Raw genomic sequence first — 56,895 nt, 5'->3', positions numbered from 1 at the left:
GCCTGAGGCGTCGAACGAGTCCTGAATGTCGAGCCAGTTGAGGATAATTGGCCCCTGCTGCCAGCTTTGTCCGGACTGCACCACCCGCTGATTGTGTACCAGCCCGATATCATCCTCCCACTCGTCATCGACGACGAACGGTGCAGGATAAATCAGCACTTCATTAAAACCGTCCAGCCACTCAATGCCGAGCTCCAGCACCGGCAGGCAGAAAAGCAGGGCGATGCGGGCGTTTTTCAGCGGATCAAGCTCGAACCCCTGCAGCGGCACCAGACGTTTTTGCTGCAAAAAACGATCCGCCATCTGAACCAGCTTCGATTGTTCATCCGGCTTAAGATTCGCCAGAACAGGGATCGCCAGCGCGTCATCCCACGGCAGCGCCATATCCCGGCCAGCCTCATTCGTTTTCCAGGGCCACTTAATCATCGCTTTGCTCGCAAACTCGTCACTTGAACACAAAGGGGAACGTTATCATTGCAACACTTACAGCCCGAATAAACTATCATTTCGTACGTAGCGGTGGGTAGCGCTTTGCAGGCATCACCTTCATTTTGTGACGTCTGTCGTAGCCTTTATCCGCAGGTGGGGTGAATAAATCAGTATGGTATTGAAAAGATGAGCGATTTCAAAGGCAACAAGCAGGACCTGCCCAGTCGGCTGTGTGTGCACTGCCAGCGGCCCATGACGTGGCGCAAAAAATGGGCGAAATGCTGGGATGAGGTTAAATACTGTTCCGAGCGTTGCCGCAGGAGCCACCGTTGACCGAGCTGCGCCTGATCCTGGGCGATCAGCTTAATCCGCATCACAGCTGGTTTGATACCTGCAGTCCGAACGTCATTTACGTGATGCTGGAGCTGCGGGCGGAAACCGCATACGTTCTGCATCATGCCCAGAAAGTTATCGCTATCTTCGCCGCCATGCGCGCGTTTGCCTCAGCGTTGAAAGAGAAGGGGCATCGGGTGAGGTATGTCCGGCTCTCTGACGGTTCAAACCGCGGCACGCTGGAAGACAATCTCAATGCGCTTGTTACGCATTACAGCGCCGGCAGGGTGTTGTGGCAGGAGCCCGACGAATGGCGTCTTGATGCGCAGCTGCAGGCGTGGGCGAAAACAGCGTCCGTCGAAACAGCCTGCGTCAGCAGCGAGCATTTTTTCACCCCCCGGGACGCGGTAAGCGCGTTTTTTGCGTCGCGTAAAAGCTGGCGAATGGAATACTTTTATCGGGAAATGCGCCGTCGGCACGGGATTCTCTTGACCTCTGAAGGCGAGCCGGAAGGGGGGAAATGGAATTATGATGCTGAAAACCGCAGGCGCTGGTCGGGCGAGCCGCCCGCACCGGGTGACTCGCGCCCCCGCCACGATCGTTCAGCCTTGTGGGCAGAGATCCAACGCTGCGGCGTAAAGACCTTCGGCGAACCGCAGGCCGACAATTTTCGCTGGCCGCTCAACCGTTCGGAAGCCAAAGCCAGTCTGGATGCGTTTATTTCTCACGTGCTCCCGCAGTTTGGAAACTGGCAGGATGCGATGCACGCGGAAGAACCTTTTCTTTTTCATTCGTTAATTTCTTTTGCGCTGAATACCAAAATGCTTAATCCCCGGGAAGTGGTGGCCGCCGCCCAGCAGGCATGGCGTTCTGGCCACGCGCCGCTGCCTGCCGTTGAAGGGTTTATCCGACAAATTCTCGGCTGGCGGGAGTACGTGCGCGGGATCTACTGGTCGCAAATGCCGGGCTATCGCGAGCTGAATGCCCTGGAGCAGCACGCCCCGCTGCCGGACTGGTTCTGGACGGGCAAAACGCAGATGCGCTGCCTGGCGCATGCCGTTGGGCAGTCGCTCACCGAGGCTTACGCCCACCATATCCAGCGCCTGATGGTGATCGGGAACTTTAGTCTGCTCAGCGGCCTGTCGCCGCAGGCGGTCCATGAGTGGTATCTGGGGGTCTATATTGATGCGTTTGAATGGGTGGAGCTGCCCAATACTCTCGGCATGAGCCAGTTTGGCGATGGCGGGTTACTGGCCAGTAAGCCCTATGTCTCAAGCGCATCCTACATTCATAAGATGAGTAATTACTGTCAGGGGTGTCGGTATCAGCACAACCAGCGCACCGGAGAGCTGGCGTGCCCGTTCAATGCCCTCTACTGGGATTTCTTTGCGCGCAACCGGGCGCGCCTCGGTAACAATCCCCGCCTGGGCATTGTCTATAAACAGCTTGCGGATATGAAGGAAGAGGAACGGCAGGCGATTGCTGACCAGGCCGGGCGCATTCGCCTCAATCTCAACGACCTCTGACCTATTTCAATACCGCGCCGGTTGCGGAAGGTCAATAAGACGCTATTATTTTTGACTTTGTTGCTTTCCCTGACAGGACATCCAGACGCTATGCCCGTGAATTTCGACCTTAACGATCTCTATGCCTTCAGGGCGTTAGTGGAATACGGTAACTTCCGTGTCGCCGCTGAATCAATCTGCATATCCCAGTCGGCGCTGAGCCGCAGGATCGAAAAGCTGGAAGCCGCGCTGGGAACCAGGCTGTTTGACCGAACCACCCGCCGCGTCGCCCTGACGTTATACGGGCAAAACTTTGCTGAACGCTCAGCACAGCTGCTCGACAACGTAGAATCAATGCTGGCGGATGTCGATAAGGCCAGTGAAGAGCGGACGGGGCTGATTACGGTCGCCGCGGTACCTTCCGCCGCCTGTTATTTTATGCCTGATGTGATCCGTCGCTTTCAGTCCCGCTTTCCGCGCGTTCGCATTAAGCTCATCGACAGCAGCGCGGGGAATGTGATTGACGCCGTGGCCCGAAGCCAGGCGGATTTTGGCATCTGCTTTGCGGGAAACTTGCCGTCTGAAATTGAATTTTTCCCGCTGGTGGAGGATGTCTACGTTGTGGCGTGCAGAAAGGACCACCCGCTGGCGCAGAAGAGCCACCTGACCTGGCAGGCGTTTTACCAGCAGGACTATATCTCCCTCGATAAAACGTCGGGGAACCGCAACCTGCTGGATCGGATGCTGGGGGATATCATTCCCGAGCGCCCCAGCGTCTGCGAAACGCGCCACGTCACCACGATGCTTGGTATGGTAGAGGCGGGGATCGGCATTGCCGCCGTTCCCGCCATGTCGATGCCGACGTCAGAGTACACGCCGCTGACGCATCTGCCGCTGGTGGCGCCGGAAGTGAAACGCACCGTGGGGCTTATCCGGCGCCGGGGGCGCATCCAGTCTTATATCGCGGCTGAACTGGAAAAAGAGATCACCGAGCGGTATCGCCGGACGTAACGGGGATCATCCCCGTCTTCTCGATGACGGCGCGTGAGGGCGGTGAGGCGAGATAGGTCAGCAGCGCTTTCCCCTCGTCAGGATGTTCAGCGTGACGGGTGACCGCACCCGCGAAGCGCGTGATGTACTGCAGATTATCCGGGATTTTACCGATAAAGGTGACGCCCTGAACCGGCAGCAGCTCGCTCACCTGCTGGAAGCCCACGGCGTATTTCCCTTTTGCCACTTCCGAAGCAACCGGAATGCGTTCGACCATCGTTGCTTTAGCCGCCGCCTCCTTTTCAATCCCTAGTTTCTTGAACAACGTCTGGCTGACATACCTGCCGCTGGCGCTGTCTGAATAGGCGATGGAGCTGGTCTGAAGCAGCGCGTTACGTAGCGTCGCCTCGCTGCTGATATCAGGGACATCCGCCCCTTTTTTCACCACCATTCCGACGGGGGAGTCCGCAAGTTCGGTTCGCGAACCCGGCTGGGTCTGGCTGATTTTTTCGAGCTTCGCCAGCGCATCGCCCACCATAATCACCACGTCGGCTTTCTCGCCGCGCGCGAGCCGGTTTGGGATCGCCTGCGGCGTAGCGCCCATTGACGGACCGGGAATAATCACGATGGTATCGCCGGTCTGGCGTTCATATTCCGGTGCCAGCTTTTCAAGGGCGGCTTTGAAACCGCCTGAAATCATCACTTTCACCTCCTGAGCGCAGGCATTGGCGCTCAGGAACGTCAGCATCAGCGCGGTGGCGGCATAACGAGAAGTGCGAGTCATGCGGCCTCCTGCGACTTAACGGTGTTTTGCACCGATACCGCGCGACGACGGTAGAGGTAGAGGGTTGCCAGCAGGGCACACACCGCGGCGAAGCTCATCCAGTAGCCCGGCGAGGCTTTGTCACCGGTGTATTCAATCAGCGCGGTGGACATCACCGGGGTAAAGCCGCCGAAGACCGCCGTTGCGAGGCTGTAAGCCAGAGAGAACCCTGCCACGCGGACTTCAGCGGGCATAATTTCCGTCAGCGCCGGGATCATCGCCCCGTTATACAGCCCGTACAGGAAGGAGAGCCACAGCAGGACGCTCAGCATCATGGAGAAGCTTGGCGCGTCAGCCAGCAGCGTCAGGGCCGGATAGCTGCTGGCCAGCGCCAGCAGGGTCATGGCAATCAGCACCGGTTTACGCCCAAAGCGGTCCGACAGCGCGCCGCCCACCGGCAGCCAGATGAAGTTAGAGATCGCCACCAGCAGCGTGACCAGCAGGCTGTCCGAGGCGCTCAGCATCAGCACTTTTTTGCCGAAGGTTGGCGCGTAGACGGTGATCAGGTAGAACGCGGTGGTGGTCATCGCCACCATCAGCATGCCCGCGACCACCACCTGCCAGTTGCCAAGCAGCGTTTTAAAGACCTGACGCATCTCCAGATGATGGCGGCGCGCGCTGAACTCTTCCGTCTCCTCCAGCTTGCGGCGCAGGAAAAAGATAAACGGCACGATTAAACAGCCGAACAGGAACGGGATGCGCCAGCCCCATTCACGAATGGCGCTCTCTTCCATCAGCGCGTTCAGGGCAAAGCCCATCGCCGCGGCGACCATAATGGCAACCTGCTGACTGCCGGACTGCCAGCTGGTATAGAACCCTTTGCGGCCCGGCGTGGCGATTTCAGCGAGATAGACCGAGACGCCTCCAAGCTCCGCACCGGCGGAAAAGCCCTGCAGCAGACGGCCCGTCAGTACCAGCAACGGTGCCCAAAGCCCGATGCTTTGATAGGACGGGATCAGCACGATCAGGAAGGTGCCTGCCGCCATGATGGAAAGCGTCACGATCAGCCCTTTGCGGCGACCGACCTTGTCAATATAAGCCCCCAGCACAATGGCCCCGACTGGACGCATCAAAAAGCCCGCGCCGAAGACCGCGAAGGTCATCATCAGCGACGCAAATTCACTGCTCGCCGGGAAGAACGTGTGGGCGATGTAGGTGGCGTAGAAGCCGAAAAGAAAGAAATCGAATTGCTCAAGAAAGTTGCCGGACGTCACGCGAAGTATCGCGCCCGCCTTAGAGCGTACGGTTGCAGGTGAGGTTGAGGAAAACATGGTTATCTCCAGTTTATTGTTGACGTTTTACGCGTCTGTTTCTGAAAACTGGATCAGGATGAGGAATTAGATAAGCGCAAATGCCGCATCGACTGATGCATTTCTTGCATGAATATAATCCGGCGAATAAATACAATTAATGGCAACAATAACTTAACAAAATATTGGCTTTTTATTCACCAACATTCTGTAAGTCTCTGATATTGCGGTTTTGTGATGTAGCGCAGAGGCGCGTTTTAGAATGAGCCGGGTAACCGCGTCGTTACCCGGCGGAGGCCATTTAGCGCAGCGCCCTGGCAATCGCGCTAAACATCAGAGAGGCTTCCAGCGGCTGGGCGCTGAAGGACGGTTCCGCCTGCGGCCAGGTAGACCACTGGACGATGACCAGATTTTCCTTCGGGTTCACCATAATCATCTGCCCGAAAATGCCCAGCGCCCAGAGTGAACCTTTCAGCGAATCCTGGGCCGTCGGCTCTACGCCCGTGGCGTTGGCGGGCACTTCGTTGTTCCACCACTGATAGCCGTACAGCCCCTCGGGATGGGCGTCTGAGACCGAGCCTTTGGCCTTCGTCCAGTCTGACGACTGCCGGATCCAGTTTTCCGGCAGGATGGTCTTACCGTTCGGCAGCGTACCGTTGCTCAGGATAAATTGCCCGAAGCGCCCCCAGTCCTCCAGTGTGGCGTTAAAGCCGTGCGCGCCAACGTCATGCTGGCCTTTGCTGTAGGCATGCCACACGCCGTCGCTCGCCATGCCGTAAGGCTGCCAGATGCTTTTCTCCAGATAGGCCGCCAGCGTCATGCCGGTGGCCCGCTCCAGCACGTCACCCAGCAGCCAGGCGCCGGCCGAAGAGTAAGACCAGCTCTCTCCGGCCGGGTGCGCCCTGCGTAACCCCTTCACCAGCTTGCGCACGCAGTCATAGGTACCCGGCTTCGCCTCGCACTCGGTGAGCTGCGCGAAGTCGGATTTAGGGTTGGTGTAATCCTCGTTCCACGCCACGCCGGAGGTATGGGTGATAAGCTGCTTAAGCGTCACGCCGTCCCACGCGGTGCCTTTCAGGTCGGGTTCATACCGCGTGACCAGGTCGTCGAGCGAGTGAATTTTTCCCTCTTTGAGGGCCACGCCCACCAGCGCCGATACCACCGATTTCCCAACCGAGCGCGAGGTCCAGAGCGTGGAGTCGGTATTGCCCTCTCCAAGGTACTTCCAGGCGATTTTGCCGTCCTTCAGCACCAGCATGCCGCTTACGTTCTGGCGTTTAAGGTACTCCTGAAGGCCGTAGCGCCTGCCGTTGACCTGATACCATGCGTCAGTGAGCGGCTTATCCGACATTTCCAGCGCCACGGCGCTACCGTGGCGGAAAACATCCCCGGCGTAGTTGCGGTAGTCATTGCGAAAGCCCACCACGCGGTCGGCCTGACTCCAGGTGAGCATCTTATGGGTGTCCGGCAGCGCGGCGTCAAAGGGGGCAGGGCAGGCGCTAAGGTCGGTGCCTTTGCAGGCGGCCACTGCCGCAGGGGAGAGCAGGGCGCTGAAGATAAGGCCCGCCAGCAGGGCATGGTTTACTTTTCTGTTTTTCATATCCGTCTCTTTCAGGTTAAGAACGGCTTCAGTTTAAAAACTCCGGGGCTATAATAAAAAACGCGTAGTGGGGGAAAATCCCCCTATAAAACAGAGAGAGCGTAGCGTGGCGGGACTGATTTACTCTTTTGCACAGCTCGAGGCATTTACTGCCGTGGCCGAGAACGGGGGCCTGAGTAAAGCCGCGGTGGCGCTGAAGAAGGACCGCACGACGCTTCGCGATCTGGTTGATTTTCTTGAGGATGGCTTGGGCTACGCACTGTTTATTCGCGACGGCCGCACCCTGCGGCTCACGCCCGAAGGGGAACAGCTTCAGCGCCAGGCGCACCTGCTGATGCGGCAGGTAAAAGCCTTTGAGGCGTTTGCCAGAGAGGTGCCGCACGGTGCCACGCAGGACCTGACGCTGGCCTACGATCCTTTTACGCCCAGAGCCTTTCTGCACGGGATGATTGCTGAAATGGCCGCGCGAAACATCCGGCTGAGCCTTATCTGCACCTCTCGGGATGAATCGGAACGGCTGCTGGCGAACAACGACGCGGATCTGGCCATCTGCCAGGCGCGCAACCGCAGCGTGGGCAATGATATGGAGTGGCGCGCCCTCGGCGCCATTGATATGGATTTTTATGCCGCCCGCGGGCTGTTTGCGGACAGTGCTTCCCCACTGTCGCTGCTCGATCTCTCCCTGGTGCCCCAGGTCGTCATGCACCCCGCCTCGGACGAGCCGGTGGCGCGCCGCCTGCAGATCTCCGGGCATACTCTCTTTACCAACGAACCGGAGATGCTGCGCGGTCTGCTGGAGCGCGGCTGCGGCTGGGGATTCTTACCGACGCATTTTCATGCCGGTCAGTGGCAAAACGTAAAAAGGCTGCACACCGAAGTGGGCAGCCAGGGGATTGGTCAGACGATGGTCACCATCTGGAAGCCGGGGAGCGACAAGCGCAGCACGATCGCTGAAACGCTGTCGCTCCTGCCGGACGTATGGAAGCACTCAGCGCTGTGAACAGCCTTTGCACTGCTTGTTCTGAATCTGCTGGAAGAAGTCGTTGCCTTTATCATCCACCAGAATAAACGCCGGGAAGTTCTCCACCTCAATTTTCCAGATCGCTTCCATACCCAACTCAGGATAGGCCACACACTCCAGGCTCTTGATGCTGTTTTGCGCCAGCACCGCCGCCGGGCCGCCAATGCTGCCCAGGTAGAAGCCGCCGTGCTTATGACAGGCGTCGGTTACCTGCTGGCTGCGGTTGCCTTTTGCCAGCATGATCATGCTCGCGCCGTGGGATTGCAGCAGGTCGACATACGAATCCATGCGCCCCGCCGTGGTCGGGCCGAGTGAGCCAGACGCGTAGCCTTCCGGGGTTTTTGCCGGACCCGCATAGTAAATCGGATGATCTTTGACGTACTGCGGCAGCGCTTCGCCGTTATCCAGCAGCTCTTTAAGCTTCGCGTGGGCAATGTCGCGCGCCACGATAATGGTGCCGTTCAGCGACAGGCGGGTAGAGACCGGGTGCGCGGAAAGCTGCGCCAGGATCTCGTTCATCGGCTTGTTCAGGTTGATGCTCACCACGTTGCCTTCGCCCTGCTGGCGCAGGGATTCAGGAATATACTGACCTGGGTTGTGCTCAAGCTTCTCAATCCAGATCCCGTCGCGGTTGATTTTCGCCTTGATGTTACGGTCGGCGGAGCAGGAGACCCCCATGCCGATTGGGCAGGAGGCACCGTGGCGTGGCAGGCGGATCACGCGGATATCGTGGGCGAAGTATTTCCCGCCGAACTGCGCGCCGAGGCCGAGGTTCTGTGCTTCCTGGAGCAGTTCCTGTTCGAGCTGAACGTCGCGGAACGCCTGGCCGTGCTCGTTGCCTTCGGTTGGCAGCGCGTCGTAGTAGCGGGTGGAGGCGAGCTTCACGGTTTTCAGCGTGGCTTCCGCTGAGGTGCCGCCGATAACAAACGCGATATGGTACGGCGGGCAGGCTGCGGTCCCCAGGGTACGCATCTTCTCAACCAGGTAGTTTTTCAGCTTCGCCGGGGTAATCAGCGCTTTGGTTTCCTGGTAGAGATAGGTTTTGTTGGCAGAGCCGCCGCCCTTCGCCATGCACAGGAATTTATACTCGTCACCGTCGACGCTGTAGAGGTCAATCTGTGCGGGCAGGTTAGTGCCGGTATTCACCTCTTTAAACATATCCAGCGCCGCATTCTGCGAGTAGCGCAGGTTGTCTTCAATATAGGTGTTATACACGCCCTGGCTCAGGGCCGCTTCGTCACCGCCGCCGGTCCAGACGCGCTGGCCTTTCTTACCCATAATGATTGCCGTGCCGGTATCCTGGCAGGTTGGCAGCACGCCTTTCGCCGCAATTTCCGAGTTGCGCAGGAACTGCAGGGCCACGTACTTATCGTTCTCGCTGGCTTCCGGGTCGTTAAGAATGGCGGCAACCTGCTTCTGATGGGAAGGACGCAGCATAAATGCGGCGTCGTGGAAGGCCTGCTGCGCCAGCAGGGTCAGGGCTTCGGGCTCCACCTTCAGCACTTCCTGGCAGTCGAATTCGGCAACGGAGACGTGCTCGTTGGTCAGCAGGTAGTATTCGGTGTCGTCATGCGAAAGAGGGAAGGGGTTCTGATAAAAAAACGGTTTATTCGACATAGTATTGCTCCACAAAAATAAAACCGCCGGAGGAGAAGTCCGGCGGTCAGGAATCAGAACATCATGGACATCCACGGGTAGCCAATCAGCAGCAGGGCCGCCAGGAAGATGGCACCAAAGATGGTGCCGAGGCGCCAGTAGTCTTTGGTTGGCAGGTAGCCGCTACCGTAGTAAATCGGGCTTGGGCCAGTACCGTACGGGGTGATAATCCCCATCACGCCCAGCGAGGTCACCATCAGCAGAACGAACACTTCCATATTCATGCCCGGAATGGTGGAGGCGATGGTCAGCATCGCTGGCAGCAGCGCCGTGGTGTGCGCGGTGGTGCTGGCAAACAGGTAGTGCAGCAGGTAGAACGCCAGCAGCAGGACGATGGTCGCCACGCCCGGAGAGATACCGCTCATCAGCAGGCCGCCTTCTTTACCTAACCAGCTGATAAAGCCGGTAGAGGAGAGGCCATCCGCCAGCGCCACCAGGGTGGCGAACCAGACGAAGGTGTTCCACGCCGCTTTGTTGCCGGTGATATCGTTCCACTCCAGCACGCCGGTCCACAGCATCAGGCCGACGATGAGCAGGGCCGCCATCGCGGGTTCAATCCACGCGGCGGCGAAGATCCACATCAGCAGCGCGCAGCATACGAACACCAGCAGAAGGATCTCATTGCGGGACAGTTTGCCCAGTTTTTCCAGCTCTCGGGTCGCCCACAGCGGCACTTCGTTGTTCACCTTCACTTCTGGCGGGTAGAACCAGTAGGCCAGCAGCGGCATGGTCAGGATCAGCAGGATGCCCAGCGGCAGGAAGGCGAGGAACCAGGTCCCCCAGGAGATGTCGATCCCAACCGTACTTTTCACCAGCGCCAGGGCCAGCAGGTTCGGCGCAAGGGCAGAGAGGAACATTGAGCTGGTGATACAGGCCGCGGTGATCGCCACCCACATCAGGTACGAACCAATCTTACGCGCGCTTGGGTCGTTGGGTTTTGAACCGTACAGCGGCGGCAGGTTAGCGATGATCGGGTAGATGGTCCCACCGCTGCGCGCGGTGTTGGACGGAGTGAACGGTGCCAGCAGCAGGTCCGCAAACGTAATCGCGTAACCGAGCGTCAGGCTACGACGGCCAAGATACTTCACCAGAATCAGCGCCAGACGGCGGCCGAAGCGGGTTTTGTCGTAGCCCGCGGCAAACATAAAGGCACCGAAAATCAGCCAGACGGTGGAGTTACCAAACCCGCTCACTGCCCACTTAAAGGAGGCGCCCGCCAGCTTGAATTTCGGGTCAGCCAGCTGTTCAGGGCTGAACAGCACCCACTGGCTGCACAGGGCAATGGCGACCACGCCGGTCAGGCCGATCACCGCGCCCGGCAGGGGTTCGAAGATAAGACCGACGATCACGCCGACGAAGATGGCGAAGTAGTGCCACGCGTAAGGAGGCAGTCCTTCCGGTACCGGAACAAACAGCAGCAGTACGGCGACGATGACGGGCAGTGCCATCATCAGCAGACGTTTTGCGTTTCCATTTGATGCCTGGTTCGCCACAGGGGGCGTTACAGCAGTTTTTGTATTCATAGTTTCACGTCTTAAGTTGTCAAAAATTCGGTCGCACTGAAAAGTCAAAATTGCTTTCTTAAGTTTCTTTGCTTTTTTTAGTTATTAAAGGTGCGTTTTTGTATTTTCAGTAATAGCGATTTAACGCTTTTTTGTGTGCGTTAAATTAAAAAATGATGATGTTTTTATATTGCGCTTTTAAATGCCATGACTATTGATTGAGATCAAAAAAACAGAATTGCAGCGTTATTTTTATGCTTTTATTAATAACCACTCTGGCGTATGTGGTTATTATCTTTTTTGCGGGTTTATTTTATCATTTCTGTAACAATTTGAATTTTTAATAATTGCTATTTAGTTGATTTTAAAAGGTGTTTTTGGTTTTTGGTGTAATGGTTTTACCATTTTTTATTTAACGTATTTTAAAATATTGTGAATGCCTGAATGACAATCGCTAACACCAATGTATTATTAGTGTTATTACAGGGATTAAATAGTTTTTTAACTAACGTAATAACTTTAGAAACTAAAAAAATCATTATATTAATATCATGACATCGGCAAAGAACGACGAAATAAAAAATCAATCCGATAACGAATTTTCAATTTTTAAAAGTTTGGAGTTTCTATTATGAGCACTAACGAACGCATTCTTAGCCCCTTCACATTACCGAATGGCACTGAACTGAAAAACCGTTTGTTAATGGCCCCTATGACCACCTGTACCGGCTATTATGACGGCACCGTCACCAGCGAGCTGGTGGAGTACTATCGGGCCCGTTCCGGCAGCATTGGCACCATCATCGTGGAGTGCTGCTTCGTCGACGATCTCGGCCTCGCCTTCCCGGGCGCAATTGGTATTGATAACGACGAGAAAATCGCCGGGCTGGCGAAAATCGCCGAGGCCATTAAATCCAAAGGATCTAAGGCCCTGCTGCAGATCTACCACGGTGGCCGCATGGTTGATCCGAAACTGATCGGTGGCCGTACCCCGGTTGGCCCAAGCGCCGTGGCCGCGCCGCGTGACGGTGCCGCAACGCCGGTTGCCCTGACCGCCGAAGAAGTGGAAGGCATGATCGGCAAGTTTGGTGAAGCCGTGCGCCGCGCCATCCAGGCCGGTTTTGACGGTGTGGAAATCCACGGGGCGAACACCTACCTGATTCAGCAGTTCTACTCTCCAAACTCTAACCAGCGCGACGACGAGTGGGGCGGCAGCCGCGACAACCGCGCGAAGTTCCCGCTGGCGGTGCTGGACATCACCCACAAAATGGTGCGCCAGTACGCGGACGACGCGTTTATTATTGGCTACCGCTTCTCCCCTGAAGAGCTGGAAGTGCCGGGCATCCGCTTTGAAGACACCATGTACCTGCTGGAAAAACTGGCGGCGCGCGGCGTGGACTACCTGCACTTCTCCGTCGGCGCGACCCTGCGTCCGTCCATTGTCGACACCCAGGACCCGACGCCGCTGATCGAAAAATATTGCGCGATGCGTTCTGAAACGCTGGCGCAGGTTCCGGTGATGGGCGTGGGCGGCGTGGTGAATGCGTCAGACGTGAATGAAGCGCTGGATCACGGTTACGACCTGATTGCCGTTGGCCGCGCCACTATTGCCTACCCGGACTGGACCGACCGCATCGCGACGGGTGAAAGCCTTGAGCTGTTTATGGACAGCACCAAACGCGAGGAACTGAGCATTCCTGAACCGCTGTGGCGCTTCTCGCTGGTGGAAGCGATGATCCGCGACATGAGCATGGGCGAATCGAAATTCAAACCGGGCATGTTCACCGAGAAGGTGCAGGACGACGCGAACGAGCTGGTGATTAACGTCAGTCTGGAAACCGACCGCATTGCGGACATCGAGCTGGCCTCTGGCCCGAGCGATGACGTTGAGTTCGTCACCAGCTTTGAAGAGATCCGTACCCGCATTCTGGACGCCAATACCCCGCACGTGGATGCCATCACCGGTGCAACCAGCCAGAGTGAAGCGGTGAAGAAAGCGGTCTCTAAAGCGATGCTGAAATCCAGCAAAGCGCTGGCAGCGGAAGAGGGCGTTGACCCGAACGAAACCCGCAGCGTGGACGTGGTGGTGGTCGGCAGCGGCGGCGCCGGTCTGGCGGCGGCGATTCAGGCTCACGACGAAGGCGCGAGTGTGCTGATTGTTGAGAAGATGCCGACCATCGGCGGGAACACCATTAAAGCCTCTGCCGGTATGAATGCCGCCGAAACCCGCTTCCAGCGCGTGAAGGGCATTCAGGACAGCAAAGAGCTGTTCTACCAGGAAAGCCTGAAAGGCGGCGGCAACAAGAACAACCCTGAACTGCTGCGCCGCTTTGTCGAGAACGCGCCGCAGGCGATCGAGTGGCTGGCAACGCGCGGCATCATGCTGAACGACATCACCACCACCGGTGGGATGAGCATCGACCGTACTCACCGTCCAAAAGACGGCTCTGCGGTGGGGGGCTACCTGATCAGCGGCCTGGTGCGTAACGTCAACAAACGCAACATCGAGGTGATGCTGGATACCTCCGTCAGCGACATCATCTTCGAGAACGGTGAAGTGACCGGGGTTCGCCTGACCACTGAAGAGAACGAAACCGTCACCGTGGCAGCGAAAAGCGTGATCGTGGCGACGGGCGGCTTCAGCGCCAACAGCCAGATGGTCGTCAAATACCGTCCGGATCTGGAAGGGTTCGTCACCACCAACCACAAAGGGGCAACCGGCGGCGGTATCGCGCTGCTGGAGCGCATCGGGGCGGGCACCGTGGATATGGGCGAAATCCAAATTCACCCAACCGTTGAGCAGAACACCTCGTACCTGATTTCCGAATCCATCCGCGGAGGCGGGGCGATTCTGGTCAACCAGAAAGGGGAGCGCTTCTACAACGAAATGTCGACCCGCGATAAAGTCTCGGCGTCAATCATCGCGCTGCCGGAGAAATACGCGTACATCGTCTTTGACGAGCACGTACGTGCCAAAAACAAAGCCGCGGATGAGTATATTGCGAAAGGCTTCGTGACCAGCGCCAGCTCGCCAAAAGCGCTGGCGGAAGCGCTCGGTATGGATCACCACGCTTTCCTCGCGACCCTGGAACGTTACAACGGTTTCGTTGAAAAACAGCACGATGACGATTTTGGTCGTACCACCGCGCTGCGTGCGCCTATCAACGAAGGGCCTTTCTACGCTATTCAGATTGCGCCAGGCGTGCATCACACCATGGGCGGCGTGACCATCAACACCGAAACCTGCGTGCTGGACAGCAACCACAACGTACTGCCGGGGGCGTTTGCGGCGGGTGAAGTGGTCGGGGGGATCCACGGCGGCAACCGTATCGGCGGTAACGCGGTGGCGGATATCATTATTTTTGGTACCCTTGCAGGACATCAGGCGGCGATGCGCTCAAAAAGAACGTAAGGCTCCTGTCTCCCCGGCGGCGCGGTGCCTGCCGGGGCTACATCAGAGGACACATGCAATGCCTGATAGCCATCGCGTTTACAGCTACTCCGCCGTTCTGATGGGCTCGCCCATTCTCCTGAAGCTCTTCTCCCATGACGAAGCCCTCGCGTCCCGCGTTTTCCGCCTGATCAAACAGTACGAAGATCTCCTCACCGTTAACTGCGCGCATTCCCAGGTGATGGACATCAACCATGCGGCGGGCCAGCATCCGGTTGCCGTTAGTCGTCCGGTGTTTGAACTGATCCGCTGTGCAAAAGCGGCAAGCATGCTAAAAGACAGCGCGTTTAACCTGGCGATCGGCCCGCTGGTGAAGCGCTGGAAGATTGGCTTTCAGGGAGACAGCGTTCCGCCTGCCGATGACATTGCGTCCCTGCTGGCGATAACCCGGCCCGAGGAGGTCATCCTTGATGAGGCGCAGACCAGCGTGTTTCTGACCAGAGCGGGGATGGAGATTGATCTGGGGGCCATCGCCAAAGGCTATATCGCCGACCGGGTGCGGGACTACCTGCGCAAAGAGGGCGCTGAGCTGGGGCTGATCAACCTCGGCGGAAACATCCAGACGTTAGGCTCGCCGGAAGGGGGCTGGAGCGTGGGGCTAAAAAAACCGTTCGCCGGTGATGCGCTTATCGGTGCGATGACGGTAGAGAACCTCTCCGTGGTGACCTCGGGAACGTACGAGCGCTACTTCGAGCAGAACGGCAAGCGCTATCACCATATTCTCGATCCGCGCACCGGGTATCCGCTCGACAACGAGCTGGAGAGCGTCACTATCATTTCAAAAGACTCCATTGACGGCGACATCTGGACCACGCTGATGTACGGCATGGGGGTAGAAAAGGGCTGTGCCGCCCTGCGCGCGCGCCCCGATATTGAAGCTATCTTTGTGACCAAAACAAAAGAAGTGGTCATCTCCTCGATGCACCACTTCCGTTTTACCCTTCTGGACGAGAGCTACCGCGTTATTGGCAGTACTGTTTGAGCAGCCCGATCTGTTCCGGCTGTAAGCGGTAGCGATACACCGGACGCCCGGTGGCGCCGTAGTGAATGCTGGTGAACAGAATGTTGATCTGCGCAAGCCAAATCAGGTACTTACGGCAGGAGACGCGGGAGATATTGACAGCGTTAGCCAGATCGTCGGTGGAAAATTCCGTCTCCGGGTGGCCATCAATCCACTGGCAAATCGTGCGCAGCGTTTGCGGCGTTAACCCCTTCGGCAATTTTTTAGTGTCCGCCAGCTCCGGCGCGCCGCCGTGGATCAGCCTGTCGACGTCCGCCTGCTCGTAATACTGGTGCGAGCCCATCAGGCTGTGCTTTGCCTTCCAGCCGTTCAGCGCCTCTTCAAAGCGCGGGAACTGGAACGGCTTTATCAGATAATCCACCACGCCGTAGTGGATGGAGGTCTGGATCGTGGCGGCATCGGCGGCCGAGGAGATCATAATCACATCAATCGGGCGGCCTGAAGCGCGAATATCGGGCAGCAGATCCAGCCCGTTATCCTGCTGCATGTAGACGTCCAGCAGCACCAGATCGACAGGCTGGCTGGGGTTATTGATAAAGGCCCTGGCCTGATTGAGCGTGGAGGCGACGCCGCAGCAGCTGAAGCCTTCAACACGGTTGACGTACAGACGGTTGAGGTCGGCTACCATGGCGTCATCATCGACAATTAATACATTTATCACGCGATATTCCTCTCGCTATCCCAGGGGATGTGAACAAAAAATTGGGTAAATACGCCAGGCTCAGACTCGACGGTGATATCGCCGCCCAGGTTCTGGATCTGCTGGCGAGCAAGGAACAGCCCAACGCCGCGGTTTTCACCTTTTGTTGAGAACCCTTTAGTAAAAATAGCCTCCAGCTGAGTGGGATCAATGCCGGGGCCGTCGTCGCTGACTTCGCAGCTGAGCCAGCCATTCTGATAATGCAGCAGCAGGCCAATCTCGCCTTCCTGCTGTCCTGCCATCGCGTCGAGCGCGTTTTCGATTAAGTTACCAAGGGCGGTGATCAGCACCGCAACCTGCTCTTCACTGGCGGTATCCGGTATCAGGCTTTCATCCGCCAGCGTCAGGGTGACGCCGGCCTCTTTCGCCCGGTTGATTTTACCCAGCAGGAACCCGGCAACGACCGGGGACTTTACCTTGCTCTGGATCGTGCCAATGTCCGTCTGGTAATTATGCGCCGTCTGGATGATGTACTCCTCCAGCTTGTCGTAACGCTTCATGTGCAGCAGGCCGAGGATCACATGCAGTTTATTCATAAACTCGTGCGTGTGGCTGCGCAGGGCGTCGACGTAGTTGACCATGCCATCGATACGCTGCATCAGCTGGCTGATTTCCGTTTTATCGCGGAAGGTGCTGATAGCCCCGATCACCCGATTCTGGCTTTTGACCGGCACCATGTTGCAGAGCAGCAGTCGTCCGTTGCAGCTGATCTCCTGATCCTGACGCGCAACCCCGGTTTTCGATACCTCACGCAGGCTTGCCAGCAGCGGCTCGCTGGTGTTTTCGGTCTGCTTGCCGGAGGGAAGAAGTAATATCTCTCTGGCTGCGTGGTTAATCATCGTCACGCGGCCGTGAATGTCGACGGCCAGCACCCCTTCGCGAAGCGACTGCAGCATCGCCTGGCGCTGTTCGAACAGGGCGGAGATTTCATAGGGTTCGAGCCCGAAAAGAATGCGTTTCAGGACCCGTACCAGACCCCAAATCGCCATCGAACTCATAAAGATGCTGAACAGAATCGTCCAGAGCGCGTTGAGCCGCCCGCGGGCTATCTGGTCTTCTACCTTTTTGAGGGAGATCCCGACCACGACGACCCCGATCTGATCGTGCTGGCTGTCATAGACCGGCGTGAAAACGCGAAGCGCCTCGGCGAGGGCGCCGCGGTTAACCGAGACATTCTCTTTGCCTTCCAGCGCGGGTTCCAGATCGTTGCCGATAAAATGCAGGCCGATGAGCGCCTCGTTAGGGTGCGAGTAGCGAATCCCCCGCATGTCGGTCACCACGGTAAGCAGCAGATCGTTGCGTTGGGTAACGGCTTTGGCGATGGGCTGAATGATGTCGGCCTGCGGCGACTGCATCAGGCCGCGCTGGATCTCCGGGCTGTCGGCCAGCGTGCGGGCGATGCCCAGAGCGGTATCTTTTACATCATCGCGGGTTGCCCGGGTGATCTGCACGGAATAGAGCGCAAAAACCACCAGCAGCACAGAGGCGATAATCGCGGACACCATCAACGTGACCAGCGTGTACAGTTTCATGGGGCGCTTGCGCGTCAGAGGGAAAGGCTGCAAATCGCTCATCAACACTCCGCGATGATTAGGAAAGGGAGTGATTATCGCTGATGATGGGCTTTTCTTAAAGCCATGTAAAAGCGTCGATTTACTCTTCTTTTCGTGACCCCACTCGCAGGTCATCTATATAAAACACTTTATAGTGTGTGGGTACTCATAATAAGGAGGCTGTTTATGAGCATTACGCTTACCGGTTCAGTCAAGGAAAGACGGCACGCCAGCACGATGAATATAGATAGATTGTCCACGCTGGACATGCTGAAGGTTATCCACGAGGAAGATGCACGCATTTCTGCTGCTATAACCCCCTGCTTAACGACAATCGCCCGCGCGGTGGATAACGCCGCCGCGTCGCTTAACCGCGGTGGCCGTCTGGTGATTGTCGGCGCGGGCCCGTCGGGCTGCATCGCACAACAGGCTGCAGATGAGTATGCGCCGGGTAAAACGCCGGTAATTGCCGTTACGGCTGGCGAGGGGGAAGGGAGCTACGAGCGCGGGGTGGCTGACCTGCAGGCCATTAAATTTGGTGAGCACGATATGATGCTTGCCGTGACCGTCAGCGGAAAAACGCCGTGGGTCTGGGGGGCAATGCGGCATGCGTGGTCGTTGGGAGCGCCGGTTGCGGTCATCACCGGTGATGCACAAAGTGAAGCAGCACAGCTGGCAAGCATGGTAATTGCCCCAGAGCTTGGGGCCGATGTGGTTGCCGGGTATCGCAATACCAGAGCGGGGATCGCGCAAAAAATGATCCTCTCGATGATTACCACCGCGCTGGCCGTTCGCACCGGGCGCGTTTACAGCAACCTGCGCGTGGATCTTGAGGCAAGCAGTACCAAATGGGCCGAACGGCAGATCGCCATTGTGATGGAAGCGGGGGGATGCACCCGGGCGCAGGCAAAGGCCGCGCTGGAGAGCTGTAACCACCACTGTAAAACGGCGGTGTTGATGGTGCTGACCGGTCTGGATGCGTGGAAAGCCCATGAGCTGCTGGTGCAGAATAACGGGTTTATCCGCGTGGCGCTGCAGGAAGCGCCGTAAAATAGTGCCCCTTGAAACAAAAAAGCCCGCAAATGCGGGCTTTAGTATTTTCAGGGATCAGAACTGGTAGATCATGCCGATGCCAACAATGTCATCGGTTGCAATACCGTTGTCATTGTAGAAGGCGTCATCTTCGTCCAGCAGGTTGATTTTATAATCAACGTAGGTGGAGAAGTTCTTGTTGAAGTTGTAGGTCATGCCCAGGTCGATGTAGTTAACCAGATCCTGGTCTACATAGTCATAGCCATTGCGTGGGTGATAATCGTTACCGCCCAGATCGATGCCTTTGGAATAGACCCACGCCAGGGATGGACGCAGACCGAAGTCAAACTGGTATTGCGCTACGGCTTCAAAGTTCTGCGTTTTGTTGGCGATGCCGTCGCTGCCGTACGGCGTCATGTTGCGGGTTTCCGCGTACATCATCGCCAGGTAGACGCCTTGAGCATCATATTTTGCGCCAACGGTCCATGCGTCTGCACGGTCACCGCCTGCGTATTTGCTGAAGCGGTTATAGTTGCCCGCGCCATAAGCAACCTGATCGTTGGTACGGTCAGAGGAAGAATACGCCGCACCCAGCGTCAGGCCGAAGTCGAAGTCATAGGTGGTAGACATACCGAAGCCGTCGCCGTTCTGGAAGCGTACGTCGTCGTGACCGTTTTTGGTGCCTTCCTGATCTTCGTTAGCGTTTGCGCCTTCGTTAGCACCCTGATACTGCAGCGCGAAGTTCAGGCCATCAACCAGACCGAAGAAATCATTATTACGGTAGGTCGCAACACCGTTGGTACGGCCAACCATATAGTTGTCAGTCCAGGTGTAGGAATCGCCACCAAATACCGGCAGCATATCGGTCCAGGCTTCAACGTCATACACGACGCCGTAATTACGGCCATAATCAAATGAACCGTATTCGCCATATTTCAGGCCCGCATAGGCCAGACGGTTGAAAGAGGTATCCCCGGCGTCTTCGGTATCATTTGCGTAGGTTTTATATTCCCACTGACCGTAACCGACCAGATCGCGGGTAATCTGTGTTTCGCCTTTGAAACCAATCTGCACGTAGGTTTCGTCGCCGTCGTCGCCCGCGTTGTCGGAGAAGGTATGACGAGCGTCAACCTTGCCGTACAGGTCAACTTTATTGCCGTCTTTGTTATACATTTCAGCCGCGTTTGCCGCGCCAGCCATTAATAATGCGGGTACAAGAATTGCCAGAACTTTTCTTTTCATTATATATTCCCTTTAAAGATAATTTATATGAATATATGTAATCACCCTCCGTAATTACGTGTCTGATACTATTCTATGGCTCGTGAATTTGGTTCAAAAATAAATGTAATTAAACCAGTGAAAATATTACAAAATATTTCCAAAAATCTCTTTATTTTTCAAATGAATTAATCGCTTGAAAGTATTGCGGGTAATTATTATTAAGTATTTCGGGGTTCTATTTTTTAATTTATTTTATTTAGCTATGTTATAATTCAGTGCCCATTTTCGTAACAGGAAAGGATGATGGAACTCATACAGTGGCAGCAGCGCTTTGAATCCTGGCTTGATGAACATCACGCGACCGATGACACCGCGCACGATATTTCACACTTCCGTCGCGTCTGGCTGACGGCGCAGAAAATCATGGTTCATCACCACGTCGACCCGCTGACGATCCTGACCGCCTGCTATTTTCACGACATCGTTAGCCTGCCGAAAAATCATCCTGAACGCAGCCAGTCGTCGCGTCTGGCTGCGCGCAGAACGCGGGACATTCTGCACCGCGATTTCCCTGACTTCCCGTCCGATCGCTATGCCGCCGTGGAGCACGCCATCGAGGCGCACAGTTTTAGCGCCGGCCTGACGCCGTCCACGATTGAGGCCAAAATTGTCCAGGATGCAGATCGTCTGGAGGCGCTGGGGGCGATTGGCCTGGCGCGCGTGTTTGCCGTGTCAGGTGCGCTGGGAGTACCGCTTTTTAACGCGGACGATCCGTTTGCCGACGCGCGCCCGCTTGATGACCGGGCGTTTGCGCTCGATCATTTTCAGACCAAGCTGCTGCGCTTGCCTGATACAATGCAAACCGACGTCGGGCGCGAGCTCGCGCAGCACAACGCCGATTTTCTGATTCAGTTTATGGCGAAACTCAGTGCTGAATTACAGGGCGACTGCATCGGGCTGGATAGCCAGATTCAACACCGCTTCCGTCGCAGTTTGCGAAAGTGAACTGTGGTAATCTGTTTCCAGTCTTTATTGCCCGGTTAAAAGAATGCAGGAAAATCGATCAGTGACAGAGCCCGCGCCTGAGCAGGCTGAGAAGTCAACGGCAACGGTGCAGGCATTACTGCGCCAGCTGCTGGATATTTATGACGCTAAAACGCTGGCAAACCAGCTGGTGGCGCACGGCGAGAGCCACTGGAGCCCGGCCATCCTTAAGCGACTGCTGACCAGCGATCGGGCAGGGCGCCGCCTGAGCGAAAGCGAGTTTCGTTTTCTGCAAGATCTGCTTCCGCGGCCGTCTGCCGCGCACCCGAACTATGCCTTCCGCTTTATCGATCTGTTTGCCGGCATCGGTGGCATCCGGCACGGCTTTGAAGCTATCGGCGGTCAGTGCGTGTTTACCAGCGAGTGGAACAAACATGCGGTACGCACCTATAAAGCGAACTGGTACTGCGATCCGCATGAACATCATTTCAACGCCGATATCCGCGACGTTACCCTGAGCCATAAAAGCGGCGTCACGGATGAACAAGCCGCCGAGCACATTCGCCAGACGATTCCGGCGCATGACGTGCTGCTGGCGGGCTTCCCGTGTCAGCCTTTCTCGCTGGCCGGTGTCTCCAAAAAGAATGCCCTCGGGCGTGCCCACGGTTTTGCCTGCGATACGCAGGGAACGCTGTTTTTCGATGTGGCCCGAATCATTGACGCCCGTCGCCCGGCCATATTCGTGCTGGAAAACGTCAAGAACTTAAAGAGCCATGACGGTGGAAAGACCTTCCGCATTATCATGCAAACGCTGGACGAGCTGGGCTATGACGTGGCTGATTCCGAGGACATGGGCGCGGATGACCCGAAAATTATCGACGGGAAACATTTCCTGCCCCAGCATCGCGAACGCATTGTGCTCGTCGGTTTCCGCCGCGATCTCAATCTGAAGGGGGATTTCACCCTGCGGGATATTCCCTCCTTATACCCCGAGCGTCGTCCAACTATTGCCGACCTGCTGGAGCCGGTGGTCGACGCGAAATTTATCCTTACCCCGATCCTGTGGAAATACCTCTACCGCTATGCCAAAAAGCATCAGGCCAAAGGCAACGGCTTCGGGTTTGGCATGGTGAACCCAAACGATCCGCACAGCGTGACCCGCACGCTGTCCGCTCGCTACTATAAAGACGGCGCGGAAATCCTGATCGACAGAGGCTGGGATAAAGCGCTGGGCGAGAAAGATTTCGACGATCCGCAAAACCAGCGTCACCGTCCGCGGCGCCTCACGCCGCGGGAGTGCGCCCGGCTGATGGGCTTTGAAACGCCACAGGGCTACCGTTTCCGCATTCCGGTTTCGGACACTCAGGCTTACCGTCAGTTTGGTAACTCGGTGGTGGTGCCCGCGTTCGCGGCGGTGGCAAAACTGCTGGCCCCGCGCATCAGACAGGCGGTGGCGCTCCGCCTGGGTGAGGCCGTCAATGACGGACGTTCACGATAAGGCCACGCGGAGCAAAAACATGCGTGCCATCGGCACGCGTGACACCGCGATTGAAAAGCGTCTGGCCGGGCTTCTGACGCAGGCGGGCTTCGACTTTCGCGTGCAGGATCCCGCACTTGCGGGTCGCCCGGATTTCGTCATTGACGCGTATCGGTGCATTATCTTCACCCACGGCTGTTTCTGGCATCATCACGACTGCTACCTGTTTAAAGTCCCGGCGACGCGCACCGATTTCTGGCTGGAAAAGATTGGCAAGAACGTTGAGCGAGATGCGCGGGATCTCGCCACGCTTGTCGCGCAGGGCTGGAGAGTGCTGATCGTCTGGGAATGTGCGCTGAAAGGGCGGTTAAAGCTGAACGATGCCGATCTGAGCGAACGGCTGGAAGAGTGGATCTGCGGCGGCGGCCAGGCCGCGCAGATCGACACCCAGGGGATCCACGCGCTTACGGTTTCTCCACCTCGCAAGGCGTAACCACGGGCTTTGCCGGCAGCAAATATTTGCCTAAGGTCACCAGCACGACGGCAAAAACAATCACCCCTAAAGCTAACCACTCAACCGGAGAGAGCGTTTCACCGCCAAGCCCGGTGCCAAGCAGCACGGCCACGACCGGGTTGACGTAGGCATAGCTGGTGGCGACCGCCGGCGAGACGTTACGGATCAGGAACATATAGGCGTTGATGGCGATGATTGAGCCAAACAGCGCCAGATAGCCTACCGCCAGGAAGCCCGACAACGGCGGCAGGGTCGTCAGCTCCTCTCCCGTAAGGGCTGAGGCTAGCAGCAGCACGATCCCAGCCGCAAGCATCTCTATTGCCCCCGCCATCATGCCGGTCGGCAGTTCGATACGCGAACCGTATACGGAACCAAACGCCCAGCTCATCGAGCCGATAAGGATAATCACTGCGCCCCACGGATTCCCGCTCAGGTTACCGCCGCTGTTAAGCAGAATGATGCCGGCAAGGCCGATGCCAATCCCCAGCCACTCCAGCTTGCGGGTGCGGATGCCGAAAAGACGGCTGAAGCAGAGGGTAAACAGCGGTACGGTGGCAACGACCACGGCGGCGATCCCAGACGGTACGTTCTGGTGCTCGGCAATGGTCACAAAGCCATTCCCGACCGCCAGCAGCAGCAGGCCAATCAGGGCGGCGTTCAGCATTGGGCGAAGCGGTGGAAGCTTATGTCCGCGCAGCAGCAGGAAGGCCAGCAGCAGCACACCCGCCGAGAGGAAGCGAATGCCCGCCATCATCAGCGGCGGCCAGCTTTCCACGCCGATGCGAATGACAAAATAGGTTGAACCCCAGATGATATACAGCGAAAAAAGTGCCCCGATAAGCGGAAGCAGTTGCCGGAAACGCATAATCCCTCACGACGAAATAAAAAGGTCGCTGATAGTAAACGCGAAAACTATCGCGCTGGCGAGCCCTTTAATTGTGTAGTTGATGTGAATTTTTTGTTGACGAAAGCTGCCTGTTTCCGCGATTGCGCTTTTGCTCCATACTATTCACTTAATTACCAAAAAAAGAAGGATCACCATTTTGGCAGGAAGTAGCTTATTAACATTGCTGGATGATATTGCCACCTTACTGGATGATATTTCCGTGATGGGGAAACTGGCGGCGAAGAAAACCGCAGGGGTGCTGGGGGACGATCTCTCGCTTAACGCCCAACAGGTGAGCGGGGTACGGGCTAACCGTGAGCTGCCTGTGGTGTGGGGTGTGGCAAAAGGCTCGTTTCTGAACAAAGTGATCCTGGTGCCGCTGGCGCTGCTGATCAGCGCATTCATCCCCTGGGCCATCACGCCGCTGCTGATGATTGGCGGGGCATTCTTGTGCTTCGAAGGCGTGGAGAAGGTCCTGCACTCTTTGAGCTCTCGCAAGCAGAAGGATACCCCGGAGGCGCGCCAGCAGCGCCTTGAAGCGCTTGCCGCGCAGGATCCGAAAGTTTTCGAGCGCGATAAAATCAAAGGCGCCATTCGCACCGACTTTATTCTGTCGGCTGAAATTGTCGCCATTACGCTGGGCATCGTCTCCGATGCGCCGCTGCTGAATCAGGTGTTGATCCTCTCCGGGATCGCCATTCTGGTCACGGTGGGCGTTTACGGCCTGGTCGGACTGATCGTGAAGCTGGATGATATCGGCTACTGGCTGGAGGAGAAATCCAGCGCGGTGGCTAAAGGCATCGGCAAAGGCTTACTGACGCTGGCGCCGTGGCTGATGAAGAGCTTGTCCGTGGTGGGGACCCTGGCGATGTTCCTCGTGGGCGGCGGCATTGTGGTCCACGGCATTGCGCCGCTGCACCATGCCATCGAACATTTCGCCTCGGCGCAGGGGAGCGTGGTGGCAGCGATTCTGCCCACGCTGCTTAATCTGGTGCTGGGCTTTATCGTTGGCGCTATCGTGGTGGCGGCGGTGAAACTGATCGAAAAAATGCGCGGTACGGCGCACTAATTGTTACCCGTCGCAGGGTGCAAAAAGACCATTCCTCGTCTAAATTGAAACAGTTTCACCCTGATACAGGAGGCAGGTATGGTCTTTTTGGTCAGTGATGAAGTTAAGCCTAAGAAGGGCGGCCCGCGCATGATTGTCACCGGGTATTCCAGCGGAATGGTGGAATGTCGGTGGCATGATGGCTACAGCATTAAGCAGGAAGCCTTTCGTGAAGATGAGCTTCAGCCGGGTGACGGCCAGCGCAAGCACGATCAGGCTTAATCACATAACGCCCGGCTTTGCCGGGCGTTTTTAACTGAAGTACCGGGTGTAAGGTAGTAATCAGGGAGTGTGTGTGCAGCGCGATACCTTTGTTGTAAGACGATCTTTTCTGCAATGGCTGCATAAGCGTAGCAATCCGGGTTTGATTGTTAACCTCTGTTTTATCACTGTTCTGGTATTTTCAACCCTCCTGACCTGGCGTGAAGTGGTGGTCCTCGAAGAGGCGTATATCTCCAGCCAGCGCAACCACCTGGAAACCGTGGCCAGCTCGCTGGACAGGCAGCTGCAGTACAGCGTGGATAAAATGCTGTTATTTCGCCAGAGCATGCGCGATGCGCTACAGACGCCGCTGGCCTTCAATGTTTTGCACGATGCAGTATCGCACTTTAACGCATTACGCATGCGTCCCACCTGGCAGCTCCTCGTTGACAGAAATCGCACACTTCCGATTAACGGCGTCTCGGATGCGTTTGTTGAAAAAACGTCGATTCTGAACCGGGACGCTGAACGCATCAGCAATGAAATTTCAGCCGCGCTTGAAGTGGGTTATCTGCTCAGGCTGGCGACGTCGAGCAGGCATAGTGAATCGCGGGTGATCTACGTTTCACGCGCCGGGTTTTATCTTTCGACGGACACGCTAACAGAGGCGAGCGATATTATCCCCCGCTATTATCACCTGGTCACGCAGTCCTGGTTTACCCAGCAGTCGGAACGTAACAATCGCTCCCGCGCGGTGCGCTGGTTTATCTCCACGCCGTCATCCTGGACCGGTGACGAGCGAACGATCACTGCCAGCGTCCCCATCTATTTCAATCGCTACTGGTATGGTGTGGTGGCGATGGATTTTTCGCTGAATACGATGCAACGCCTGCTGGCAGAGGCGACGGACGACCGTACGGAGGGGGAGTATCAGCTGTACGACTCCCGGCTCAATATGATTGCCACCTCTGAAAAGACAGATAAACAGGTGAACCATTTCGATGAACGCGAACTCGCGCAGATAGCGCAGGCGATCGAGCACGATACTGGTGGTGGCATCCGCCTCGGCAGCCGTTTCATCAGCTGGCAGCGGCTCGATCATTTTGATGGCCTGGTTTTGCGTGTCCATACTCTGCAGGAAGGGGTACAGGGCGACTTCGGCAGCATCAGTATCGTACTGGCATTACTGTGGGCGCTCTTTACCGCGATGCTGCTGATTTCGTGGCTGGTGATCCGCCGGATGGTCAGCAATATGTATACGCTGCAGCACTCGCTCAAGTGGCAGGCCTGGCACGACCCGCTAACCCGCCTGAATAATCGCGGCGCGCTGTTCGAACGCGCGAAACTGCTGGCGAAGAAGTGTCATCAACAGTCGCTGCCGTTCTCGGTCATTCAGTTAGACCTCGACCATTTTAAAAGCGTCAACGATCGGTTCGGTCACCAGGCCGGTGATAAGGTGCTTTCCCACTCGGCAGGGCTGATTTCCAGCGCATTGCGTAAAAACGACGTGGCAGGACGCGTGGGCGGGGAAGAGTTTTGTATCGTCCTGCCGGGGCTCGGTCTTGAGGAGGCGAGAGGCGTCGCGGAGCGTATTCGCTGCCGAATCAACAGCAAGGAGATTCTGGTGAAGAAGAGTACGACCCTGCGCATCAGCGCGTCACTCGGCGTCAGCAGCGCCCGGGAAAACGAAAATTACGATTTCGAACAACTGCAGTCCGTGGCGGATGCCCGGTTATATAAAGCTAAACAGGACGGACGTAACCGGGTTGTCTGGCACGATCATGACAAAAAGTGATCCAGCCCCTCCTGCCAACCGAGCGGTCCCGCCTGCCGGGTGTGATAAACCCGGCGGGGGTTATCGTCCCGTAACGTAATACCCTGGCGGTTTATCCCCTTAATCACCACCGCGAAGTCCACGCTGTCCAGCAGCGGCGCGTCGTTCGGCCCATCGCCGAGCCCCAGGGTCGTGGGTTCAATATTTTCCCGTTCACGGTACTGCGCGATTAGCCAGTTAGCCGCAACGTCCTTACCGCAGCCGGCATCGAGAATATGCCAGAAACGGGCACCCTGCAGGCATTTCAGCCCGCGTTGCGCCAGCGCCGCTTCAAACCGGGCCATGGCTTCGTCGGAATCACGCCAGATGAGCGTGACGGAGGCGTCATGCTTGCGGGCAAGCGCCGCCCGGTAGCGGGTCACCCCCGTCCATTCGCTAATGACGCGTTCGTCCACGTCGTCAAAGGTGGTGAATTTGAAGCCCGCCTGCTTTCGGATTTGCTCAATAAGCGGACGAATCTCCCGGTGCGTCATACCGTTGATGTGGCGCTGACCCATTTCCCAGCGCACGTCAGGCTGAATCACCGCGCCGTTCTCAGCGATAAACGGTAACCCTTCCAGACCCAGATCCTGCTGAATATCCAGCATCTCTGCCGCGCTCTTGCTGCTGCAAAGAATCACCGGCACCTGGTTGTCCTGCAGTTTATCCAGCCACGGCATTGCGGGCTGCCACTCATAGGTATGAATATCCAGCAGCGACCCATCCAGATCGGAAAAAATCAGCAGGGGACCCCGGAGTGAAAGCATATTAACTCCCGAAAACGAATGAGCCTTAATCTAAGAATATTCCTAAAAAATATCTGGGCTTAAACCGGATTGAGGAGAACCGATCCAGCCAAACCCGCATTCGGCGCATGTTGTTGCTCATAACCAAAACGATTATGTTAAAAATATTATATTCATCGTAAGAATATATGCTTGTCATGCAAAATCGTTGGGGATAGTGTTGTTTGTACATCAGATTTCCTGGTGTAACGAATTTTCAAGTGCTTCTTGCATAAGCAAGTTTTGATCCCGGCCATCCCCATGACCGGGATTTTTTTCGTGCTAACGATTTGCTTCAGACACGCTAAAGTCATGAATATCCAGCTCGAAGGCCTCCGCCAGCTCGCGGTAGGTGTGATAATCCCTCCCGTTAACAATGACGTGGTCCGAACCATCGTTTGTGCGGCGGACTTCTGACTCACTGATCTCATTGATGGCGGCCAGCAGGGCATCGACATCCACCTCGACCTCGCGTTTGATGGTGTCGCTGTACTCTTTATCGGTCTTCATTACGGGGCTCCTCATTAAACCGTGTCCACGGTAAGTATAGACTGTGTATAAAAACGCCATTCACGCCGTGCGGCGATGTGTGTTTTTGCGTTTTGTTCTACACTGGCTCAAAACCAGAGGAGGAATGTATGAAGGTCAACGATCGGGTAACCGTTAAAACGGACGGTGGGCCGCGCCGCCCGGGGGTGGTGCTGGCAATTGAAGAGTTTAGTGAAGGCACAATGTACCTGGTCTCACTGGAAGACTACCCGCTCGGCATCTGGTTTTTTAACGAACTGGGGCATCCGGACGGCATTTTTGTTGAGAAAGCGGAGTAGTACGGCGTCGGGTGGCATTGCGCGTGCCCGACCACGTCCGCAAAAGCAAAAATCTCTGGCCAGGCCAGAGATCAAAGGTAGGGTGCAGAGGGGTTTAAGCCACTAACGCATGTTGACGAAAATCCCGTTCGTCACATTATCGGTCAGACGTACCACGTGATAGATCACTTGCTTATTATGCGTTTTAATTTTCCTTTTAATATTTCCTTTGTGTGACGAAACGGTTTTCGCTTTAATATTCATCTGGTCAGAGATCTGAATAGTCCCTTGTCCAGCCATCCACATTCGCAGCATACTTGATTCAGTCCTGCTTAATGAAAGGGTGGGTAAGTTAACCGCTCCTACATTTTTAACTTCTTTATTCAAATAATCACCCAGAATGTCATCCAGCGACTCGGGTTTAATCGACTTAGAACTGATCAATAAATTTTTACGGACCAACAAATACTCATCGAAATGGATATTCGCGATCGCCATAAAAACAATAAACAGGGTTTTTGGATGCTGATTAATGATTTGCTTAATGTGCTGACTGTTGGCTGGATCGTGAATGAAACAGTCCTCATTAATAAACACCACGCCTGGTTTGAGTTCGTCACAAGCGGCTGCGAGTTCTTCAACGGTGTGTGCATCGTTGATGTCTCTCTTTCTTACCCCTCTGCTTGCCAGGTACCCGGTTAACCCTAGCCGGGTGTAGCTGCATAAATCCATAATGATCGTTGACATGGCATACCCTCACTCAATGCGTAACGATAATTCACCATCTGCCTGAGAGCTCAAAACAGCCATACGGGATGGAAAAAAATAATAAACCTGTGAGCATGACAAAGACTTTCAGGCGGACTCACTATCCCGTAAAGTTACGTATAATTTGCCAGGAATCTTCTTAAAGTAAAGTAAATATTAAGTATTGTGAGGTGGTTAGAAACATTTAAACCGCGTCAGATATATCCTGGAAGATGTTTTTCGCGTTTTATTTTAGGAATATCCTCAGAAAGACAATAGCAACCGTGAGGACTATTATTTACGTGGCAATTCGCTGACAATATCCGCTAACAGATTGAATATCTCGCCGAATAAATGTTCACAGAAGGGGGCGATAAGTGGCATCAGTAATGACATTAATAAAATTCCGACCGTCAACGTTAGCGGAAAACCAATCACAAACACCGAGAGCTGCGGTGCCATTCTGTTCAGTAAACCTAATGCCAGGTTGACGGTGAGCAGCAGCGTGATGATCGGCAGAGCCAACATCAGACCGTTGAGGAAGATCAGCCCCGCCGCGCGGGTCAGCGCGAGGAAGGCATTGCTGTTGACCGGGTTATCACCGATCGGCAGCGTATGGAAAGTATCCACCAGCATGGAGATGAGCCACAGATGACCGTTGAGCGACAGAAACAGCAGCATGGCGAGCAGATCGATGATGCGCGCCAGCACCGGCATGTTGAGATGGCTGCCGGGATCGACAAACGTGGCGAAAGATAGCCCCATCTGCAGGCCAATCAACTCACCGGCCGTGCGCACGGCGGCGAAGGCGAGCTGCATGGTAAAGCCCACGGCGACGCCAATCATCACCTGCTGTAAAGCGACCCATACCGCGTTAGCCGAGAAGATGGGAATATTCACGGGTGGCAGGGAAGGGGCGACGATAATGGTGATGATAATGCCCAGCCCCACCTTAACGCGCTTGGGGATCGATTTCTCGCTGAGAATGGGGGCGGTGGAGATCAGCGCCAGAATGCGCAGCATCGGCCAGAAATAGACGCCGAGCCACTGAACCCACTGGTCGCTGGTGAAGTGCAGCATCGTCAGGTCAGCCGATGATGTACGGCAGATTGGTAAACAGGTTGCGCATATAGTCCAGCAGCAGGTTCAGCATCCACGGTCCGGCCACGATAATCGCCACGAACACGGCGATGATTTTCGGGATAAACGACAGCGTCATTTCGTTAATCTGCGTGGCGGCCTGAAGAATACTGATAATCAGGCCGGTAACCAGCGCGACAAGCAGCAGCGGCGCGGCAACGGCAATCGCGACTTTCATCGCTTCCGTGCCCATCATCATGACCGATTCGGGTGTCATTGCCGTTCCTTAACTGTAAAAACTTTGCGCCAGCGAGCTGACCAGCAGCTGCCAGCCGTCGACCAGCACAAAAAGCATGATCTTAAAGGGCAGGGCAATGGTGGCGGGCGGCACCATCATCATCCCGAGCGCCATCAGGACGCTGGCGATCACCAGGTCGATAATCAGGAACGGGATAAAGATGGTAAAGCCAATCTGGAACGCGGTTTTCAGCTCGCTGGTGACATAGGCCGGCAGCAGAATGCGCATCGGTACCGCTTCCGGCCCCTGCAGCTCGCCGGTGTTGGACAGGCGGGCGAAGAGGGCCAGGTCCGCCTCGCGCGTCTGGCGCAGCATAAATTCTCGCAGCGGCTGCGCGCCTTTTTCCAGCGCCTCCTGCATCGAAATTTTATCTTCGCTGAACGGCTGGTAGGCGTCGGTATAAATCTTATCGATCACCGGCGACATGATGAAAAAGGTCAAAAACAGCGCCAGCCCCAGAAGCACCTGGTTTGGCGGCGCCGAAGGGGTGCCCAGCGCGTTTCGCAGCAGACCAAAAACGATGATGATGCGGGTAAAGCTGGTCATCATCAGCAGAATGGCCGGAATAAAGGTCAGCGAGGTGATGAAGACCAGCGTCTGAACCGGGAGCGACCAGCTCTGGCCGCCACCCGCGATCGGCGTGGAAACCAGACCGGGCAGCTGCGCATAAACCGCAGGAGCAAACAGGCCAACGCCCGCAAGCGTCAGGGATAACAAACGGCGCATCAGGTTCTCCCGGAACGCTTAAGCAAACTCTTCATGACGGACTGAAAATCCGCAGGGGCTTGTGCGCGCTCGTCCACCGTGACCGGGGCGGGCGGCAGTTTATGTAATACGTTGATGTTTGAGCCGGTTACGCCCAGTACCAGACGCGCATCTTCCACATCGACGATGACCACGCGTTCGCGCGGCCCAAGCGTCGTGCTGGCGCTGACCTTCAGGCCGCGGGTGCCGGCAGTTTTACCCGCCAGGCCAAAACGCTTTGCCAGCCAGGCGGCGATCAGAATAAAGGCAATAATACCGAACAACGCCCCGCTCACCTGGAGCAGCGGGGAGCCGGGAACGGCGGAAGGCTGTGATATTGTTGCCTGGGTTTTCATGCTTAACGGCTCAGACGACGCATGCGTTCAGACGGGGTGATGATGTCGGTGATGCGCACGCCGTATTTATCGGCAACCACCACCACTTCACCCTGGGCAATCAGATAACCGTTGATCAGAATATCCAGCGGCTCGCCGGCCAGGCCGTCAAGGGCCACAACTGAACCCTGCGTGAGGCGCAGCAGCTCTTTAATGGTCATCCGGGTGCGTCCCAGTTCAACGGTCAGCTTAACCGGGATGTCCATAATCAGGTCGATGTCCTGCAGCGTGCCGCTGACGTCGCCGCCGCCTAACTGCTGGAATACCGCGTCCGCCGCGCTTTTTGTCGGAGTCGTTTTTTGCTCGTTTAACGCGTCAGCCCACAGATCGTCCAGTGCTCCGCTGTTTTCATCGGACGGATTGTTCATGTCACTCATTTGGGCTGTTCCTCATTCAGCGAATTCAAAATCGGGTTGATCAAGTGCTCAACGCGTAACGCATACTGACCGTTAATCGTGCCGTACTGGCTTGTAAGTACGGGGACACCATCTACGTGGGCAATAATGCGGTCGGGTTTGTCTATCGGCAAAACGTCGCCGGGTTGTAATTTCAGGATCTGGGATAACCGCATCGAAATGTCGGCGAAATTCGCCACCAGCTCCAGCTGCGAGTGCTGCACCTGGCGCACCAGGTTTTCGCGCCAGTTCTGATCTTCGTTGCGTGAGTTCTCCAGCGGCGGGTTAACCAGCAGCTCGCGCAGCGGTTCAATCATGCTGAACGGCAGGCAGATGTTGAACTCACCGGTCAGGTTACCGATCTCCACGTGGAACGGCGTATTGACGACGATATCGTTCGGGGAGGTGGTGATATTGGTAAATTTCACCTGCATCTCAGAACGGACGTACTCCACTTCCAGCGGGTTAATCGCTTTCCACGCGTCGCTGTAGGATTCCAGCGCCAGCTTCAGCATGCGGTTAATGACGCGCTGCTCGGTGTGGGTAAATTCACGACCTTCCACTTTGGTCGGAAAACGCCCGTCGCCGCCGAACAGGTTATCCACCGCGATGAACACCAGGCTTGGGGAAAACACCACCAGACCGGTGCCGCGCAGCGGCTTCAGATGAATCAGGTTAAGGTTGGTTGGCACCGGCAGGTTGCGGGCAAACTCATGATACGGCTGGATGCGGATCGCACCGACCGTGATATCCGGGCTACGACGCAGCAGGTTAAACAGCCCCATACGGAACTGACGTGCAAAACGTTCGTTAATGATCTCCAGCGCCTGCAGACGTTCACGTACCACGCGACGCTGGGTATTGGGATCGTAAGGACGAATATTATCGTCGCCGGTGAGACCCGGTTGCGGTTCGTCACTCTTATCGCTGTCGCCGTTAAGCAGCGCGTCGATTTCTGCCTGAGAAAGAATACTGTCGCCCATGTCGTTACCGCAGAATAAAGGCTGTGTACAGAACGTCAGTGACTTCCTGCTTAGGTTGACCGTTTACCAGCGGGGTGGCCAGCGTCTGCTTGATGGCGTCGACCAGCTTTTGCTTACCCACGTCGGTAGCCAGCGCGGAGGCGTCCTGACGAGAAAACAGCAGGAGAAGGCGGCTACGCACTTCCGGCAGATAATCGTTCAGGCGCGCGCGGGTTGCTTCGTCCTTCAGGCGCAGCGTAATACCGACATACAGCACGCGATCCGCATCACCGAGGTTAACGGTGAAGGTGTCCAGAGGGAAAAAGACCGGCGCCGGCGGTGGGGCAGGTTCGGCTTTGGCCGCAGCGGTTGAAGGTTCCTGCTGCATACGCCAGTAACTATAGCCCGCGGTAGCGCAGGCGGCGAGCGTGATCAACACCAGCAGCGGGATCCAGATGGAACGCTTGCTTTTTTTGGTGATAGCGGAGTCTGTCATCTGATACGAGCTTCCTGTTTCGGTACAGCTTAATAAGGTGATTATCCCGTGTCCTGCCGTCGTCAAAGCGTGGAAAAGACGGGGATAATCACGCTACCTCTGGCGTTTAGGCGAAGATGTCTACGGCACCGTTACCGCGCGCCGCGGATTGCAGGGCGGCAGGGGTCGGCAGGAGCTCATCGCTCTCTTCATTAAAACCGCCGTGCTGGCCCGGGCGTGAAGCATGGTGCTGCTGGGATGAAGACTGTTGTTGCCCGGCAAAGCTCTCGCTGCTGACGCTGCTTTGAGAAAGCTGAATGCCGTTCTCCGCCAGCGAGGTCCGCAGGACCGGCAGCGCGGCCTCCAGCGCCGCGCGCACGTGACTGTGCGCAGAGACCATCTGCAGCTGTGCCTGGTTATCGTCCAGCTTCAGCGAGATTTGCACCTGGCCCAGATCTTCCGGGTGCAGGCGCAGCTCCGCCGTCTGCTGGCCCTGCTTAGTGAACAGGGTGATGTGCTGGCTCAGGGACTGCTGCCATTCATGTGTGCCCAGAGGCTGGCTTAGCACCGGGGCGGTGGCAACGGTTGCGGCAGGCTGGCTGGCCGCATGGCTGGAGATAATCGGCGCCAGGGTAGCGGTCGGCGAAGATGACGAAGAGGCGCTGGCTAAGTCCTGCTTCTCAGCGGCTGCGGCCACGACCGGTGCGGCTGGCGCGTTGGCGGCGAAATCCGGACCGTTGTTCTTCGCCTGGCTCTGATAGGACGCAGAAAGCGGCGCTTTATCATGGCTTCCCGCAGGCGCGTTCAGGGACGGCGGCTGTCCCGCACCGTTTTGCGAAAGCGTTGCTGAACTCAGCGCCGAGGTGGCGTGAACGCCGTCGCTGCCTGCCGCACGAGAGGCGGTCGTCTGCTGGTGCGGCAGCATCGCCATCAGCGCGCTTAGCCCCGCCAGCTCTTCTTCGCTCAGCTCGGTTTTAGCGTCATCTTTACCGTTGGCCGCGGTGAGCGTCTTAAGCGCGTCGCCCTTTGACAGCGGTACCAGCCCGGAGACCAACGTTTCAAGCGGCGCGGGCTCCGACGTTTCAACGCCATTCAGCGCAGGCTGACGCGAGAGCAGGTCGGCAATTTTGGCCTGCAGAGCGGTATCGCCTTTGGCCTCCTGCGCGACTTTCGACAGCTTGCTGCCGGCGGCTTTCAGATCCGCCAGGGTGAGCGGCGCATCGTTGCCCTTGCCCGTTGCATCCGTCAGGGCGCCCGCCAGCAGGGAGAGAAAGTCCTGTGCCCCCTCGGTGCCTTTCCCTGTTTGCATCCCGCCTGACAGGTCGCTGTCGCTCATCAGCAGTTGTTGCAGTGTGATCATTCCGGTTTCCTCATTGATGCGCGCTGGGCAAACTCATCCATTTTCTTCTGATCCAGGCGGTTTTCCGCCAGGGTCGAGGCTGCAATCTGCCGGTCCTGTAAGGTCTGCCAGGCCTGCAGCCGCTGTTTTTTCTCGCGCCAGAAATTCAGCGCGGTATCGACTTTTTGGGTCCACTGGTTTAGCTGCTGGCGGTGCTGCTCTATCGCCTTCTCGAGCGTCTGGATAAACTGCTGATAGTTAATCCAGCGCTGGCTGCCAATGCCCTGCGTCATATCGGTATTGAGGTTGGTGCGATATTCATGCTGATAGTCGATTAACATCTTCAACTGTTCTTCAGCCTGCTGGCACCCGCGTCGCATTGCGCCAAGCTGCAATGCGGCATCATCAACTTCTTTTTCAGCCAGATCTTTCAGCGTTGATAACGCGCTGTTTTGCGCCATGACCTTCGCCCTCCACCTGTGTTACACCTGCGGGAAAATCAGCTCCAGCGCCTGGATTGAATCTTCCCAGTCGGCACGCTCAAAAATGCCCTGTTGTAAAAACGCCTCCAGCTGCGGCCACAGGCTAATCGCCTTGTCGAGCATCGGGTCGCTGCCTTTGGCATACGCCCCCACGCTGACCAGATCGCGGTTGCGCTGGAAGCTGGAAAGCAGTTGTTTGAAGTTACGCACGCGGGCGTAGTGCTTCTCGGTAATCAATGCCGTCATCGCACGGCTGATGGACGCTTCAATATCAATCGCCGGGTAGTGCCCGGCTTCGGCCAGGCGGCGCGACAGCACGATATGGCCGTCCAGGATCGCGCGCGCGGAGTCGGCAATCGGGTCCTGCTGGTCATCGCCCTCGGTCAGCACCGTATAGAACGCGGTGATGGAGCCGCCGCCGCTGATGCCGTTCCCCGCACGCTCTACCAGCGCCGGAAGTTTGGCGAAGACCGAAGGCGGATAGCCTTTGGTGGCCGGCGGCTCGCCGATGGCCAGCGCGATTTCACGCTGCGCCATCGCATAGCGGGTGAGGGAGTCCATGATCAGCAGCACGTGCTTGCCGCGGTCACGAAAATCTTCGGCGATACGGGTGGCGTAGGCGGCACCCTGCATACGCAGCAGCGGCGACACGTCCGCCGGCGCGGCGATCACCACCGAGCGGGCGCGGCCTTCCGCACCCAGAATGTTTTCAATAAAGTCTTTTACTTCGCGACCACGCTCGCCGATCAGCCCCACGACAATCACGTCGGCCTGGGTATAGCGCGCCATCATGCCGAGCAGGACGGATTTCCCGACGCCGGAACCGGCGAACAGGCCCATGCGCTGTCCGCGCCCTACGGTGAGCAGGGCGTTAATCGGACGCACGCCGGTATCCAGCACGTGCTCAATAGGGGTACGCTGCAGGGGGTTGAACGGCTGGGTAATCAGCGCGCCGGTTTCGGTGGTGTCCGGCGCGGGCAGGCCATCCAGCGGCTTCCCGCTGCCGTCCAGCACGCGGCCGAGCAGGGCAGGGCCAAGCGGCAGCTGTTTCCCGCTTTGCAGCCCGTCGCCGCTGATGTTTTTGGCGTAAACGCGCGCGCCGGGCAGAATGCCTTCCACCTCTTCAAGCGGCATCAGGAACAGGCGCTGGCCGTTAAACCCGACCACTTCGCTTTCCACTTCACGCGTTTCCTGCCCATCCTGACGCTCAATGACGCAGGTCGCACCCAGGGGAAGCTGCAGGCCGGTGGCCTCCAGTACCAGACCGGTGGCGCGCGTCAGTCGCCCATAACGACGAACAGATGGCAGTTGTGCCATCTTCGTCTCAAAGTTGTCGAGCGTGGTGAGCCAGCGGGTAAGGCGTGCGGTCATCAGACGACTCCCGGTGCCGCCAGGCGACACAGTTCCTGCCAGCGGGTGGCGACGCTGGCATCCAGGTCGCCTTCATCGGCAGAGACTTTGCATCCGCCGTGGTGTAAGGATGGGTCGCCGCGCAGACGCCAGCCGTGCAGGCTCAGCGTTGCGCCCAGGCTCTCTTCAACGCGCTGCAGATCGTCCGGGTGGACGCGCAGCTGCGGTTTGCCGCTGAACAGCGGTTCCTGCTGAAGCAGACCCTGAATTTGTTTAATCAGCGCGGTGTTATCCACCACGGGCGTCTGGCCGATAACCTGACGCGCCGCCTCCAGCGCCATCTGCATCAGACGCGAGGCAATCACGCTGTCCAGCGCGTCCAGCGTGTGCTGGAACTCGCTGACCAGCTGCTGCATGCGGGCATGGATCGGCGCCTGCTGCTGGCGCGCCTGATCGATGCCGTGCTCTAACCCTTTCGCCAGGCCTTCCTGGTACCCCAGATCGTGCCCCTTCTGGCGGCCTTCGTTCAGACCGGCGTTATAGCCCTGCTCGTGCGCCTGCATTTGCAGCTGCGCCAGCATCTGCGCTTGCTGCTCCTCTTCGCTCAGCTCGGGCTGTTCAACGTCCGCGTCGGGCTCTGCGGGCGAGACCACCGCGGGCGTGAATTCGGCAAGGGGAGGGGCCAGATCGTCCGGCGTCCAGCGCTTCCACGACAGCTCATTAGACATAGGTGTCGTCTCCGCTGCCAATCACCATCTCGCCGGTTTCCGCCAGACGACGAACGATAAGCAGGATGGCTTTCTGTTCGTTTTCCACCTGAGACAGACGCACCGGGCCACGGTTGGCAAGGTCGTCGCGCAGGATATCGGCCGCACGTTGAGACATGTTGCGCAGGAACTTCTCGCGCAGCGGCTGTTCGGCGCCTTTGAGGGCGATAAGCAGCGACTCGGAATCCACTTCCTGGAGCAGGCGCTGGATGCTGCGGTCGTCCACTTCGACGAGGTTTTCGAACAGGAACATCTCGTCGATGATTTTCTGCGCCAGCTCGCCGTCGAATTCGCGAACCGCCGAAATGACGGCTTCTTCCTGCTGCGTTTTCATCAGGTTGATAATTTCCGCCGCCGTTCTCACGCCGCCCATTTTGCTGCGCTTGAGGTTCTGGCCGTCGAGCAGGTTGTTTAGCACTTCGGTCAGCTCCGCCAGCGCGGCCGGCTGAACGCCGCCGAAGGTGGCGATACGCAGCATCACGTCGTGACGCAGGCGCTCTTCGAACAGGGCCAGAATATCCGCCGCCTGGCCACGTTTGAGGTGAACCAGAATGGTGGCGATAATCTGCGGGTGCTCGTCGCGAATCAGGTCTGCGGCGCTCTGCGGCTCCATAAAGTTGAGCGTTTCGATACCGCTGGCGGTATCGCGGGTTTCCAGAATGTCTTCCAGCAGGCTGGCGGCACGCTCTTCGCCCAGCGCCTTGACCAGCACGGAGCGCAGGTAGTCGTTGGCGTTGACGTTCAGCGCGGCAAACTGTTCGGCTTCCTGTTCAAACTCTGACAGTACTTCGGTCAGCTGTTTGTTGGAGATTTGACGCACGTTGGCCATCGCCGCACTGAGAATTTGCACTTCTCGCTGGGAGAGGTGTTTAAACACCTCTGCCGCGCGATCTTCGCCAATGGTCATCAGCAGGATGACGCTTTTATCGGTGCCCGTAAGCGTATTACTCATGTTCGTTACCCATCCACTGGCGGATGACCAGCGCCACGACGCGCGGATCGTTATCTGACATTTCGCGAATGCGCTGGCTCATCACCTCAGCGCCCATGCGCTGGTTAGCACGACGCTGCTGCATCTGTTCATCTTTGCTGAGGCGAACTTCAACCGCTTCTTCCGTTTCCTGACGCGTATTCATCTGCTCGCGCGCCGCTTTTTCGGCTTCCGCACGACGCTGGAGCTGAGGACGAACGCCCTTACGCCACAGCAGCCACGCGACAATCAGCACCAGCAGCCAGCGGCCTGCGGACATCAGCTGGTCGATAAACGCCTGCTGTTGCCAGAACGGCAGTTCACCGCCGGTCTCTTCAACCGAGTTAAACGGAGAGTTCACCACGTTGAGGGTATCGCCGCGCTTCTCGGAGTAGCCCATCGCTTCGCGGGTCAGGTTCTCAATCTGCTTCATCTGCTCGGCGGTTAACGGCAACGGTTTGCCGTCCGGCAGGGTTTTGTAGTTCACCACCACCGCAACGGAAAGACGCTGAATATCGCCCACGTTCAGCTTAGTGTGGCGGATCGTCCGGTCCACTTCATAGTTCGTGGTTTCGTTACGGCTGCTGGAGCGCGGACCGGCGTTATTGGTCGTTGAGGTGGTCTGCTGATTATTTTGCTGACCGTTCTGCTGGTTGGCCGGCGGCGTTGAAATCGGCGCCGCGTTTGCCGGTGCTGGCTGGTTAGAGAGCGCGCCCGGCACGCCGCCAGGGTAGGCCCCGCCGATCTGTTCGCTGGAGTTGATCTGGCGTGAACGCATTACCGCTTGAGCCGCATCGCCGTTCGGGCTGTATTGCTCTTCGGTTTGTTCTTTATTAGAGAAGTCAATCTGCGCGGTAACCTGGGCGTGGACGTTGCTGTTACCCACCACCGGGCCGAGGATCGCTTCGATACGGCGCTGGAGACGGCTTTCAACGTCGGCGGCGTATTTCAGCTGCGCGTCGTTGAGGTCACGCCCGGCGGTATTGGATTGCGTCAGCAGGTGTCCGCTTTGATCCACCAGCGTCACGTTACCCGGCGGCAGGCCGGCGACGGCGCTGGAGACGAGATGCGTTACCGCGCTGATTTGCCCTTCGTCCAGCGCGCGGCCGGGCTCGAGGTTCACGGTAACGGAAGCTGAAGGGGATTTCTGTTCACGAACAAATAAAGAGGGTTTAGGCATTGCCAGGTGCACGCGGGCACTCTTTACCGGGCCTAACGTTTCAATGGTGCGGGCCAGCTCGCCTTCCAGCGCACGCTGGTAGTTCACCTGCTCGCTGAACTGGCTGATGCCGAATTTTTCCTGGTCCAGCAGTTCAAAGCCGACCGCGCCGCCCTTTGGCAGGCCCTGCTGTGCCAGGCGCAGACGAAGCTCGTGTACTTTATCCGCCGGTACCTCAAGCGCACCGCCATTATCGGCAAAGCGATACGGGATGTTCATCTGGGTTAGCTGGGTGACGATGGCGCCGCCATCCTGATCGGAAAGGTTGCTGTAGAGCGTGCGGTAATCAGGGCTTTTCGCCCATAAAACCATCGCTACAAGGATCGCAATTGCGGCAGCGCCTGCCACGATCAACGGGATTTTAGGATTCGCGCGAAGGCGGTTCATCCACTCGAGTGATTTATTTTGTGGCGCTGTCGATGCTGTTGCACTCATTGCGCACCTCTTAAATCCTGGTGGTTTACGTTATTCGTGTAGAGAAACAAAACTGACTCCCGGGTCGGCAAACACGACAAAAGTTCCATATTGATGGCCCTGCCATTATTTGACGATTCCGGATTTTCTATGCGTCAAATAACCTGGTTTTTTCACGCTATTTACCGCCATTATCTTATTGACAAGCTGTTAGTCTTGACCGCGTAAAAAACCATCCAGGGGAGAGTCATGGCTATACAGGGCATTGAAGGGGTCATCAGTCAGTTGCAGGCAACGGCGATGACGGCCCGTAATCAGAATGTGGCAGAACAGCAGCCGACCATCAGCTTTGCGGGGCAACTGCATGCCGCTCTTGACCGTATCAGCGATACCCAGACCGCTGCGCGTACGCAGGCGGAGAAGTTCACCCTCGGCGAGCCGGGCGTGGCGCTCAATGATGTGATGACCGATTTGCAAAAAGCCTCGGTTTCCCTGCAGATGGGAATCCAGGTGCGTAACAAGCTGGTGTCGGCGTATCAGGAAGTGATGGGGATGCAGGTTTAAGCCCCCTCGATCTTCGCTGGCAGCCTCAGCGCTTTAATGCCACAATATTTTTTTCTTCGAATGCAGGAAAGATGATGAAAAAAATAGCAATTGCTGGCGCGCTGCTGGCACTGACCGGGTGCGTTCAGGTCGATAACTATAATGACGTGATCAAGCATCCCGTCCCGGCGAACCTGGCGGGATACTGGCAGTCGAAAGGGCCGCAGAGCAGTCTGGTCAGCCCTGAAGCGATTGCCACACTGGTGGTGACGGAAGAGGGCGATACGCTGGACTGCCGCCAGTGGCAGCGCGTGATTGCCGTACCGGGTAAGATCATGCTGCGTTCAGACAGCTATTACAACGTCACACGCAAGCTGGATATCTATCCGCTGGATCGCGACGGCGCTACGCTTGAGTATGATGGGATGGAGTTGCAGAAGGTTGACCGCCCAACGGTGGAATGTGCGGATTACCTGAGCAAGAATCCGCTGGAGAGTAAACTGCCCTAAGGGTAAAAGCAAAACGGCAACCTCGTTGCCGTTTTTGGTGTTTGCGCCCTCTCCCTGTGGGAGAGGGACGGGGTGAGGGCATCAGGCCGCACGTTTCCCGTTCTACAACGCATCCTCAATCACCCACACGCTGACGCTTCCCCCTTTACAGGTAAAGGTGCCTTCGCCATCCGCCGCCGTGGTGACCGTTTCTTCACGATTGCTGAGAAAATCACGCCACGTTTTGTTGCCGTAGTTTTCCCCCAGGCAAATCACCTTCTCGCCGTCGTCGCCGTTCGACATCACCACCACGCAGCCGGGATCGTCTTCCGTGCCGCTGCGGCTGAAGGCGATGCAGTTAGGATGGTCAAAAAACAGCGTCTGCACGCCGTGGGCAAAGCGCTGGCGGGCGAGGATCAGCTCGTGAAGCTGCTCAATCACCGGCATATCAATATGGTACGTTTCACCGTCCCCTCCCGTATCGTCATAGCTTGCGCCGAACAGATCCGGATAGAAGACGCTCGGCACGCCGTTTTCCCGCAGCAGGATCAGCGCGTACGCCAGCGGTTTAAACCAGGCTTCGACCGGGGCTTCCAGCGCCTGCAAAGGCTGCGTGTCATGGTTCGCGACGAGGGTCACCGCATGGAACGGGTCGGCCTCCACCAGCGTACCGGTGAAGATCTGGCTCATGTCGTAATCTCGTCCCTGCCGTGACGCCTCGTGGAATTTCATCTGCAGGGGGGCATCAAACAGCATGGTTTTACCGTCGACCTGGTCAATATAGGCCTGAAGTTTGTCAACCTCGTGGGACCAGTATTCCGCCACGATAAACAGCGGCTGTTCGGCGACTTCCTGAACGTGCTCAATCCACTCTTTGTAAAACCAGGCGGGAATATGCTTGACGGCGTCCAGACGAAAACCGTCGCAGCGCGTCTGTTCCATGACCCAGCGGGCCCAGTATTTGATCTCCTCGGTGACGGCGTGATTGCGAAAGTCGATGTTTTCGCCCATCAGGTAATCGAAGTTACCCATCTCATCATCGACCTGGTCATTCCAGCCTTCGCCGGTGTAGTCGTTGACGATTTTAAAGATCCCGTCTTCATCCGGGTTTTCAATATGGTCGACGCCGCTGAAGCATTTGTAATCCCAGATAAACTGTGAGTATTGCCCGGCGCGGGCGGGGAAGGTGTAGCGAGTCCAGGCCTCACACTCGATGATTTCATCATCAATTTGTGTACGGTCCTGTTCGTTCACGCGCTGCACGCGGACAGGCTCTTTCTCATCAGCCCCCATTTTGTGGTTCACCACCACGTCCAGCAGGACGGCAATGTCGTTGCTTTTGAGGGCGTCGATGGCTTCCAGCAGCTGCGCTTTGTCACCGTATTTCGTGGCGATACTGCCTTTCTGGTCAAACTCGCCGAGGTCAAACAGATCGTAAGAGTCATAGCCAACCGAATACCCGCCGGAAGCCCCTTTATACGCGGGCGGCAGCCAGATCATGTTGATGCCGATTTCATTAAGATTGGGGGCTAACGCCGTGACTTCTCGCCACAATTCACCGCCAGCGGGGTAATACCAGTGAAAGCATTGTAACAGGGTGGGGTTTTTCATCGTCCGTGCTCCAGAAGCCATATGGCAGACTTCTGGAGTATGGATGAAGAAATCATAGTTGTGTGTCGCGGGTAACACTTTCTGGATAAAGAATATTCCCTGACAGCTTTCCATAGGTAGAGGTGATGGATTGCTGTTTGCCGGTCTGATCGATGAGATTACGCAGTTCGTCCATCCGCACTTTCAGCAGCGCCTTTAACGTATTCTCATTGTCGAGGATCATCTCCAGCAGCGCACGCGCTTGCTCAACCTGAGCCGGGGGGCATGACATGATGGGCGTTTGCGAAATCCTTTCCACCAGTTGAACGTAATGCATTTCCTGCTCAATAAGCGCATCCCATTGACCAGAATGTGCGAGATTTAGCATAGCAATGCTCTGAGCATGTAACGCCTGCCAGTGGCTAAGCGCTGCGCTGGGATTATTCATCAAAATTATCCTGAAATAGAGGACGCATTGGGGCCGATTTGCTTCCACGCATCCGCAATGTTGTTTAATAAACCCTCGACTTCAACAATTGCGTCTACGTCATTACTGACGTTCGCCAGTAATAAACGTCGAACCATATATTCGTACAAGGAGGCAAGATTACTGGACAGCTCGCTCTCAACCTCCATGTTCAGTCCTGCTTTTAAACCGTTGTCGATGATGTTAATGGCTTTCGATAACGCTTCGCCTTTTTCACGAATTTGTCCGGCTTCCATGAACAAACGCGCGCGAACAAGGGCGCTATGCGCCCCGTCGAACAACATGACAATCAGCTGGTGTGGACTGGCATTCATAACTGCGCTTTCTACTCCTATCTGCTGATAGGATTGAACACCAGAGGTCTTATACATATCCACTCCTGAAGGCTACGACTATTTTTGTGAGAACTGTTGGGTCAGATAGTTGGCCGTACTGGTCATTTTGGTGACTAATACGTCCAGGCTGGTGAACTGCGCTTTGTAACGCGCCATGGTGGCATCAATAGAGGCTTCCATAGAGTCGTAACGTTCGCCCAGGGTTTTCAGCGTTTTGTTGATACCGTCTTTCGCGTTCTGGATCACGCCCGCGCTGCCGGTGCTGGTGCTGAGCATGGTGGTCAGCGTGTTGTTCATCTGGGTCGCCAGACCGGTTTTCTTTCCGTCACCGATAAAGTACTGCTGTACGGCGGTCGGGTTGTCGGTCAGCGCCTTTTTCAGCTTATCGGAATCCACTTTGAGGTTACCGACCGTACCGTCTGCACCTTTCACCGGATCCTGAGTAATCCCCAGCTGAGCCATGATCTGAACGGAGCCAGCCTGAACTTCGGTCAGCAGACCGCGCAGCTGAGACTGGATCCCGCGCACGTTTGCATCACCCACCAGCGCGCCGTTGCTGGTGGACTGACCGCCAGCACCCGCGTCGACCGCGACATATTTGGTGAGGCTGTTAATGGTGGACTGCAGCGAGTTATACGCGGTTACCCAGTCCGTTACGGCTTTTTGGTTTGCATCCGTGGCGCGCGTTACTTCCAGCATTTCATCCGCTTTACTTTCTGCCTTCACGGTGAAGGTCATCCCCGGCAGCGCATCGGAAATGGTGTTCGATTGACGCTCAATCTTGATGTCGTTCACAACGACAATCGCGTTCTGGGCCGCGGTATTTACCGCCAGCGCGCCGGTTTTGGCGGTTGAGTCGTAGCCGATTACGCTTTGCAGCTTGTCGTCCCCGGTGACGCTGATGGTCATCTCGCCATCCGTACCGGTGGTTTTCGAGGAGAGCATCAGGCGGTAATCGCCGTCTTTCGCCTTGATTACGCTGGCGGTGACGTTGCCGTTCGCTTTATTAATCGCGCTCGCGATCCCGGCAAGCGACGTATCGCCATCGGCCAGGTTCACCTCTAAAGGCGTTTTTGTCCCCGGCTGGGTAATCGTAATTTTACGCGTCGTGCCGGTCGTATCGCCCAGCAGCTCAGTGTTGGTGGCATACGAACCCGTCGTGAGCGCCTGTGCTTTTGCCACCTGGTTGACATTAACCACATAAGAGCCGACGGATGCGTCTGCGGTCGTGGTTGCCGTAAAGGCCGTGTTGGTGCTGCTTACGGCGGTTGAGTTCCATGTGGTCGCTTTACCCAGCGCAGCTGTCGCAGTCTGCAGCGAGGTCATGGCACTCTGCAGCTTGCCGTACGCGCTTAACTGTGCGTTATACGTTGATTGCTGGGTAGTAATCGTCGTCAGCTTGGTTCGTTCTGCTGCATCCAACTGATTATATAATTCCCCGAGTCCTGCAGAACCTATCCCGAGGTTACTGATAGTAGCCATGCATATTTTCCTTAAATACGAAAGTAGTTCAGGACTCTTATCGGCCTCGAATAGTAAAAGTTTACGATGGTGAGAAAAAAATAATCCAAAGAATAGGCATGTCCTGGCGCGTTAAATGAAACGATTGCACTTTGGGATGATTTTTAGCGCGTCAATAACACAGATAAGTGTGTGCCTTTTTTGGCATATTCCGCGTATTAAAAAGCCGTAAATAATAACCTTATGATGAACCTTAATTGATTTTTTAAAAATAAAACCATTAATAATCATTGGGTTATAATTTTTTCGAAATTGATTCTAAAGTCTTTTCGGGACCCGTCGATAACCTTGTTGACGGTGAGAGACGCTGTGAGTGTTAGGCACCGGACCTAAAACCCAATTTTTGAAGGAAAGAAAATTATGGCAGTTATCAATACTAACCTGTTGTCCCTGACTACTCAGAACAACCTGAACAAATCTCAGTCTTCTCTGGGCACTGCTATTGAGCGTCTGTCTTCAGGTCTGCGTATCAACAGCGCGAAAGACGATGCCGCTGGCCAGGCGATTGCAAACCGCATGACCTCCCAGATCAAAGGTATGACTCAGGCAGCGCGTAACGCCAACGACGGTATCTCCATGGCGCAGACTGCTGAAGGTTCCCTGAACGAAATCAACAACAACCTGCAGCGCGTTCGTGAACTGGCTGTTCAGGCAAGCAACGGCACCAACAGCACGTCTGACCTGGCCTCTCTGCAGGATGAAGTTACCGCTCGTCTGGCTGAAATCGACCGCGTTGCAGGCAAGACTGACTTCAACGGCATCAAACTGCTGACTGGCACTGCGGGTGCAGCTGGTGATGGTAAAGTTGCGATTCAGGTTGGTGTTAACGATGGCGACACTATTACTCTGGACCTGAGCGGTGCTAAAGCTGACTCCACTACTCTGGGCGTAAATGGTCTTGACCTGAAAGCAATCAAAGCAACCGATCTGGACACCATTGACAAAGCAATCGCTAAAGTTGATACCGCTCGTTCCGGTCTGGGTGCTGTGCAGAACCGCTTCACTTCTGCAATCAACAACCTGAACAACACCTCTAACAACCTGTCTGCTGCTCAGTCCCGTATCCAGGACGCTGACTACGCAACTGAAGTTTCCAACATGTCCCGCGCGCAGATCCTGCAGCAGGCTGGTACTTCTGTTCTGTCCCAGGCAAACCAGGTTCCACAGACCGTTCTGTCTCTGCTGCGTTAATTTTACGCATCAAACCCCGCTTCGGCGGGGTTTTTTTGTCTCTGAATTTTGAGGATCCGCCCGTGAAACAGATCGTTATTACCCAGCCTAAACTGGTCGCAGATTTTTCCTGTGTCGGTGGGGAATGCCGTGAACATTGTTGTCAGGGCTGGACCATCGCGTTCGATAAATCCTCCGTCAACCGCTATCTCAACAGTAAAAACGCGGCAATTCGCCAGACGGCGAAGACGGGAATTAAAATTACCAAAAAACAGTACGGCCACTGGGGTGAGGTGATTTTCCATACGGAGAGTAAAAACTGCCCGTTTATGGATACCGATAAGCTCTGCTCAATTCATGGTGCGATGGGCGCTCAGGCCTTAAGCCCGACCTGTTCGTCGTTTCCCCGGACAAACCGGGTCTATAAAACCGAAATCGAAAAATCCCTTAACCTCTCGTGTCCGGAAGTGACCCGTCTGCTGCTGAACGATCGGGAGTCGATGGCGATGATGGAATCCATCAGCGTTCAGCAGGACGTTAATAATGCGCCAGCGATGGATTTGAAGGCTAAGGTCATCAATCTCTTCTGCCAGAACCTGTTCAGCGTTGAGGCGGTGAGCGTTGAAGAACAAGTTTATGCTGTGGTGAAATTCCTGATGGTGGCTGAAAAGCTACAAAAACTGGAAGAGAATATCAGCACGCTCGAAACGGTTTATTATTCACTGGTGAACGAGCTGGTGAGCGGTAAAATCAAGGCTGAATTGAGTGGCTTCAACCAGAACTATAGCCTTAAATTCGGATTAATTTCGCTTATTCAAAGCTTCTTTACAAAGAAAACGGCCAGCCGCGGTGGGGCAGTTTTAAACCGTTATTTCTCCCAGCTGTACCAGCAGTTCGAGGCTGTCGGTGACAGCGTGCCGGCTGAAAAGGTGATGGAAAACATCGAATCCGTCTGGCGCGATGTGGCGGGCAGTTACCTGGCGGAAAACGATCACCTCTTTAAGAACTTTTTTAAATATAAGCTCTGGCAGCAGGCATTCCCGCAGAGCAATGGCCGCAGCATGTTGAATAATCTTTATTTAATCGTTGCGGAGTTCTATTTTCTCAAATCGCTGCTTGCCGGTCAGGCCATCGCGGCGGGGAAAATTGAACAGGACAATATTATTGACGTTATTTACAGCTTCCACTCCCTGAGCCAGCATAATCAGGAAGCCGGAAAGCTCTTTTATCAACATATAGATAGCGTCAAATTGGGCGACGATCTTTCATTGTTACAACTGTTAATTTAGCCAGAAAAGTTGCCCCTGCTGCGGGCAACCTCAGAATAACCTCACTTTATCCCCCTTTTTCATCCAATTGAACGCCCTGCAGAATCGGATAATCATGCCGATAACTCAACTAACGCAGGGCTGTTTATCGTGAATTCACTCTATACCGCTGAAGGTGTAATGGATAAACACTCGCTGTGGCAGCGTTATGTCCCGCTGGTGCGTCACGAAGCATTGCGCCTCCAGGTGCGTTTGCCGGCGAGCGTGGAACTTGACGATCTGCTACAGGCGGGCGGTATCGGGTTATTGAATGCAGTTGACCGATACGACGCTCTGCAAGGAACGGCATTTACGACTTACGCAGTTCAGCGTATTCGTGGTGCGATGCTGGACGAGCTGCGCAGCCGCGACTGGGTGCCGCGCAGCGTTCGCCGCAACGCGCGCGAAGTGGCGCATGCGATGGGACAGCTGGAACAGGAACTGGGACGCAACGCAACGGAAACCGAAGTGGCGGAACGTCTTGGTATTGCTGTTGAAGAGTATCGTCAGATGTTGCTCGATACCAATAATAGCCAACTCTTCTCCTATGACGAGTGGCGCGAAGAGCATGGCGATAGCATCGAGCTGGTGACGGACGAGCACCAGCAGGAAAACCCGTTACACCATTTAATGGAAGGGAATTTACGCCAGCGCGTAATGGAAGCGATTGAAGCTCTGCCCGAGCGCGAACAGCTGGTGTTGACCCTTTATTACCAGGAAGAGCTTAATCTCAAAGAGATTGGCGCGGTTCTGGAGGTGGGGGAGTCGCGGGTTAGCCAGCTGCACAGCCAGGCCATTAAACGCTTACGAACCAAACTGGGTAAGTTATAGGTGATCCAATCACCCGAAAAATGCCGCACAACGTATTGACAACCAGGAGTTATCATGACGGTGCAGCAATCTAAAAGACGGCCTTTAAGCCGCTACCTGAAAGACTTTAAACACAGCCAGACGCATTGCGCCCACTGTAACAAATTACTCGATCGTATCACGCTGGTTCGCCGCGGCGAGATCGTGAATAAAATCGCTATCTCTCGCCTCGACACGTTAATGGATGAAGCCGCGTGGCTCGAAGAGCAAAAAGAGTGGGTGGCGCTTTGCCGTTTCTGTGGCGATCTCCACTGCAAAGAGCAAAGCGACTTCTTCGATATCATCGGCTTCAAGCAATTCCTGTTTGAACAAACGGAGATGAGCCACGGCACCGTGCGCGAATATGTGGTTCGCCTGCGCCGTCTTGGGCAGCATCTGAGCGTTAACAATATCTCTCGCGATCTGCTGAAGACCGGTTACCTGGATGAAAATCTGGAGCCGTGGCTGCCTGCAACCAGCACCAACAACTACCGTATTGCGCTGCGCAAGTATGCGCAATATAAGGTGCAAATGCCGGGTTCCGTGAAGCAGAAAGCGCTCGCCGGAACAACTTCTGATATATATTAAAAAAGAATAAGATGTAGCGCAGTCGCCTTTGACGTTGCAGGCGATTTCTCTACACTACGTAAAAATTCCACTATATCGGGGTATTTATGAAATTTGCACTTCTGGGTCGTCAGGCGCTGATGGGTGTTATGGCCGTCGCGCTGGTTGCGGGCATGAGCGTGAAAACGTTCGCCGCAGAAAACCTGCTGAATAAAGTAAAAGAGCGCGGTACGCTGCTGGTCGGGCTGGAAGGAACCTATCCTCCGTTCAGCTTCCAGGGCGATGACGGCAAGCTGACCGGTTTTGAAGTGGAATTTGCAGAAGAACTGGCGAAGCACCTCGGCGTTAAAGCCTCCCTGAAACCGACCAAATGGGACGGTATGCTGGCGTCACTGGATTCAAAACGCATTGACGTGGTGATTAACCAGGTGACCATTTCTGACGAGCGTAAGAAGAAGTATGACTTCTCCACGCCGTACACCGTGTCCGGTATTCAGGCGCTGGTGAAGAAAGGTAACGAAGGCTCCATTAAATCCGCTGCCGATCTGAAAGGCAAAAAAGTCGGCGTCGGTCTGGGAACTAACTACGAAGAGTGGCTGCGCCAGAACGTTCAGGGCGTGGACATCCGCACCTATGATGATGACCCGACGAAATATCAGGACCTGCGCGTAGGCCGTATCGACGCCATTCTGGTTGACCGTCTGGCCGCTTTGGATCTGGTGAAGAAAACCAACAATACCCTGGCAGTAGCGGGTGATGCGTTCTCTCGTCAGGAATCCGGCGTGGCCGTCCGTAAAGGCAACGAGGATCTGGTGAAAGCCATTGATTCCGCGATTGCTGACATGCAGAAAGACGGCAGCCTGAAGGCGCTGTCTGAGAAGTGGTTCGGGGCCGACGTCACCAAATAAGTCGGTGACCTGGAAAAAAGGCGCTTTTAAAAGCGCCTTTTTTATTTCTTACGCGTCTGCGTGCATAATGAAAAATATCACATTTTGTCTGAGTTACCGGAGAGTCCATGTCACTACAGAATTTAACGCGCTTTCCCCGTCTGGAGTTTATCGGCGCGCCGACGCCGCTGGAGTACCTGCCGCGATTTTCTGATTATCTGGGACGCGATATTTTTATTAAGCGCGATGACGTGACGCCGATGGCGATGGGCGGCAATAAGCTGCGCAAGCTGGAGTTTCTGGCGGCTGACGCGCTGCGCGAAGGCGCGGATACGCTTATTACTGCCGGGGCCATTCAGTCCAACCATGTTCGTCAGACGGCCGCCGTGGCGGCAAAACTCGGTCTTCACTGCGTGGCTCTGCTGGAAAACCCGATTGGCACGCGGGCTGAAAACTATCTCACCAACGGTAACCGCCTGCTTTTAGACCTGTTTAACGTGCAGGTGGAGATGGTGGATGCGTTGACCGACCCGACCGCACAGCTTGATGAGCTGGCGACGCGTCTGGAAGCGCAGGGTTTCCGTCCCTACGTTATTCCCGTCGGCGGGTCGAATGCGCTGGGCGCGCTGGGCTATGTGGAAAGCGCGCTGGAAATCGCCCAGCAGTGCGAGGGCGCCGTTAGCCTCTCGTCGGTCGTTGTCGCCTCCGGAAGCGCGGGCACGCATGCCGGGCTGGCGGTGGGGCTGGAACAGCTTCTGCCGGATGTCGAGCTGATTGGCGTGACGGTTTCCCGCAGCGTCGCGGACCAGAAGCCAAAAGTAGTGGCGCTGCAACAGGCGGTGGCAGAGCAGCTGGAGCTGAAGGCCAGGGCTGAGATCTTGCTCTGGGATGACTATTTTGCGCCGGGCTACGGCACGCCTAATGAAGAGGGGATGGAAGCCGTTAAGCTGCTGGCGCGCCTTGAAGGTATACTGCTCGATCCGGTCTATACGGGTAAAGCAATGGCCGGGCTTATCGATGGCATTGCGCAGAAACGCTTTAAGGATGAAGGGCCGATTTTATTTGTGCACACCGGCGGGGCGCCCGCGCTGTTTGCTTATCATCCTCATGTCTAAAAATCAGGTCGAAAAATAATAATGCAAGAAAGTATTCAACTGGTTATTGATTCCCTGCCATTCCTGCTGAAAGGTGCGGTATTCACGCTACAGCTCAGTATCGGCGGGATGTTCTTCGGTCTTGTGCTGGGCTTTGTACTGGCCTTAATGCGCATGTCGCCCATCCTGCCGGTACGCTGGCTGGCGCGCTTTTATATTTCCGTGTTTCGCGGTACGCCGCTTATCGCTCAGCTCTTTATGATCTACTACGGTTTACCGCAGTTCGGCATCGAGCTGGATCCGATCCCGGCGGCGATGATTGGCCTGTCGCTTAACACGGCGGCCTATACCTCCGAAACCCTGCGCGCGGCGATCTCGTCGATTGATAAAGGCCAGTGGGAAGCGGCGGCCAGTATCGGAATGACGCCGTGGCAGACGCTGCGACGCTCCATTCTGCCGCAGGCGGCGCGGGTAGCGCTTCCGCCGCTGAGCAACAGCTTCATCAGCCTGGTGAAAGATACCTCTTTGGCGGCAACCATCCAGGTGCCGGAGCTGTTCCGTCAGGCGCAGCTCATTACCTCGCGCACCCTTGAAGTTTTCACCATGTATCTGGCCGCCTCGCTGATCTACTGGGTGATGGCGACGGTATTGTCTGCGCTGCAAAACTACTTTGAAAACCAGCTTAACCGCCAGGAGCGTGATCCAAAATGAGTGCAATTGACGTCAAAAACCTGGTGAAAAAATTCCACGGGCAAACGGTGCTCCACGGCATCGACCTGGAAGTTGAGCAGGGCGAAGTCGTGGCGATTATTGGCCCGAGCGGGTCGGGGAAAACCACGCTGCTGCGTAGTATCAACCTGCTTGAGCAGCCGGAAGGGGGCACCATTCGGGTTGGGGAGATAACGATTGATGCCGGTAAATCCATCAGCCAGCAGAAAGGGTTGATTCGCCGCCTGCGTCAGCATGTTGGCTTTGTGTTCCAGAGCTTCAATCTATTCCCGCACCGCACGGTGCTGGAAAATATTATTGAAGGACCGGTCATTGTAAAAGGTGAGCCCAAAGAGGAAGCGACGGCACGCGCCCGCGAGTTGCTCGCCAAAGTCGGGCTGGCAGGGAAAGAGACCAGCTATCCGCGCCGCCTGTCGGGCGGGCAGCAGCAGCGCGTGGCCATCGCGCGCGCGCTGGCGATGCGGCCTGACGTGATCCTGTTTGATGAACCGACCTCCGCGCTCGATCCCGAACTGGTGGGTGAGGTGCTGAACACCATCCGCCAGCTGGCGCAGGAAAAACGCACGATGGTGATTGTGACCCATGAAATGAGCTTTGCGCGCGACGTGGCGGACAGAGCCATCTTTATGGACCAGGGGCGGATTGTGGAGCAGGGACCGGCGAAAAGCTTATTTGCTAACCCTCAGCAGCCGCGAACCCGTCAGTTCCTGGAAAAATTCCTTATGCAGTAGCATTTATGTACTCATTTGCTCCAGAAAGTTCTTCTGGAGCAAATTATTCTCGCTCATCGCCTTAAATGGTGTTCTTTTATTCTACCCGAACAGAATAATCCTTATCCATAGCACAGTTAATTGTGCTAGTGCCGATATTTTGTAGTTAGAAATAAGTTTTATGTGTTAGGTTATATTCACCATAATAATGATTATCTTTTCAGAGGCTTCTTTTAGTAAGTATGAAGGATTCAGACTTTTTCACCTGGCGACGGGATTGCTCCCTGCGGTTTCAGGAATTGACCTGTGCCGCCGAGGTATATCATGAACTTCAGCGACAAACTCAGGCGCTGGAATTCGATTATTACTCACTCTGTGTGCGCCATCCGGTGCCGTTTACGCGGCCTAAAATTGCTGTGCATGCCACTTATCCGCAACAGTGGCTGGCGCAATATCAATCAGAGAACTATTTCACCATCGATCCGGTGCTAAAGCCGGAGAATTTCATTCAGGGGCATTTACCCTGGACGGACGAATTATTTGCGGATGCTCAGGAATTATGGCATAGGGCGCAGGACTTCGGTCTACGTTCGGGAATAACTCAGTGTCTGATGCTGCCTAATCATGCGCTCGGCTTCCTCTCAGTTTCCCGTACTCGCGCGCAGGAAGGACCGTTTGCCGGCGAGGAAATAGAGTTGCGGCTGCAGATGCTAGTGCAAATGGCATTAACCGCGCTGCTGCGTTTTGAAGATAAGATGGTTATGCCGCCTGAGATGAAATTCAGCAAACGCGAACGAGAAATTTTGAAATGGACCGCGGAAGGGAAGACGTCGGCGGAAATAGCGATCATTCTCTCTATTTCAGAGAATACGGTTAACTTCCATCAGAAGAATATGCAGAAAAAATTTAATGCGCCAAACAAGACGCAGATTGCCTGTTATGCGGCGGCTACGGGACTGATCTGATTAGAGAGTACGTTCTGCGTGACAGACGAGTGGACGGCTGAATGCACTGCATCCAGCCGTTTTTTGTTACTGGCGGTACGCTTGTTTGATTTGCTTAACGGTGTTAGCAAATACGGCCGATTCCGCCTGGTCTTCCATCTGCGCGATTTGTTTTTCCATTTTAATGATCACACGACCAGCATCAGCCTGGCCCATCGCCTGCAGCATCAGCGTTAGCAGCGCTTTCAGGCAGTTTACTTCCTGTGCCAGTTCCTGGTTATTCTCCGCAGTGGCAAATTCAGGTGTGCTCATTTATTTTCCTCATTATTAAACGGCGCTAAAGCGCGACGACGAAAGTCAAGGCGGCGGAGTATACCACAAGCTGCAGCAAAAAATGCAGCGGTTGTTTTTCGTACTTTTACGCCAGTGTTTATTTGCGTAAACAGAGCCAGCCGGTAAACTGATGCTCTGGTACGGCTATTAATTGTTTGCGCCTGGTTTACTCGCCGTTAATTATTGTTACAAAAATTGAGAACAGTTTTTCCGCGAGGAAAGCGTGCAAGCTTTTTGTAACTTTTTGAATACAGATGCTTAAAAATTGCCGCAAAAGCTCTCATGGCAAGGGCTCTCTTTCCATGGACTGTACAGGCTAATTTCCAAAAACGAGAGTAAAATCGAATAGCCGATTTTTTAACGTTTTAATCTTGTGATGAAAACCGTTAATATAAGCCAAATTATCACTCAGTAGCGTTATCCCTATTCTGGAGACATTTCCTTTGATCAACGTCCTTCTTGTTGATGACCACGAACTGGTGCGCGCAGGGATACGACGCATTCTTGAAGATATTAAAGGTATAAAAGTTGCCGGTGAGGCGTGCTGTGGGGAAGATGCCGTAAAATGGTGCCGCACAAACTCGGCCGATGTGGTGCTGATGGATATGAATATGCCCGGTATCGGTGGCCTTGAGGCAACACGCAAAATCGCGCGTACCTTTGTTGATACAAAAGTCATCATGCTGACCGTGCATACTGAAAATCCGCTTCCCGCGAAGGTGATGCAGGCGGGGGCAGCCGGTTACCTCAGCAAAGGCGCCGCACCGCAGGAGGTCGTCAATGCTATCCGTTCTGTATTTGCCGGGCAGCGTTACATTGCCTCCGACATTGCGCAGCAGATGGCGCTTAGCCAGATCGAACCCGAGAAAACGGAATCACCGTTTGCCAGTTTGTCTGAGCGTGAATTGCAGATTATGCTGATGATCACCAAGGGTCAGAAAGTGAATGAGATCTCAGAGCAGCTGAATCTCAGCCCGAAAACGGTCAACAGCTATCGTTATCGTATGTTCAGTAAACTGAACATTCATGGTGATGTTGAACTGACTCATCTGGCCATCCGGCATGGTTTATGTAACGCGGAGACGTTGTTAAGTCAGTGAGTGATGTATTCGATTCAAAAGCATTTCTGAAAACCGTAACCAGCCAGCCAGGCGTCTATCGGATGTATGACGCTGGCGGTACGGTTATCTATGTGGGGAAGGCCAAAGATCTTAAAAAGCGTCTTTCCAGCTATTTCCGCAGTAACCTTGCCTCCCGTAAGACCGAAGCGCTGGTCTCACTCATTCAGAATATTGATGTCACCGTGACGCATACCGAGACGGAAGCGCTGCTGCTTGAGCACAACTATATTAAGCTCTACCAGCCGCGCTATAACGTGCTGCTGCGGGACGACAAATCCTATCCGTTTATTTTTCTGAGTGGTGACACCCATCCGCGCCTGGCGATGCACCGCGGCGCAAAACACGCGAAAGGGGAATATTTCGGCCCCTTCCCGAATGGCTATGCCGTGCGGGAGACGCTGGCGCTGCTGCAAAAAATCTTCCCGATCCGCCAGTGTGAAAACAGCGTCTACCGCAACCGCTCGCGCCCGTGTTTACAGTACCAGATTGGTCGTTGCCTTGGCCCCTGTGTTGCCGGGCTGGTCAGTGAAGACGAGTATGCGCAGCAGGTAGAGTATGTACGCCTGTTCTTAGCTGGCAAAGACGATCAGGTTTTAACCCAGCTGATCGCCAGAATGGAAAAAGCCAGCGCCGCACTTGAGTTTGAAGAGGCTGCGCGGATCCGCGACCAGATCCAGGCGGTGCGCAGAGTCACTGAGAAACAGTTTGTCTCAAATACCGGCGACGATCTCGACGTTATTGGCGTGGCCTTCGACGCCGGCATGGCCTGCGTGCATGTGCTGTTTATTCGCCAGGGCAAAGTGCTCGGCAGCCGCAGCTATTTCCCGAAGGTGCCTGGCGGCACCGAGCTGGGTGAAGTGGTGGAAACCTTTGTTGGCCAGTTTTATCTTCAGGGCAGCCAGATGCGTACGCTGCCCTCGGAGATCCTGCTCGATTTTAGCCTTGATGACAAAACCCTGCTGGCCGATTCGCTTTCCGAACTGGCCGGGCGTCGGGTCAATGTTCAAACCAAACCGCGCGGCGACCGTGCACGCTATCTGAAGCTGGCGCGGACCAACGCGGCGACGGCGCTCACCACTAAACTGTCCCAGCAATCGACGGTTAGCCAGCGTTTAACCGCGCTGGCGACGCTCCTGAAGTTGCCGGAAGTGAAGCGAATGGAATGTTTCGATATCAGCCATACGATGGGTGAGCAGACGGTGGCGTCCTGCGTGGTATTTGACGCCAACGGCCCGCTTCGCGCCGAGTATCGCCGCTATAACATCACCGGCATCACGCCGGGTGATGACTATGCTGCCATGAATCAGGTGCTGCGCCGTCGCTACGGTAAAGCGATTGAAGAGAGCAAGATCCCGGACGTGATTCTTATCGACGGTGGGAAAGGGCAGCTAGGTCAGGCGAAAGCGGTATTCGAGTCGCTCGACGTTGAGTGGGACAAAAACCATCCGCTGCTGTTAGGCGTGGCAAAAGGGGCCGATCGTAAGGCCGGTCTGGAAACGCTGTTTTTTGAGCCGGAAGGTGAGGGCTTCAGCCTGCCGCCGGACTCCCCGGCGCTGCACGTCATTCAGCATATTCGCGATGAGTCGCACGACCATGCCATCAGCGGCCACCGCAAAAAACGGGCGAAGGTCAAAAACACGAGCACGCTTGAGACTATTGAGGGCGTTGGGCCAAAACGCCGCCAGATGCTGCTGAAGTATATGGGCGGATTGCAAGGATTACTCAACGCCAGTATGGAGGAAATTGCAAAAGTGCCGGGTATTTCGCAAGGGCTGGCAGAAAAGATCTACTACTCGTTGAAACATTGAGGGCTCTGTAGCAACATAGAGCTAAATTTTACTGACAACAAATAGTTACCGTCACTATGCAATATAATATCCCTACGTTGCTCACTCTCTTTCGTGTTGTACTCATTCCGT

The 56,895-nt window shown here is 55.7% G+C and carries 57 protein-coding genes and 1 pseudogene (1 of these 58 only partly in view); 27 read left to right on the top strand and 31 right to left on the bottom strand.

Annotated elements, in window-relative coordinates; translation table 11 throughout:
• Window positions 1–426, bottom strand: partial view of a DgsA anti-repressor MtfA gene (mtfA, locus tag IM313_RS04620; protein ID WP_192971733.1) — the 5' portion only. The gene continues 372 nt to the left of window position 1, outside the view; the window shows 426 of its 798 coding nt (coding positions 1–426); its start codon is at window positions 424–426; the stop codon falls past the left edge of the window.
• Window positions 427–615: 189 nt separating this feature from the next.
• Here mtfA and IM313_RS04615 point away from each other — a divergent pair, with 189 nt between their 5' ends.
• From IM313_RS04615 to IM313_RS04605, 3 genes are all read left to right on the top strand, one after another.
• Window positions 616–762 (top strand): DUF2256 domain-containing protein, encoded by a 147-nt coding sequence (locus IM313_RS04615; RefSeq protein WP_072001212.1) that lies wholly within the window; start codon window positions 616–618, stop codon window positions 760–762.
• A complete protein-coding gene (locus IM313_RS04610) occupies window positions 759–2,288 on the top strand; it encodes a cryptochrome/photolyase family protein (RefSeq protein WP_192971734.1) in 1,530 nt (509 codons plus the stop codon). Before IM313_RS04615 ends, IM313_RS04610 begins: the two co-directional genes overlap by 4 nt.
• Before the next feature lie 90 nt (window positions 2,289–2,378).
• Window positions 2,379–3,278, top strand: coding sequence for a LysR family transcriptional regulator (locus tag IM313_RS04605; RefSeq protein WP_028013727.1), 900 nt, complete (start codon window positions 2,379–2,381; stop codon window positions 3,276–3,278).
• Here the strand turns inward: IM313_RS04605 and IM313_RS04600 are convergent.
• From IM313_RS04600 to IM313_RS04590, 3 genes are all read right to left on the bottom strand, one after another.
• Window positions 3,253–4,041, bottom strand: a complete 789-nt coding sequence (locus IM313_RS04600) for a substrate-binding domain-containing protein (RefSeq protein WP_192971735.1) — start codon at window positions 4,039–4,041, stop codon at window positions 3,253–3,255. The genes IM313_RS04605 and IM313_RS04600 overlap by 26 nt on opposite strands.
• Window positions 4,038–5,351, bottom strand: coding sequence for an MFS transporter (locus IM313_RS04595; RefSeq protein ID WP_192971736.1), 1,314 nt, complete (start codon window positions 5,349–5,351; stop codon window positions 4,038–4,040). Before IM313_RS04595 ends, IM313_RS04600 begins: the two co-directional genes overlap by 4 nt.
• A gap of 280 nt (window positions 5,352–5,631) precedes the next feature.
• Window positions 5,632–6,930 (bottom strand): serine hydrolase, encoded by a 1,299-nt coding sequence (locus IM313_RS04590; RefSeq protein ID WP_192971737.1) that lies wholly within the window; start codon window positions 6,928–6,930, stop codon window positions 5,632–5,634.
• Window positions 6,931–7,036: 106 nt separating this feature from the next.
• Here IM313_RS04590 and IM313_RS04585 point away from each other — a divergent pair, with 106 nt between their 5' ends.
• Window positions 7,037–7,930, top strand: coding sequence for a LysR family transcriptional regulator (locus tag IM313_RS04585; protein ID WP_192971738.1), 894 nt, complete (start codon window positions 7,037–7,039; stop codon window positions 7,928–7,930).
• On the opposite strand, the gene fumA is transcribed toward IM313_RS04585, so the two are convergent.
• Entirely contained in the window at window positions 7,919–9,568 is a 1,650-nt protein-coding gene (gene fumA / locus IM313_RS04580; RefSeq protein WP_192971739.1) for a class I fumarate hydratase FumA, read from the bottom strand. The two genes, IM313_RS04585 and fumA, sit on opposite strands and share 12 nt — an antisense overlap.
• Before the next feature lie 53 nt (window positions 9,569–9,621).
• A complete protein-coding gene (locus IM313_RS04575; RefSeq protein WP_023325580.1) occupies window positions 9,622–11,130 on the bottom strand; it encodes an anion permease in 1,509 nt (502 codons plus the stop codon).
• 610 nt (window positions 11,131–11,740) lie between these two features.
• Here IM313_RS04575 and IM313_RS04570 point away from each other — a divergent pair.
• Window positions 11,741–14,521, top strand: coding sequence for a flavocytochrome c (locus IM313_RS04570; protein ID WP_192971740.1), 2,781 nt, complete (start codon window positions 11,741–11,743; stop codon window positions 14,519–14,521).
• A gap of 58 nt (window positions 14,522–14,579) precedes the next feature.
• Entirely contained in the window at window positions 14,580–15,542 is a 963-nt protein-coding gene (locus tag IM313_RS04565; protein ID WP_192971741.1) for an FAD:protein FMN transferase, read from the top strand.
• Here the strand turns inward: IM313_RS04565 and dcuR are convergent.
• Window positions 15,523–16,242, bottom strand: a complete 720-nt coding sequence (gene dcuR / locus IM313_RS04560; RefSeq protein ID WP_028013719.1) for a two-component system response regulator DcuR — start codon at window positions 16,240–16,242, stop codon at window positions 15,523–15,525. The genes IM313_RS04565 and dcuR overlap by 20 nt on opposite strands.
• The gene (locus IM313_RS04555) at window positions 16,239–17,855 is read right to left on the bottom strand and encodes a sensor histidine kinase (RefSeq protein ID WP_069733051.1); all 1,617 of its coding nucleotides are present in this window, start codon (window positions 17,853–17,855) and stop codon (window positions 16,239–16,241) included. Before IM313_RS04555 ends, dcuR begins: the two co-directional genes overlap by 4 nt.
• Window positions 17,856–18,020: 165 nt before the next feature.
• Between IM313_RS04555 and IM313_RS04550 the strand changes: the two genes are divergently transcribed.
• On the top strand, window positions 18,021–18,884 hold the full coding sequence (locus IM313_RS04550) for an N-acetylmuramic acid 6-phosphate etherase (RefSeq protein WP_192971742.1): 864 nt from the start codon (window positions 18,021–18,023) through the stop codon (window positions 18,882–18,884).
• 57 nt (window positions 18,885–18,941) lie between these two features.
• Here IM313_RS04550 and ompC read toward each other — a convergent pair whose 3' ends face one another.
• Entirely contained in the window at window positions 18,942–20,108 is a 1,167-nt protein-coding gene (gene ompC, locus IM313_RS04545) for a porin OmpC (RefSeq protein WP_047367847.1), read from the bottom strand.
• A 285-nt stretch (window positions 20,109–20,393) separates the two neighbouring features.
• Here ompC and IM313_RS04540 point away from each other — a divergent pair, with 285 nt between their 5' ends.
• The 3 genes from IM313_RS04540 (at window position 20,394) to IM313_RS04530 (ending at window position 23,044) form a co-directional block, all read left to right on the top strand.
• Window positions 20,394–21,095, top strand: coding sequence for a phosphohydrolase (locus IM313_RS04540; protein ID WP_136486887.1), 702 nt, complete (start codon window positions 20,394–20,396; stop codon window positions 21,093–21,095).
• Between the two features lie 61 nt (window positions 21,096–21,156).
• Window positions 21,157–22,572: a DNA cytosine methyltransferase gene (locus IM313_RS04535; protein ID WP_370528568.1), complete on the top strand. Its 1,416-nt coding sequence runs from the start codon at window positions 21,157–21,159 to the stop codon at window positions 22,570–22,572.
• The gene (locus tag IM313_RS04530; RefSeq protein ID WP_048959268.1) at window positions 22,553–23,044 is read left to right on the top strand and encodes a very short patch repair endonuclease; all 492 of its coding nucleotides are present in this window, start codon (window positions 22,553–22,555) and stop codon (window positions 23,042–23,044) included. The genes IM313_RS04535 and IM313_RS04530 overlap by 20 nt, the downstream gene beginning before the upstream one ends.
• Here IM313_RS04530 and yedA read toward each other — a convergent pair.
• Complete coding sequence (gene yedA / locus IM313_RS04525) at window positions 23,016–23,930, bottom strand: drug/metabolite exporter YedA (protein ID WP_028013712.1); 915 nt, start codon at window positions 23,928–23,930, stop codon at window positions 23,016–23,018. The genes IM313_RS04530 and yedA overlap by 29 nt on opposite strands.
• Window positions 23,931–24,105: 175 nt before the next feature.
• Here yedA and IM313_RS04520 point away from each other — a divergent pair, with 175 nt between their 5' ends.
• From IM313_RS04520 to dgcQ, 3 genes are all read left to right on the top strand, one after another.
• Window positions 24,106–25,020 (top strand): DUF808 domain-containing protein, encoded by a 915-nt coding sequence (locus tag IM313_RS04520; protein WP_169804339.1) that lies wholly within the window; start codon window positions 24,106–24,108, stop codon window positions 25,018–25,020.
• Between the two features lie 78 nt (window positions 25,021–25,098).
• On the top strand, window positions 25,099–25,281 hold the full coding sequence (locus IM313_RS04515; RefSeq protein ID WP_028013710.1) for a YodC family protein: 183 nt from the start codon (window positions 25,099–25,101) through the stop codon (window positions 25,279–25,281).
• A 73-nt stretch (window positions 25,282–25,354) separates the two neighbouring features.
• On the top strand, window positions 25,355–27,055 hold the full coding sequence (gene dgcQ, locus IM313_RS04510; protein ID WP_192971744.1) for a cellulose biosynthesis regulator diguanylate cyclase DgcQ: 1,701 nt from the start codon (window positions 25,355–25,357) through the stop codon (window positions 27,053–27,055).
• Here dgcQ and IM313_RS04505 read toward each other — a convergent pair.
• Window positions 27,040–27,840 carry a mannosyl-3-phosphoglycerate phosphatase-related protein gene (locus IM313_RS04505; RefSeq protein ID WP_192971745.1) on the bottom strand — a complete coding sequence of 267 codons (801 nt, stop codon included), beginning with the start codon at window positions 27,838–27,840 and terminating at the stop codon, window positions 27,040–27,042. The two genes, dgcQ and IM313_RS04505, sit on opposite strands and share 16 nt — an antisense overlap.
• Before the next feature lie 300 nt (window positions 27,841–28,140).
• The gene (gene yodD, locus IM313_RS04500) at window positions 28,141–28,368 is read right to left on the bottom strand and encodes a YodD family peroxide/acid resistance protein (RefSeq protein ID WP_028013707.1); all 228 of its coding nucleotides are present in this window, start codon (window positions 28,366–28,368) and stop codon (window positions 28,141–28,143) included.
• A gap of 128 nt (window positions 28,369–28,496) precedes the next feature.
• Between yodD and dsrB the strand changes: the two genes are divergently transcribed.
• Window positions 28,497–28,685, top strand: a complete 189-nt coding sequence (dsrB, locus tag IM313_RS04495) for a protein DsrB (protein WP_013097741.1) — start codon at window positions 28,497–28,499, stop codon at window positions 28,683–28,685.
• A gap of 102 nt (window positions 28,686–28,787) precedes the next feature.
• Here dsrB and rcsA read toward each other — a convergent pair whose 3' ends face one another.
• The 14 genes and pseudogenes from rcsA to fliF all read right to left on the bottom strand — a co-directional run bounded on the left by rcsA (window position 28,788) and on the right by fliF (window position 40,322).
• Window positions 28,788–29,411, bottom strand: coding sequence for a transcriptional regulator RcsA (gene rcsA / locus IM313_RS04490; RefSeq protein ID WP_013097740.1), 624 nt, complete (start codon window positions 29,409–29,411; stop codon window positions 28,788–28,790).
• 287 nt (window positions 29,412–29,698) lie between these two features.
• Window positions 29,699–30,491, bottom strand: a pseudogene (fliR, locus tag IM313_RS04485) (flagellar biosynthetic protein FliR); the annotation flags it as partial.
• Window positions 30,492–30,498: 7 nt separating this feature from the next.
• Entirely contained in the window at window positions 30,499–30,768 is a 270-nt protein-coding gene (gene fliQ / locus IM313_RS04480; protein WP_003859587.1) for a flagellar biosynthesis protein FliQ, read from the bottom strand.
• 9 nt (window positions 30,769–30,777) lie between these two features.
• Window positions 30,778–31,515 (bottom strand): flagellar type III secretion system pore protein FliP, encoded by a 738-nt coding sequence (gene fliP, locus IM313_RS04475; RefSeq protein WP_028013705.1) that lies wholly within the window; start codon window positions 31,513–31,515, stop codon window positions 30,778–30,780.
• Entirely contained in the window at window positions 31,515–31,889 is a 375-nt protein-coding gene (fliO, locus tag IM313_RS04470; protein WP_045260352.1) for a flagellar biosynthetic protein FliO, read from the bottom strand. Before fliO ends, fliP begins: the two co-directional genes overlap by 1 nt.
• A 2-nt stretch (window positions 31,890–31,891) precedes the next feature.
• Window positions 31,892–32,305 carry a flagellar motor switch protein FliN gene (fliN, locus tag IM313_RS04465; protein WP_003859592.1) on the bottom strand — a complete coding sequence of 138 codons (414 nt, stop codon included), beginning with the start codon at window positions 32,303–32,305 and terminating at the stop codon, window positions 31,892–31,894.
• Window positions 32,302–33,306: a flagellar motor switch protein FliM gene (gene fliM / locus IM313_RS04460; RefSeq protein WP_049000114.1), complete on the bottom strand. Its 1,005-nt coding sequence runs from the start codon at window positions 33,304–33,306 to the stop codon at window positions 32,302–32,304. The genes fliN and fliM overlap by 4 nt, the downstream gene beginning before the upstream one ends.
• 4 nt (window positions 33,307–33,310) lie before the next feature.
• Complete coding sequence (gene fliL, locus IM313_RS04455) at window positions 33,311–33,781, bottom strand: flagellar basal body-associated protein FliL (protein WP_021241388.1); 471 nt, start codon at window positions 33,779–33,781, stop codon at window positions 33,311–33,313.
• A gap of 106 nt (window positions 33,782–33,887) precedes the next feature.
• Entirely contained in the window at window positions 33,888–35,120 is a 1,233-nt protein-coding gene (gene fliK / locus IM313_RS04450; RefSeq protein ID WP_049000116.1) for a flagellar hook length control protein FliK, read from the bottom strand.
• The gene (fliJ, locus tag IM313_RS04445) at window positions 35,117–35,560 is read right to left on the bottom strand and encodes a flagellar export protein FliJ (RefSeq protein WP_006811155.1); all 444 of its coding nucleotides are present in this window, start codon (window positions 35,558–35,560) and stop codon (window positions 35,117–35,119) included. Before fliJ ends, fliK begins: the two co-directional genes overlap by 4 nt.
• 21 nt (window positions 35,561–35,581) lie before the next feature.
• Entirely contained in the window at window positions 35,582–36,952 is a 1,371-nt protein-coding gene (gene fliI, locus IM313_RS04440) for a flagellar protein export ATPase FliI (protein WP_023330814.1), read from the bottom strand.
• Window positions 36,952–37,659 (bottom strand): flagellar assembly protein FliH, encoded by a 708-nt coding sequence (gene fliH / locus IM313_RS04435; RefSeq protein WP_045260350.1) that lies wholly within the window; start codon window positions 37,657–37,659, stop codon window positions 36,952–36,954. Before fliH ends, fliI begins: the two co-directional genes overlap by 1 nt.
• Window positions 37,652–38,650: a flagellar motor switch protein FliG gene (gene fliG / locus IM313_RS04430; RefSeq protein WP_014832476.1), complete on the bottom strand. Its 999-nt coding sequence runs from the start codon at window positions 38,648–38,650 to the stop codon at window positions 37,652–37,654. The genes fliH and fliG overlap by 8 nt, the downstream gene beginning before the upstream one ends.
• Window positions 38,643–40,322 (bottom strand): flagellar basal-body MS-ring/collar protein FliF, encoded by a 1,680-nt coding sequence (gene fliF / locus IM313_RS04425; protein ID WP_028013700.1) that lies wholly within the window; start codon window positions 40,320–40,322, stop codon window positions 38,643–38,645. Before fliF ends, fliG begins: the two co-directional genes overlap by 8 nt.
• Window positions 40,323–40,550: 228 nt before the next feature.
• Here fliF and fliE point away from each other — a divergent pair, with 228 nt between their 5' ends.
• Together fliE and yedD are read left to right on the top strand one after the other, a co-directional pair.
• Window positions 40,551–40,865 (top strand): flagellar hook-basal body complex protein FliE, encoded by a 315-nt coding sequence (gene fliE / locus IM313_RS04420; protein WP_013097729.1) that lies wholly within the window; start codon window positions 40,551–40,553, stop codon window positions 40,863–40,865.
• 74 nt (window positions 40,866–40,939) lie between these two features.
• The gene (yedD, locus tag IM313_RS04415) at window positions 40,940–41,353 is read left to right on the top strand and encodes a lipoprotein YedD (protein WP_045260349.1); all 414 of its coding nucleotides are present in this window, start codon (window positions 40,940–40,942) and stop codon (window positions 41,351–41,353) included.
• 102 nt (window positions 41,354–41,455) lie between these two features.
• Here yedD and amyA read toward each other — a convergent pair whose 3' ends face one another.
• Genes amyA through fliD form a run of 4 tightly spaced genes read right to left on the bottom strand, consistent with a single transcriptional unit; the run spans window position 41,456 to window position 45,226 of the window.
• The gene (amyA, locus tag IM313_RS04410; RefSeq protein WP_192971746.1) at window positions 41,456–42,943 is read right to left on the bottom strand and encodes an alpha-amylase; all 1,488 of its coding nucleotides are present in this window, start codon (window positions 42,941–42,943) and stop codon (window positions 41,456–41,458) included.
• A 52-nt stretch (window positions 42,944–42,995) separates the two neighbouring features.
• Complete coding sequence (gene fliT / locus IM313_RS04405) at window positions 42,996–43,370, bottom strand: flagella biosynthesis regulatory protein FliT (protein ID WP_045260347.1); 375 nt, start codon at window positions 43,368–43,370, stop codon at window positions 42,996–42,998.
• A gap of 5 nt (window positions 43,371–43,375) precedes the next feature.
• Window positions 43,376–43,780, bottom strand: a complete 405-nt coding sequence (gene fliS, locus IM313_RS04400; RefSeq protein ID WP_045260346.1) for a flagellar export chaperone FliS — start codon at window positions 43,778–43,780, stop codon at window positions 43,376–43,378.
• Window positions 43,781–43,801: 21 nt separating this feature from the next.
• Window positions 43,802–45,226: a flagellar filament capping protein FliD gene (gene fliD, locus IM313_RS04395; protein WP_224065808.1), complete on the bottom strand. Its 1,425-nt coding sequence runs from the start codon at window positions 45,224–45,226 to the stop codon at window positions 43,802–43,804.
• Between the two features lie 399 nt (window positions 45,227–45,625).
• Between fliD and IM313_RS04390 the strand changes: the two genes are divergently transcribed.
• From IM313_RS04390 to sdiA, 9 genes are all read left to right on the top strand, one after another.
• Entirely contained in the window at window positions 45,626–46,456 is an 831-nt protein-coding gene (locus IM313_RS04390; protein ID WP_126818452.1) for a flagellin, read from the top strand.
• A gap of 62 nt (window positions 46,457–46,518) precedes the next feature.
• Window positions 46,519–47,724 (top strand): flagellin lysine-N-methylase, encoded by a 1,206-nt coding sequence (fliB, locus tag IM313_RS04385; RefSeq protein WP_192971747.1) that lies wholly within the window; start codon window positions 46,519–46,521, stop codon window positions 47,722–47,724.
• A gap of 129 nt (window positions 47,725–47,853) precedes the next feature.
• Window positions 47,854–48,573, top strand: coding sequence for an RNA polymerase sigma factor FliA (locus tag IM313_RS04380; protein ID WP_014170714.1), 720 nt, complete (start codon window positions 47,854–47,856; stop codon window positions 48,571–48,573).
• 54 nt (window positions 48,574–48,627) lie between these two features.
• A complete protein-coding gene (gene fliZ / locus IM313_RS04375; RefSeq protein ID WP_028013680.1) occupies window positions 48,628–49,179 on the top strand; it encodes a flagella biosynthesis regulatory protein FliZ in 552 nt (183 codons plus the stop codon).
• An 86-nt stretch (window positions 49,180–49,265) separates the two neighbouring features.
• Window positions 49,266–50,066, top strand: a complete 801-nt coding sequence (gene tcyJ, locus IM313_RS04370; RefSeq protein WP_028013679.1) for a cystine ABC transporter substrate-binding protein — start codon at window positions 49,266–49,268, stop codon at window positions 50,064–50,066.
• A 107-nt stretch (window positions 50,067–50,173) separates the two neighbouring features.
• Window positions 50,174–51,160, top strand: a complete 987-nt coding sequence (gene dcyD / locus IM313_RS04365) for a D-cysteine desulfhydrase (RefSeq protein WP_028013678.1) — start codon at window positions 50,174–50,176, stop codon at window positions 51,158–51,160.
• 21 nt (window positions 51,161–51,181) lie between these two features.
• The gene (tcyL, locus tag IM313_RS04360; protein WP_192971748.1) at window positions 51,182–51,850 is read left to right on the top strand and encodes a cystine ABC transporter permease; all 669 of its coding nucleotides are present in this window, start codon (window positions 51,182–51,184) and stop codon (window positions 51,848–51,850) included.
• On the top strand, window positions 51,847–52,599 hold the full coding sequence (gene tcyN / locus IM313_RS04355; protein WP_028013676.1) for an L-cystine ABC transporter ATP-binding protein TcyN: 753 nt from the start codon (window positions 51,847–51,849) through the stop codon (window positions 52,597–52,599). Before tcyL ends, tcyN begins: the two co-directional genes overlap by 4 nt.
• 221 nt (window positions 52,600–52,820) lie before the next feature.
• A complete protein-coding gene (gene sdiA, locus IM313_RS04350; RefSeq protein ID WP_028013675.1) occupies window positions 52,821–53,543 on the top strand; it encodes a transcriptional regulator SdiA in 723 nt (240 codons plus the stop codon).
• A 66-nt stretch (window positions 53,544–53,609) separates the two neighbouring features.
• Here the strand turns inward: sdiA and IM313_RS04345 are convergent, their stop codons facing one another.
• Window positions 53,610–53,834, bottom strand: a complete 225-nt coding sequence (locus IM313_RS04345) for a DUF2594 family protein (protein ID WP_014832453.1) — start codon at window positions 53,832–53,834, stop codon at window positions 53,610–53,612.
• Between the two features lie 464 nt (window positions 53,835–54,298).
• Between IM313_RS04345 and uvrY the strand changes: the two genes are divergently transcribed.
• Window positions 54,299–54,955, top strand: coding sequence for a UvrY/SirA/GacA family response regulator transcription factor (uvrY, locus tag IM313_RS04340; RefSeq protein ID WP_013096026.1), 657 nt, complete (start codon window positions 54,299–54,301; stop codon window positions 54,953–54,955).
• Entirely contained in the window at window positions 54,952–56,784 is a 1,833-nt protein-coding gene (uvrC, locus tag IM313_RS04335; protein WP_041909391.1) for an excinuclease ABC subunit UvrC, read from the top strand. Before uvrY ends, uvrC begins: the two co-directional genes overlap by 4 nt.
• The last annotated feature ends 111 nt before the right edge of the window (window positions 56,785–56,895 follow it).

The sequence above is a fragment of the Enterobacter cloacae complex sp. P2B genome (assembly GCF_014895985.1).
Classification (GTDB): Bacteria; Pseudomonadota; Gammaproteobacteria; order Enterobacterales; family Enterobacteriaceae; genus Enterobacter; species Enterobacter bugandensis.
This window is presented reverse-complemented; position numbering and strand designations above follow the sequence as displayed.

Bases quoted from the DNA above. Each gene is read 5' to 3' on its own strand.
- IM313_RS04615 (WP_072001212.1), top strand. From the start codon at position 616: ATGAGCGATTTCAAAGGCAACAAGCAGGACCTGCCCAGTCGGCTGTGT.
- IM313_RS04605 (WP_028013727.1), top strand. From the start codon at position 2,379: ATGCCCGTGAATTTCGACCTTAACGATCTCTATGCCTTCAGGGCGTTA.
- IM313_RS04600 (WP_192971735.1), bottom strand. From the start codon at position 4,041: ATGACTCGCACTTCTCGTTATGCCGCCACCGCGCTGATGCTGACGTTC.
- IM313_RS04595 (WP_192971736.1), bottom strand. From the start codon at position 5,351: ATGTTTTCCTCAACCTCACCTGCAACCGTACGCTCTAAGGCGGGCGCG.
- IM313_RS04590 (WP_192971737.1), bottom strand. From the start codon at position 6,930: ATGAAAAACAGAAAAGTAAACCATGCCCTGCTGGCGGGCCTTATCTTC.
- fumA (WP_192971739.1), bottom strand. From the start codon at position 9,568: ATGTCGAATAAACCGTTTTTTTATCAGAACCCCTTCCCTCTTTCGCAT.
- IM313_RS04575 (WP_023325580.1), bottom strand. From the start codon at position 11,130: ATGAATACAAAAACTGCTGTAACGCCCCCTGTGGCGAACCAGGCATCA.
- IM313_RS04570 (WP_192971740.1), top strand. From the start codon at position 11,741: ATGAGCACTAACGAACGCATTCTTAGCCCCTTCACATTACCGAATGGC.
- IM313_RS04565 (WP_192971741.1), top strand. From the start codon at position 14,580: ATGCCTGATAGCCATCGCGTTTACAGCTACTCCGCCGTTCTGATGGGC.
- IM313_RS04555 (WP_069733051.1), bottom strand. From the start codon at position 17,855: ATGAGCGATTTGCAGCCTTTCCCTCTGACGCGCAAGCGCCCCATGAAA.
- IM313_RS04550 (WP_192971742.1), top strand. From the start codon at position 18,021: ATGAGCATTACGCTTACCGGTTCAGTCAAGGAAAGACGGCACGCCAGC.
- ompC (WP_047367847.1), bottom strand. From the start codon at position 20,108: ATGAAAAGAAAAGTTCTGGCAATTCTTGTACCCGCATTATTAATGGCT.
- IM313_RS04540 (WP_136486887.1), top strand. From the start codon at position 20,394: ATGGAACTCATACAGTGGCAGCAGCGCTTTGAATCCTGGCTTGATGAA.
- IM313_RS04530 (WP_048959268.1), top strand. From the start codon at position 22,553: ATGACGGACGTTCACGATAAGGCCACGCGGAGCAAAAACATGCGTGCC.
- yedA (WP_028013712.1), bottom strand. From the start codon at position 23,930: ATGCGTTTCCGGCAACTGCTTCCGCTTATCGGGGCACTTTTTTCGCTG.
- IM313_RS04515 (WP_028013710.1), top strand. From the start codon at position 25,099: ATGGTCTTTTTGGTCAGTGATGAAGTTAAGCCTAAGAAGGGCGGCCCG.
- IM313_RS04505 (WP_192971745.1), bottom strand. From the start codon at position 27,840: ATGCTTTCACTCCGGGGTCCCCTGCTGATTTTTTCCGATCTGGATGGG.
- yodD (WP_028013707.1), bottom strand. From the start codon at position 28,368: ATGAAGACCGATAAAGAGTACAGCGACACCATCAAACGCGAGGTCGAG.
- dsrB (WP_013097741.1), top strand. From the start codon at position 28,497: ATGAAGGTCAACGATCGGGTAACCGTTAAAACGGACGGTGGGCCGCGC.
- rcsA (WP_013097740.1), bottom strand. From the start codon at position 29,411: ATGTCAACGATCATTATGGATTTATGCAGCTACACCCGGCTAGGGTTA.
- fliQ (WP_003859587.1), bottom strand. From the start codon at position 30,768: ATGACACCCGAATCGGTCATGATGATGGGCACGGAAGCGATGAAAGTC.
- fliP (WP_028013705.1), bottom strand. From the start codon at position 31,515: ATGCGCCGTTTGTTATCCCTGACGCTTGCGGGCGTTGGCCTGTTTGCT.
- fliO (WP_045260352.1), bottom strand. From the start codon at position 31,889: ATGAAAACCCAGGCAACAATATCACAGCCTTCCGCCGTTCCCGGCTCC.
- fliN (WP_003859592.1), bottom strand. From the start codon at position 32,305: ATGAGTGACATGAACAATCCGTCCGATGAAAACAGCGGAGCACTGGAC.
- fliM (WP_049000114.1), bottom strand. From the start codon at position 33,306: ATGGGCGACAGTATTCTTTCTCAGGCAGAAATCGACGCGCTGCTTAAC.
- fliL (WP_021241388.1), bottom strand. From the start codon at position 33,781: ATGACAGACTCCGCTATCACCAAAAAAAGCAAGCGTTCCATCTGGATC.
- fliK (WP_049000116.1), bottom strand. From the start codon at position 35,120: ATGATCACACTGCAACAACTGCTGATGAGCGACAGCGACCTGTCAGGC.
- fliJ (WP_006811155.1), bottom strand. From the start codon at position 35,560: ATGGCGCAAAACAGCGCGTTATCAACGCTGAAAGATCTGGCTGAAAAA.
- fliI (WP_023330814.1), bottom strand. From the start codon at position 36,952: ATGACCGCACGCCTTACCCGCTGGCTCACCACGCTCGACAACTTTGAG.
- fliH (WP_045260350.1), bottom strand. From the start codon at position 37,659: ATGTCTAATGAGCTGTCGTGGAAGCGCTGGACGCCGGACGATCTGGCC.
- fliG (WP_014832476.1), bottom strand. From the start codon at position 38,650: ATGAGTAATACGCTTACGGGCACCGATAAAAGCGTCATCCTGCTGATG.
- fliF (WP_028013700.1), bottom strand. From the start codon at position 40,322: ATGAGTGCAACAGCATCGACAGCGCCACAAAATAAATCACTCGAGTGG.
- fliE (WP_013097729.1), top strand. From the start codon at position 40,551: ATGGCTATACAGGGCATTGAAGGGGTCATCAGTCAGTTGCAGGCAACG.
- yedD (WP_045260349.1), top strand. From the start codon at position 40,940: ATGAAAAAAATAGCAATTGCTGGCGCGCTGCTGGCACTGACCGGGTGC.
- amyA (WP_192971746.1), bottom strand. From the start codon at position 42,943: ATGAAAAACCCCACCCTGTTACAATGCTTTCACTGGTATTACCCCGCT.
- fliT (WP_045260347.1), bottom strand. From the start codon at position 43,370: ATGAATAATCCCAGCGCAGCGCTTAGCCACTGGCAGGCGTTACATGCT.
- fliS (WP_045260346.1), bottom strand. From the start codon at position 43,780: ATGTATAAGACCTCTGGTGTTCAATCCTATCAGCAGATAGGAGTAGAA.
- fliD (WP_224065808.1), bottom strand. From the start codon at position 45,226: ATGGCTACTATCAGTAACCTCGGGATAGGTTCTGCAGGACTCGGGGAA.
- IM313_RS04390 (WP_126818452.1), top strand. From the start codon at position 45,626: ATGGCAGTTATCAATACTAACCTGTTGTCCCTGACTACTCAGAACAAC.
- fliZ (WP_028013680.1), top strand. From the start codon at position 48,628: ATGACGGTGCAGCAATCTAAAAGACGGCCTTTAAGCCGCTACCTGAAA.
- tcyJ (WP_028013679.1), top strand. From the start codon at position 49,266: ATGAAATTTGCACTTCTGGGTCGTCAGGCGCTGATGGGTGTTATGGCC.
- dcyD (WP_028013678.1), top strand. From the start codon at position 50,174: ATGTCACTACAGAATTTAACGCGCTTTCCCCGTCTGGAGTTTATCGGC.
- tcyL (WP_192971748.1), top strand. From the start codon at position 51,182: ATGCAAGAAAGTATTCAACTGGTTATTGATTCCCTGCCATTCCTGCTG.
- tcyN (WP_028013676.1), top strand. From the start codon at position 51,847: ATGAGTGCAATTGACGTCAAAAACCTGGTGAAAAAATTCCACGGGCAA.
- sdiA (WP_028013675.1), top strand. From the start codon at position 52,821: ATGAAGGATTCAGACTTTTTCACCTGGCGACGGGATTGCTCCCTGCGG.
- IM313_RS04345 (WP_014832453.1), bottom strand. From the start codon at position 53,834: ATGAGCACACCTGAATTTGCCACTGCGGAGAATAACCAGGAACTGGCA.